Genomic DNA, 55,260 nt, shown 5'->3' with positions numbered 1-55,260 from the left:
CAGGAGGTGCGGATCCGCGAAGCGGTCGGCGGAGGGAAGGTCATCCTCGCGACCGTGGCCCACTGAGGCCGCGCCGCCCGGAGGCCCCGCGCCCCCGGCTCTCCGCCCTGCCGTCCGCCGTCCCGGGGGCAGGGTACGGAGATCCGGGGGCGCTTCGGTCGTGTCGGACACCGGCCGCCGTGCCGGCGGGGGCGCGGTGAAGGGGAGAACCGGGCGGATGCGGCGGCCCGCGTGGGGAGACCCCCGGCGCATGGCTGCTGCCGGGGGCCTCCCCACGCGGGTGCCCGTCCGATCTCGCCCGTCGGCGGCGCGGAGAGGGAAAGTCGGCGACGGCCGCCCCGGAGGAACGGGGGGATCCCCCGTGACCGGAAGGCGGTATCCGGTTCCAGCGGCTGGGAGACGGAACCCCGCCCCGCGGCCGGAGGCCGGAGGACGGACCCGGCCCCAGCGGCCGGAGGACGGACCGGCCGGGCCGCAGCCGGTACGGGCGCTTCAGCGCACCGCGTCCGGGTGGCTTTCCGCCGGGGTCTTCGCCCGATCGCCCACGCCTCCACGCAATCCCGCAGCCGAGGCGGCCGCGTGCAGGGAGCGCAGGGCGAGGAGCAGAAAGCCGATGTCGTCGAGGTAGACCGGGTCGGGCAGGAGGTCGATCGGTGAGACGGTGTAGAGGACGGCCGCCCAGACCAGCGCCTTGCTGCGCAGCGGGATTCCGGCGTCGACCAGCAGCTTCCTGGCTCTGAAGACCCGCACAAGGAGCACGACGGCCACGGCCAGCATGAGCAGCGCGGCCACGGCGGCGAGAACGAGCCAAACGGTGGAGTCCATGGCTCATCGTCTACCCACTGGTTCCCGGATGAAGAACCCGGGGCGGTGATGTCGCCGCTCCGGGCCCCGCCCCGGGGAGCCCCACCCGCCGGGCGGGGGGACGTCGTCCGGCGGGGGGTCAGGCCGCGCCGCCTCCCTGAGCCTCCGCCCGGCGGCGGTTGCGGCGCTTCAGGGCGCGCCGTTCGTTCTCGGACAGACCGCCCCAGACACCGGAGTCCTGCCCGTTCTCCAGGGCCCATTCCAGGCAGGCGGCCTGAACGGGGCAGGTCCGGCAGACGGCCTTGGCCTCCTCGGTCTGGACGAGGGCCGGGCCCGTGCTCCCGATGGGGAAGAACAGGTCCGGGTCCTCCTCTCGGCAGGCGGCGTGCAGGCGCCAGTTCTCCATGCTGCTCAACTCCGCTCACTCCCGATGTCGATATGGCGTAAGTCAGTCGCCGTATGCGTCTTCCGTGCGGGTGACCGACGAACGGCCCCTCAAACACGAAGCGGCGTACGGGTCGTACGGGGGCGGAGATTCTTTGCGCCTCCATGACCCCGGCCGAGCGGCCGGGCGACCGGGCGGCGGAGGGGCGGGCAGTGCGGCGGGAGCGGTCGGGGGCGGGCCCGGGGGGAGCCGGCAGGGGCGCCTGACGGCGGTCGCGGCGTCCATCCGGCCGCCTCCCTACCGGACTCGGCCACCCCCGGAGGGAAGGGGCACGCTGGTCGCCCCTGCCCTGTGCCGCCCCGCCCGGCCCCGGACGGGATCCCCGGTGGGCAAGGCCGGGTCCTCCGTCATCCGTACGCCGTCGCCCCGGAGGACCGGTCGTTCCGTGCCGGGCGGTGCAGGGCGAGGAGCGCCTGGTCGTCCTGGATCCGGCCGCCGGTGTGGCGCCCGACGTCCTCGATCAGCAGTTGGAGGAGCTGCGCCGGGGTGGCCGGGGCGCCGGCCGGGGTCCGGTGGCGGACGAGCCGCGGCAGCCGGGCGGCCGCGTCGTAGAAGACCCCGGACTCGTCGCGGGCCTCGGTGACCCCGTCCGTGTAGCAGACGAGGGTGGCCCCGGGCGGGAAGGGGAACGTGTCCACCGGCGACGACCAGGCCCCCAGAGCGCTCATGCCGAGCGGGGGCGACTCCTCGGACGGTTCGAGGAGGGCCGCCCGCCCCTCGGCGTCCAGCAGTACCGGGGGCGGGTGCCCCCGGTTGACCACCCGGACGGCGTCCAGGCCGTCGGCGAACTCGGCGATCAGCGCGGTGGTGAACCCCTCCTCCTGCTCCTGGCCGCCGCGCCGGGCGCCCTCGCGCAGCAGCGCCCGCTCCAGCGCGGCCACCAGTCCGGGCAGGTCCTCCGCCTCGTCCGCCGCGTACCGGAACGCCCCCAGGTCCGCGCAGACCGCGCTCACCGCGCCCAGGCCCTTGCCGCGTACGTCCCCGACCATCACGCGGACCCCGTGCGGAGTGTCCTGGACGACGTAGAGGTCGCCGCCGATCACGGCCTCGTCCTCGGCGGGCACGTAACGGGCGGCGATCCGCAGCTCGCCGATGCGCGAGGGGGGCCGGGGCAGGACCGCGCTCTGGGCCACGGCGGCGATCTCCCGGGCTCGCCGGGTCCGGGCGTCCCGCCCCTCCAGGGCGCGGTTGATCAGGACGGCCAGCACGGTTACGGCCAGAAGGGTGAGCTGGTTGGCGACGCCCCGCTGCCAGCCGAAGGTGCCGTCGAACCAGGCGAGGCCCGCGTGGACGGCCATGGCGAGGGCGCCGATCGCGATGATGCCGGGCGGAGCGAGCAGGGACGCGGCGGCGACGGGGGCGGCCATCAGGAGGGGTGCGGAGGTGACCCCCGCCGGCGTCACCAGATCCAGGACGACGCCCAGCACGACGATCCCCGCCGGGATCCACTTGACTCTGCGCGGCTGCACCACTCCCCCACGCTGGACGGAGCCGGGGCGGTCCGCATCCCGAGGGCCGGGACGACCGCCGTCCGGGCGACGGGGGCGGGCCGCGTCCCGGCAGGGAGGGCGGGCCCCGTCCCGGCTCACCCCGGCAGCGGGGTGCCGGGGCCGGGGGCGGCGGCGCACGCGGCGTCCAGCCGGATGCGGTGGGCCGTGACGGCGTCGGGGTCGTCGACGAGGTCGACCCGCACGCCCGGGGTCTCCAACACCGCCCGGTCGCCGATCTCGGGCACGGGCACCCGCAGGATGTGCAGGGCCGGTACTCCGGTCAGGGGGTGCGGCGGATGGTCCAGCGGCACCACCTGGACGGTGATGTGCTGTTCCTTCATCGCCTCGGCCAGGGCGGCCCGCTGCCCTTCCATGGTCCCCCGGTCGCCGACCCGGGTGTGGAGGGCCGCTGCGGGGAACAGGGCCCACAGAGCGGCCCCCCGCTCGCCCAGGCGGCGGCGGCGCTCCTCCAGCAGTTCGACGCGGCGTTCCCGGCGGGCGGGGCCGTCGTCCGGGTACTGGGCGCGGTAGAGGGCGGCGGCGTAGGCGGGGGTGCGCAGCAGTTCGGGAACGAGGGCCGGGTGCCAGGTGCGGACGAGGCCGGCCGAGGACTCCACGCCGATGATCTCCTGCTGCCAGCCCTCCATCTCGTCCCGCCACCGGTGCCACCAGCCGGGCAGGTTGGCGGCGGAGAGGCCGGCCATGATGGGCCCGGCCACGGCGGCCGGCACGCCGTAGCAGCGCAGCAGTTCGCTGACCTGCCGGGCGTCGAGTCCGGTCTCGGCGCGTTCGATGCGCCGGACGGTGGCGGGGTGGGCGTCCAGCGCCTCCGCGGCGGCTCGCAGGCTGACCCCGGCGCGCTCGCGCAGCCGCCGGAGGCGGACGGCGAGGACGCGGTGTTCCACCGTGGGGCCGGACCGCGCTCGCATGCGGAAACCTTCTTCGTCGGGCCCCGGTACGGGGCGTTGCACACTCTGCCGCTTGCAAAGTACGCGTTTTGCGCCGAGAGTGCATACATGTCGGAAATAGGCAGTTGCGCGGAACGTGCTTCCGATGACGGAAGCGTCCGAGACGCCCAGGGGGCGCACAGCTGGTCGGTACCCCGTCTCCCCGGGGGCGTCCCCGAGGCCCGCCACCGGGTTCAGGAAGCCATGCGGGACTGGGGCGAACCAGCTGACCGGATCGATGCGGCGGCTCTGATCATGACCGAACTGGTCGCCAACGCCGTGCAGCACACCAGCACCCGGCACGTCCGCTGCCGCCTCCTGCGCTCTGCCGAGGGCGTGCGCATCTGCGTGTGGAACCGGGGCCGGGCCCGGATTCCGGCGCCGGCGTCACCGGCCGACTCCGCCGGCCTGCCGGTCGGGAAGGCCCCGGCCGCAGCCGACCTCGAAGCCGAGGACGCGCTCGACCGCCTCACCGAGGACGGCCGGGGTCTCCTGCTCGTCGACGCGCTGGCGGCCCGCTGGGGCACCCGTGCCGCCCTGGCGGGCCGGCTCGTCTGGGCCGATCTCTGAGCTCCTCACCGCGTCCAGACCCCAGCCCCCGCGGGCCTCCCGGGCCTTCCCGGCCCCGCCGCCTTCCGAGCGGCCCCGGCCTCCCCCGGGCACAGCCGTAGCCCGCCCCCGGGAGCCGCGTGATCAGGCGGTAGCGGTACGGCACTCCGGGTGGCCCCAGCCGTTCGGGTTCTTGGCGATCGGCTCCTTGGCCGCGTACGGCCGACCGCAGTGGCACCGCCCGGCGAAGCGGGCCTTGATCGTGCCGGCGGACCGCCCGCCCCGGGACGCGCCCCCGGCGCTCCTCCCCTTCGCGCCGGCGCCGGACGCCCCGGAATCCCCCGCGCGCCCCTTGGTGGCCCGTGCGGGGGCGGGCACCGGCAGGACCGTCGCGCCGTGCGCCGTACCGGCCGGAAGCTGGGTGAGGGCCACCTCGTCGGCCGCCTGGTCCGCGATCGCGTTGAGCGGATCGCCGTCCACCCGGTGGGCGGGCACGTAGCGGAACGTCACCGAGCGGTCGACGAGCAGGGCGTCGATCCGGGTGACCAGCTCACGGTTGGCGACGGGCTTGCCGCCGGAGGTCTTCCAGCCGTTGCGCTTCCAGCCCGGCAGCCACTTGGTCACCGCGTTCATGGCGTACTGCGAGTCCATCCGCACCTCGACGCGCGCCGCCGGTTCGACGGACTCCAGCAGCTCGGCCAGAGCGGTGAGTTCGGCGACGTTGTTCGTCGCGACGCCGAGCGGGCCCGCTTCCCAGCGCACCGGGCTCCCCTGCGCGTCGGCCACGACCCACGCCCAGGCGGCCGGACCCGGATTGCCCTTCGACGCTCCGTCACACGCGGCGATGATGCTCTCGTTCATCCCTCGATCATGCCAGCCCCGTGCGACCGCTCCGACCGGCCGGGAGCGCCCGCCGACCCGCCCGGCACGGCCTTGACCTCAACCAAACTTTTGGTTCTAACGTTCCGAGTGAACCCGGGGCCCGTCGGCCCGCGGGATCCGCAGGCCCTCGGGGAACCGGGGGCCGCCACCCTTCGGAGCGTCCCATGGACATGGAAGTCACGGCGTGGCATTCGCTGTACAGCGCGATGAACGCCCAGCAGGACCGCCGGCCGTTCTCGCGGGAGGCGTTGCGGCGCATCCTGCGCTTCGCCCGGCCCCACCGGCGACGGATCTACCGCTTCCTCCTGCTGAGCGTGGTGACCGCGCTCCTCGCGGTGGCCACCCCGGTGCTGGCCGGGAAGGTCGTCGACGCGATCGTGAAGGGCGAGGCCACCGGCACGGTCACCCGGCTCGCCCTCCTCATCGCGCTCATCGCCGTCGTGGAGGCCGGGCTCGGCCTGCTCGTCCGCCGGCTGTCGGCGACGCTGGGCGAGGGGCTGATCCTGGACCTGCGGACCGCCGTCTTCGACCATGTGCAGAAGATGCCGATCGCCTTCTTCACCCGGACCCGGACGGGAGCCCTGGTGAGCCGGCTCAACAACGACGTGATCGGCGCGCAGCGGGCCTTCAGCAACACGCTCTCCGGCGTCGTCTCCAACCTCGTCACGCTGCTGCTGACCCTCGCGGTGATGATCACCATCTCCTGGCAGATCACCCTCCTCGCCCTGGTGCTGCTCCCGGTGTTCGTCGTGCCGGCCCGCCGTATGGGAGCCCGGATGGCGGGGCTCCAGCGGGAGGCGGCCGACCACAACGCGGCGATGGGCACCCAGATGACCGAGCGGTTCTCCGCGCCCGGCGCGACGCTCGTCAAGCTGTTCGGGCGGCCGGCCGACGAGTCGGCCGAGTTCGCCGCCCGCGCCGACCGGGTGCGCGACATCGGCGTCCGTACCGCCGTGGCCCAGTCGGCGTTCACCACCGCCCTCACCCTGGTCTCCGCCCTGGCGCTGGCCCTGGTCTACGGACTCGGCGGCTTCTACGCCCTGCGCGGCAGCCTGGAGCCGGGGGCCGTGGTGGCGCTGGCGCTGCTGCTGACCCGGCTGTACGCCCCGCTCACCGCCCTGGCCGGGGCGCGGGTCGAGGTGATGAGCGCGCTCGTCAGCTTCGAGCGGGTCTTCGAGATCCTGGACCTGAAGCCGCTGATCGAGCAGAAGCCGGACGCCCGCCCGGTGCCCGAGGGCCCGGTCTCCGTCGAGTTCGAGGAGGTGTCCTTCGGCTACCCCTCCGCCGACAAGGTCTCCCTCGCCTCGCTGGAGGAGGTCGCCACGCTCGACGACCGGGGCGGCGTCCCGGTGCTGCACCAGGTCTCCTTCCGCGCCGAACCGGGCCAGACGGTCGCGCTGGTCGGATCGTCCGGCGCGGGCAAGTCGACGATCGCGCAGTTGCTGCCCCGGCTGTACGACGCGGACGCGGGAACCGTACGGCTGAACGGGGTCGACGTGCGCGATCTGAGCGCCGCCTCGATCAGGGACACCCTCGGCATGGTCACCCAGGACGGGCACCTCTTCCATGAATCGGTACGCGCCAACCTGCTGATCGCCCGGCCCGACGCCTCCGAGGACGACATCTGGGACGCGCTGCGCCGCTCCCGGCTCGACGGCCTGATCGCCTCCCTGCCCGACGGGCTCGACACGGTGGTCGGCGAGCGCGGCTACCGGCTCTCCGGCGGGGAGCGCCAGCGGCTCACCATCGCGCGGCTGCTGCTGGCCCGTCAGCGGGTCGTGATCCTGGACGAGGCGACGGCGCATCTGGACACCACGTCGGAGGCGGCCGTGCAGGAGGCGCTGGCCGAGGCGCTGGCGGGCCGGACCGCACTGGTGATCGCCCACCGGCTCTCGACCGTCCGGGCGGCCGACCGGATCCTCGTCGTGGAGGCGGGCCGGATCGTCGAGGACGGCACCCACACCGAGCTCCTGGCAGCCGGGGGGAGGTACGCGGAGCTGTACCGCACCCAGTTCGCGCGGCCCTCGTCGGACGGGGAGCGGCCGGTCCAGCCGGTCTGCTGACCGGCGCACGCACCTGAGCCGGCGCCGTGCGGCCGGGGCCCGGCCGCACGGCGCCGGCTCAGCGCCCGGCGGCGCGGACGAGAGGACCCCGTTCGGCGGTGCGCAGCCGCCGCAGTGCGTGACCGCCGCACCTGCGCCACTCCTTCGGAGAGACCCGGGGCCGGTGGCCGCCGTTGGTCAGGAGCGCGTTCACCGGGGTCATCGGATCCGCCGCCAGGGTCTTGGCCAGCAGGACGCCGACCACGAGCGGGAGCAGCGCGACGGCCAGGGCGGTCCCGGCGGTGGTGACGTGCTGGACGGTGGGGCGGCGCGGCGCTTCGGAGGTCATACGGGCATCGAACCGCGGCCGGGGCGGCCGGAACATCGGGGAACGTACTCAGGGGCGCGGGCCGGGCATACTCAGGCGGGCGTACGGGGACGCTCACAGCGGCCGGGCGCGCGGACGCCGGCCGGGCCGCCGGAGCACGGAGGGATCGCCACGATGGGTGACAGCCAGGTGAGCGGTGACAGCGGGAAGTCCCGGGAGGGGCAGGGGCCGTCGGGCGGAGGGCGCGTCCCGGCGGCCGCAGCGGTGTTCGACGTACTGGGCGCGGAGTACGAGCGGGCCTTCGCCGGATCGGCCGCCCACCGCGCGTCGCTGGAGCGGCTGCTGGCGGATCTCGCCCCGGCGAGCCGGGTGCTGGACGTGGGCAGCGGGACGGGGCGGCCCACGGCGCGGACCCTGGCGGAGGCGGGGCACCGGGTGCTGGGCGTCGACGTGTCGCCGGTGATGACCGCGCTGGCGGCCCGGCAGGTGCCCGAGGCCGAGTTCCGGTGTGCGGACATGCGTGATCTCCCTCTGGCCGAGGGGGAGTTCGACGCGGTCTGCGTGTACTTCTCGCTGCTCCAGATGGAGCGCCACGAGCAGAGGGAGTCGGTGGAACGGCTCGTCCGGTCGCTGCGGCCCGGCGGCCTGTTCGTGGTCGCGACGGTGCCGGTGGACGCCGAGGGCGTCGACGCGGTGTTCATGGGACAGCCGGTCCGCGTCTCCAGCTTCGGAGCGGAGGAGTTCTCCGCCCTCGTCGCGCGGGCGGGGGTCGCCCTGGAGTGGGAGCACAGCGCCCTGTTCACTCCGGACCACCCGGCGGGCGCGCCCGAGCCGCACCTCTTCCTGCACGGCCGTCGCGCCTGAAGTCCGTGCGGCCGTCGCGTCCGGGCTCGGCGCGGGCGCCGCGGCCGAGGCCCGTACGGTCGCCGCCCCGCCCTCCGTACGGTCGCCGCCCCGCCGCCCCGCCCTCCGCACGGTCGCCGCGCCCGGCCTTCCACCCGGTCCTCGCACCTGCCGTCGCAGCCTTCACTTCCGGCACGCGCCACCCATTGGCTATCACAAAGATCAAGCCGAATGAATGACTTGGGTGGCGCATTCGCGGTCATTTTCAAGAAGGTAATGCGATAGCAAAGTCCTGGTCTATATGCTCAGGTGCAGTCGTATCCGCGAGGAGCGGCCGGAGCGCTTCCCCTGACGGCTGCCGTGCGGCAAACCGCAGGTGAAACACCCCTCCTCTTCCGAACATTCATGCGGATACAAACAGCTCATTCGTCAATATGACCCGACCACACCGCTCCCCGGTACCACCGGATGCAGGAGGCAGGCCACCATGCAATCCCTCGTAGAACACGCCCGCACATTCACCGAGCACGTCGCCGCGAACGCAAAGGACTTCGAACGCCTCGCGGACGGCCAGACCCCCGAAGCACTCTTCGTCACGTGCTCGGACTCACGGGTCGTCCCCTCTCTGATCACCGGCGCCCGCCCGGGCCAGCTCTTCGAACTCCGCACCGCGGGGAACATCGTTCCGCCCTACCCGACCGAGGACCGGCCCACCGGCGAAGCCGCCACCATCGAGTACGCGCTGCGCATGCTCCAGGTGCGCGACATCATCGTCTGCGGCCACTCCCACTGCGGCGCGGTGGGTGCGATCCTCCGCGGGGACGACCTCTCCGCCATGCCCGCCGTCCGCCACTGGCTGGCGCACTCCTCGGAGGGTTGTACACCCCCCGCCGGCGCGGGCGACCTGCCCGGCGCGGTGCAGGCCCACGTCCTCGCCCAGCTCGACACCCTGCGCGGCTACCCCGCGGTGCGCGAGCGGATCGCGGACGGCTCCCTCGGCCTGCACGCCTGGTACTACGAAGTGCACACCGGTTCCGTCAGCGTCCACCGGCCGGAGCGCGGGACCGAGTTCGCCCGCCTTTGACGGTTTTCCCTCCCCCCACGCTCGCAGGCCCGGCCCAGGCCGGGCACGACCGTAACCGCAAGGGAAACCACCGTGATCTCCGCGAAGGAACTCAAGAACCCCCACGTCGTACGACGGGACCTGCTGGCCTCCCTCGTCGTCTTCCTCGTCGCCCTGCCGCTCTGCGTCGGCATCGCCGTCGCCTCCGGCGTCCCGGCCGAACTGGGCCTGGTCACCGGCATCGTCGGCGGGCTCGTCGTCGGCCTGCTGCCGGGCAGTAAACTCCAGGTCAGCGGCCCCGCCGCCGGACTCACCGTCCTCGTCTTCGAAGCGGTCCAGGAGTTCGGCCTCAGCACGCTCGGCCCGATCGTGCTCGCCGCCGGGCTCCTCCAGGTGGTGCTCGGCCTGGCGCGCTTCGGCCGCTGGTTCCGCGCCATCTCCGTCTCCGTGGTGCAGGGCATGCTCGCCGGCATCGGCCTGATCATCGTGCTCGGCCAGGTGTACGCCATGGCCGACATCGAACAGCCGGGCAGCGGCCTTGCCAAGCTGGCCGGGCTCCCCGGCCTCGCCGTCGACATCGTCACCAACCAGGAGGCCCTGACCGCCTTCGGCCTGGGCGCCGGCACGATCGCCGTACTGCTGGTGTGGCCGAAGCTCCCCGCCGCCGTCCGCACCGTCCCCGCTCCCCTCGCAGCGGTCGCCCTGGCCACCGCGGTCGCCTTTCTGGCCGGGCTGCGGCCCGCGGTGGCCGATGTGAACGGGCTGCTGCACGCCGTCGACCTCCCCGGCGGGGCGGAGTTCGCCCGGCTCGCCGACGTGGCGGTCATCGGCACCGTGCTGGCCTTCGCCCTGATCGCCTCGGCGGAGAGCCTGTTCAGCGCGGCGGCCGTCGACCGGATGCATGACGGGCCCCGCACCGACTACGACAAGGAGCTGGTGGCCCAGGGCGTCGGCAACACCCTCTGCGGGGCGCTCGGGGCACTGCCGATGACCGCGGTCATCGTGCGCAGCGCCACCAACGTCCAGGCCGGGGCGACCACCGCTCTCTCGCGGGTCGCCCACGGGCTGTGGCTGCTGCTGTTCGCCGCCCTGCTGCCCGCCGCCGTCGGGATCATCCCGCTGGCCTCGCTCGCCGGAATCCTCGTGCACGCCGGGTGCAAGCTGGTGCCCGCCAAGGAGTTCGGGCCGCTGTGGCGCGAACACCGCGGGGAGGCCGTGCTGCTGGCGGTCACCGCGATCGCCATCGTGGTGACCAACCTCTTCGAAGGGGTGGTGCTCGGCCTGCTGCTCGCGGTGGTCAAGTCGGCCTGGGAGACCTCGCACGTCCAGCTCACCACCCATGAGCTGACCGGCGGCCGGGTGGTGGTGACCCTCACCGGGAACGCCACCTTCCTGCGCTTGCCCCGCATCCTGGAGCAGGTGGAGAAGCTCCCGCAGGATCAGCCCATCGAGCTGGACCTGACCGAGGTGCGCCACCTCGACCACGCCTGCCGGATCGCCCTGGAGAACTGGGCGCGGCGGCACAACCACGCGGAGACCGAGCCGGTGACGATCCGCCGGCAACCCTCTCCCTAGCCTCCCCGCCGGGGGCCCTGTTCAGCTGCGCAGGCCCGGCCGGACCACGCAGGGGACGGCCGGGGGCCGAAGGGAGCCTGCGGGACGGAGCGGGCCGCACTCGAAGGGCGGGTGCGGCACCGTTCCGGGCCGCAGCCATGGACCCCGAGGCGGCGGACCCGCCCCCACCGCACGGCTTCGCGGCGGCCCGGCGTCCGGGCCGCCGCGAAGCCTTCGGATCAGGCCGCCTGGGCGAGGAGTTCCGCGCGGCCGAAGAGGAGCGCGTACCCGGGCGGGAGGCAGCTGACCACGTCGGCGACGAGGTCGTCGCCCACCAGCGCGGCGACCTGGCTGAGGACCACACCGGCGTCCCACCGGGCGGTCGCCGGGGTGCCCCCGGTCCGCTCGGCCAGTTCGCGGACGAACGCGGCCCCGGGAAGCTGCTTCACGGCCGGGACCTCCGCGGTGAACACGCGGGCGGCCTCCTCGGGAAGGGCCGCGGCGAGCGCGACCCGCTCGTCGCCGGTGACCTGTCGGCCGAGCGCGCCCAGCACGGCGCGCAGGCTCTCCTCGGCACGTTCCCGCGTGGGGTAGGCGCCCTCGTACCGGATCTTCTCCAACAGCAGGCCAAAGGTCGTGTCCAGCGGTGCGCCGGTGTGCCGGGACTCGTGGATCATCGTGGCGGCAGCCCTTCTCGTCCGTACTGCTCGTGTCGATGCGCTGCCCACCCCCGCGGCTCGTCGTCGAGTCGGCGCGGGGGCGGGCAGCGAGGTGAAGCAAGGTCAGGTGCTCACCGCATGCCCGCGGGGACGCGGGTCACACCTGGACAGCGGGGGAAGAATCAGGATGACCTGGATCAGCCCTTGAGCTGCTTGCGCCGGGACTCCCCGCCGATGGCGATCTTGCGGGGCTTGGCGCGCTCCGCGATCGGGATACGCAGGGTCAGCACACCCGCGTCGTAGTCGGCGTCGATCCGCTCGGTGTCGAGGGTGTCGGCGAGGACGATCTGGCGGGAAAAGGCCCCCAGCGGTCGCTCGGACAGCTCCATCTGGACGTTGTCGGCGTTGACCGCGGGCCGGCGCTCGGCCTTGACGGTCAGCATGTTCCGCTCGACATCGATGTCGATCGCCTCCGGCGACACACCGGGGAGATCGAAGGCCACCACGTACTCGTCGCCTTCCCGGTACGCGTCCATCGGCATCGCCGAAGGGCGCGACCAGGTGCCGGGGCGCAGGAGTTGGTCGGTGATCCGGTCGAGTTCACGGAAGGGGTCGGTACGCATCAGCATGACGGGAAACACCTCCGGTCGTTCGGGCGGACAGCCCGCGCTTTTCACCTGCCCCTGTTGTAGCATGTCATCCATCCGATGACAACCGCCCGCGTCACCACAAGGATGACAAAGACCGAGCACTCCGAGGAGACCCCCATGCCCGCACCGGCCCAGCACGAGCCGCCCCGGGGCCCCGCCCCGGACGCCGTCTCCTTCCTCGCCGCGTGGGCGGCGCTCAAGACCATCGACGAGGCGGTCCGCGAGGCGCGCGTCGGCACCGGGGAGGCGGCTTCCGACCCGCCCCCGGCCACGGAGCGCGCCCAGGCCCTGGCCTCCCTCCAGCTCCTGCGCGAAGTGCGGGAGCAGCTCGCGGGGTGGGAGACCGGCCTGATCGAGACGGCCCGGGCGGCGGGGGCGAGCTGGGCCGACCTCGCCGACCCGTTGGGCGTGGCCAGCCGCCAGGCTGCCGAACGGCGCTATCTGCGGCTCCGCCCCGGCCCCGAGGGAAGCACCGGGGAGCAGCGGGTGCAGGCCACCCGGGACCGCAGGGCGGGCGACCGGTCGGTCACCACGTGGGCCCGGCAGAACGCGGCGGACCTGCGGTCGCTGGCGGGCCGGATCACGGCGCTGGCCGACCTGCCCACCGCGGCGGACCCCTCACTGGAGCGGCTCCGCCAGGCGCTCGGCACCGACGACGCCGCGGCCCTGGTCTCCCCCCTCACCGCGATTCACCCTCATCTCGCTCCGGAGCACGGTGAGTTGGCCGAGCAGGTGGATTCCCTCACCCACCACGCCGGTCGGCTCCGCGAAGACACCTCCGCCCGGCGGCGGGGCGACTGACCGCACGAGGGCGGGCGGGGGCGCACGCGATGGACCCGACCGTCCTCGTGCGGTCAGTCGCGCCCCGCCCGCCGTACGGCTACGGCTTGCGGGCGACGAGGCCCCATTGGTCGACCGGTACCGCGTCGTCCTCCTCGGGACGCCAGCGGTCGATCGGGACGAACCCGGGTTCGACCGGCTCCAGCCCTTCGGCGCAGCCGGTGATCTCCTCCGGTTCCCGGACGAGGTAGGGCGGGTTGTCGCCCGCCGCGTACGCCTCCTGCGCCGCCAGCGTCTGCGGGGTCTTCACCGTGTCGCAGAGCACCAGGAAGCTGCCCGAGGGCATCCGGGCCAGGTACCGGCGTACGACGTCGATGCCGTCGGCCGGGTCGAGGTGCCCCAGGGTCGAGAGCAGGAGCACGGCGACGGGCTCGGACAGGTCGAGGGTCTTCGCCGCCTCGTCCACCACCGCGTCCACCTCGGAGAGGTCGGCCTCCACGTAGGCCGTGCGGCCCTCGGCCGCGCTGGTCAGCAACGCTTCCGCATGGGTGAGGACGATCGGGTCGTTGTCGACGTAGACGATCCGCGACTCCGGGGCGACGCTCTGCGCCACCTCGTGCGTGCTGTTCGCCACCGGGAGCCCGGTGCCGACGTCGAGGAACTGCCGCACCCCGGTCGAGGCGAGGTAGTGGATCGCCCTGATCTGGAAGGCGCGGGAGGCACGGGCGATGTCCGCCATCTGCGGGTAGGCGGCGCTCACCGCTTCGGCCAGCTCCCGGTCCACCGGGTAGTGGTCCTTGCCGCCCAGCCAGGCGTTCCAGACGCGCGCCGAGTGGGGGACGTCGGACCTGATCCTGCGGCGGAACTCGTCGTCGACGCTCATGGCTCTCCTCTGCCGGCTGTCCGTGCACGGCGGTCGGCCGGGGGCGCCGGCCGCCGGGTCCTGTCGGCGACCGTACCGTGCCGCCCGGCGGCACGCAGCGGGGCCGGGCCGAGGAGCCGTGCCCTCGGAAGACCCGGTCCACGGGCCCGTGGACCCGGCCGACGAGCAGCGCGAGCAGGAGGAAGACCCCGATGGTGCTGACGCCGCACCACGGCCGGCCGCCCCCGGTGTCCGGGCGCCGGGGATACCCGTACGGGATGACGGGCGGCCCCTCCGTATGCGCCTCAGGTCGCACACGGTCGCGACGTCAGCGCGATGTGCGGGGACCTCGCCGGATCCGACGATGGCGGCATGACCGAACCCACCGGGCTGCCCCTGTCCGCCGCCGAAGCCCTGACGGTGCTCGGCGCCCTCGTCCTCGTCGTCGCCCGCTGGCTTCCCGACCGGTGGCGCGGCCCGGTCGCGCTCGCCTCGGGGGCGCTGCTCGCGGGCTCGGTGGCCGTCCTCGTCACGGCGGGAGCGCGCTGGCAGTCGGCGCCGGTGGTGGGGGCGGCCGCCGTCGCGGCGGTGTTCGCGCTCGCCCCGTGGCGGTCACGGCGCTCCGGCCGGACGCCGTGGCGGGCCCGGTGGTGGGCGGCCCTGCCGGGGTCGGTGGCGCTCATGGCGCTCGTGGCCGCGGGGCCGGTGGCCGCGTGGGCGTTCCCGGTGCCGGACTTCCCCGAGCCGTCGGGGCGCTTCCCCGTGGGCACGCAGACGCTGGAATGGTCCGAGCGCGCGCCCGGGGCGGACCGGAAGGGGGAGCGTCCCGCCGGGGCGGGGCGGGGATCGGAGTCCCGCCCGCTCGTGGTGCAGCTCTGGTACCCGGCGGGGCGGACCGCGCAGGACGCCCGACGCGCGCCGTACCTCGGGCGGACCGAGGCGGAGGCGCGTACGGTCTCGGCGGCGCTGGCCGACTACTCGGGCGTCCCCGGCTTCCTGCTCGACGGGCTGCCGCGCGCCCGGAGCCACGCGGTGCCCGGCGCCCCCGTCGCGGACGGCGGAGGCCGCTTCCCCGTGGTGCTGTTCTCCCCCGGACTCGGGGGTGTGCGCGGGCAGAACACCGCCTGGGCCGAGGAACTCGCCTCCCACGGCTACGTGGTGGCCGCCCTCGACCACCCGTACGACTCCGCGGCCGTGGTCCTGTCGGACGGCCGGACCCTCCGGACCCGGGTCACCGCCACCGGCGACCCGGCGAAGGACGAGGCGCTGGCGGAGGGGTGGGCGCGCACACGGGCGGGGGATCTGCGGGCGGTGCTCACCCGGCTGGAGCGCGTGCAGAGCGGTGCGGTCGAGGGGCCGTTGAGCGGGCGGCTCGACACCGGCCGGGTCGCGGCGACCGGGCACTCGATCGGGGGTGCGGCAGCGCTCCTGGCGGCCCGCGGGGATGCCCGGTTCGACGCGGTCGTCGACCTGGACGGCTACCCGCGCGGGCCCGTCGGCGGCCGCTTCGCGCAGCCGGTGCTGGCGCTGACCCAGGAGATCGGCCCGGGCACCGATCCGGACTACCTCCCCCGGCTCACCCGGCTGCTGGAGCGCGGCGGGGCGACGAACTACCGGCTGACCGTTCCCGGGGCCGCGCACCTCACCTTCACCGACGCCCCGCTCTACCTGCCGCCGGTCCCGGGCGTGGTCGGCACCCCGGGGCGTACGGAGAGTACGCGGATCACCTCCGGGGCGACCCTGTCCTTCCTGGACGCCACCCTGCGCGGCGTCCCCGTCGACCTGCCCGCAGCGCTCTCGGCCCACGGGGAGGTGACGGTCCACCGGCCCGGCGCCGTCCGCTGAACCCCCCTCACCCGTGCGCGCCGCCCGGGAGGCCGGGGCCGGACGCCAGGGCCAGAATCGGAGGCGCTGAGCCCCGGTACGCCCCGTGCCCCACCACGGCGGTCGTCCTCGCGGGCGGAGAGGGCGGACCGATGGCCGGACCGGTACGGCGGGGACGTACCCCCCGACGCGGGAATGACAACGTGGCCGTGGAACGCATGGTCCGCACCCTCATCCGCCGGCGCAAGAAGTCGTTCCGCGAGGGGGACGTCACCGTCACCGATCCGCCGAAGGTCCGGCGCGCGGTGACGGCCGCGGCCCTCGGCAACACCATGGAATGGTTCGACTTCGGGGTCTACGCCTATCTGGCCGGCACGCTCGGCAAGGTCTTCTTCCCCTCCAGTTCGCCGGGCGCCCAGGTGGTGTCGACGTTCGCGACCTTCGCGGCGGCCTTCCTGGTGCGTCCGCTGGGCGGGCTGGTCTTCGGGCCGCTGGGCGACCGGGTGGGACGGCAGAAGGTCCTGGCGCTCACGATGATCATGATGGCGGTGAGCACCTTCGCCGTCGGTTTCCTGCCCACGTACGCGGCGGTCGGCTTCGCCGCTCCGCTGCTGCTCCTGGTCTGCCGGCTGGTGCAGGGGTTCTCCACCGGCGGGGAGTACGCGGGCGCCACGACGTACATCGCGGAGTACGCCCCCGACAAGCGGCGCGGCTTCCTGGGCAGCTGGCTCGACTTCGGCACCTTCGTGGGCTATTCGCTGGGTTCGGGGCTGGTCACCGTGCTCACCGCCGTCCTCGGCACGGACGGGATGGCGGACTGGGGCTGGCGCATCCCGTTCTTCGTCGCGGGCCCGATGGGCGTCATCGGACTGTACATGCGGCTCAAGCTGGAGGAGACGCCCGCCTTCCAGCAGGAGGAGGCGTACCGGGCCGCCGCGTCGCGGTCCGGCGGCGGGGACGATCCGGCCGAGGAGGCGCGGCAGTCGGGCAAGGGGCGGCTCAAGGAGATCTTCACCCGGCACTGGGAGGCCGTGCTCATCTGCATGGGCCTGGTGCTGCTCTACAACGTCACCAACTACATGGTGACGTCCTATCTCCCCACCTACATGTCCTCGACCCTGGGCGAACCGGAGACCACCTCCCAGCTGCTGGTGCTCGGCACGATGCTGCTGGTGGTGCTGCTCATCACCACCGTGGGCCGGACCTCCGACCGGTGGGGCCGCAGGCCGGTGTTCCTGGCGGGCAGTCTGGCCCTGATCGCGCTGTCCGCACCCGCCTTCCTGCTGATCCGGCAGGGCGGCGTCCTCCTGCCGGCGCTGGGGTGCGGGGTGCTCGGTCTGCTGCTCGTCTGCTTCGCGGGTACGGCGGCCTCGACGCTGCCGGCACTGTTTCCGACCCGGCTGCGGTACGGCGCGCTGTCGATCGCCTTCAACATCTCGGTGTCGCTCTTCGGCGGTACGACCCCGCTGTTCGTCTCGGGGTTGGTGGAGGCCACGGGGAACGAGATGGTGCCCGCGTACTACCTGATGGCCGCCGGGGTGATCGGGCTGGTGTCCACCTTCTTCCTGCACGAGACGGCGGGGAGTCCGCTGCGCGGTTCGGGTCCGATGGTGGAGACGCCCGAGCAGGCGCGTGAGCTGGTGGCGAGGAGCCGGACCGCGGCGGGCCGCCAGGCGCGCGACGTGTGGCTGCGGGTGCGGAACCTGTGGCGGGGGCCGTCGCGGCGCTGAGGGCGGGCGGCGCCCCCGTCCGCGATCACGCGCCCGCGGCCCGTACGCGCGGCTCCGTACGCCCGCGGGCTCCGGCTCCGTACGGGGTCAGGGGCCCGGGACCGCGGGGAGGGGCGCCGCCGGCTCGTTGAGCCTGCCGAAGGGGACGTGCACGCTCGGGGTGGTCCGGGAGGTGCTCTCCAGGTGGCCCTGCTGATCGTCGAAGAAGATGTGCGGCTTCAGGATGGCCATGATCCGGCCCTTGTCGATGCCGCCGAGGAAGAACGCGTCGTTGACGGTCACCCCCCACCCCTTGAGGCTCTGCACCGCCCGGTCGTGCGCGGGCGCGTTGCGCGCCGTGACGAGGGAGACGTGCAGGCGGATGCGGTAGTCGGGGTTCTTCCGGCGCTCCTGCTCCTCCCGCTGCTGAATGCGGTTCACGTTCGCCAGGAAGTCCCGCAGCGGCCCGGCGTCGTGCGGGACGGCGGCGTTGGCGATCTCGTGGGCGCGGAACTTCTCGAGCCCGCCCTCCTGGAACACCTGCTCCGACGCGTCCGTGGCCAGCACCCCGTCGAAGTCGAAGGAGATCCGCAGGTCGTGGTCGTCCGCGTCGTCCTCGTAGGGGGTGCCCAGCACGTGCCCGGCCGGCAGCCCGGCCGCGACCGCCTCCCGGACGTCCTTCTCGTGCGCCGAGAGGAAGAGGGACATGTTGAGGGCGGGCATGAAGCGGTGGGGCGAGCGGCCCTGCATGAAGACGGCCCGGGTGATGGGCAGTCCGTGGCTCTCTATGGAGCGCATGACCCGCAGCCCGGTGTCGGGGTCGTTGCGGGACAGGACGATGACCTCGACCAGGGGGTCGTCCACCTCGGCCAGGTCGTTCAGCGACAGCAGCCGCCGAATGAAGGGGAACGCGGTCCCCGGGCGGAGCGGGTCGCCGATGTGCCGTTCCTGGTGGGCGCGGTAGCTCTCCTCGCCCTGTTCACGGAAGACGGCGTCCGATTCGGTCAGGTCGAAGAGCGCGCTGGAGGCGATCCCGATCACCAGCCGGTCGGCGAGTTCGTAGGTCACGGCGTCCCCTCCGGTCGGCCCCTTGCCGACCCGCCCCCACTATCGCACCGCCGCACAACTGTTCCCCCAGGGGCCGGGTGTTCAGCTCGGCAGCGGGGCGCCGCCCCAGGAGGTGACCGGCGGCTTCCCGGCGGCGTACGGGTGCAGGGCGAGGGCGATACCCGCCGCGCCCTCCAGGAAGGCGGGCCGGTCGAGGGGGCGCTCCGCCCGGGCGCAGCCGAAGCCGAGGGGATCTGCGGGTCGAGCCCGTCCACCACCCGTGCCGCCGGCCGGTCGGCGGCGTGGAGGTCCGGGTCGCCGGTGTCGCGGGCGGTGCGCGGCACGATCCGGACGGCCCAAGGGATTTACCGACCGGTAGACGTCTATGCGGCGCAGGTCGCCCTGGCCTACGGTCGGGGCACCGCCCCCGCCCCTCCAGGCCGGTGTGCCGCCGGTCCGGGCCCGGGGCCGTCCCGACTCCCGCCCCAGGAGGTCCCATGCCACCCCCCGCCGCCCGCCGCTCCCGGCGCAGGCTCCCCGTCACGGTGCTCGCCGCCGCCCTCGCCGCGGTCACCCTCGGCGGCCCCTCCCCCGCCTCGGCGTCGGAGACCGCCGAGGCGGGCTACCTCGTCGGGCGCGGCATCGCCGACGTCACCGGCGAGGCCGCCGAGACCGGGATGATGGGCTACTCCAGCTTCGACCAGAAGACCTCGGGCATCCACCAGCGCCAGCGCTCGCGCGCCTTCGTCGTCGTCGACCGGGCGAGCGGCAAGCGCGTGGTGTACGTCAACGCCGACCTGGCGATGATCTTCCAATCCGTCCGCCAGGGCGTCCTCGCCCGGCTGAAGGAGCGTTACGGCAGCCTCTACGACGAGGCGAACGTCCTGTTGTCGGCCACCCACACCCACTCGGGGCCCGGCGGGTACTCCCACAACGTCGCCTACAACCTCTCCGTCCTCGGCTTCCAGAAGGAGACGTACCGGGCGATCGTCGACGGCATCACCGACTCCGTGGCCCGGGCGCACCAGGACCTCGAGCCCGGCACCATGCGTCTGGGCACCGGCACGCTCACCAACGCCAGCGTCAACCGCTCCCGCGAGGCGTTCGACCGCAACCCGGCCGCCGACCGGGCCGCCTTCCCCGACGCGATCGACCCGGCGATGACCGTGTTGCGCTTCGAGCAGGGCGGGGAGGACGTGGGCGCGATCAGCTGGTTCGCCACCCACAACACCTCGATCACCAACAGGAACACGCTGATCAGCCCCGACAACAAGGGCTACGCCTCCTACGCCTGGGAGCACGGCCACGAGGGCGTGCGCTACCTGGACGACGCCCCCGGGTTCGTCGCCGCTTTCCCGAACACCAACGCCGGCGACATGTCTCCCAACCTCAACCTGAAGCCCGGGTCCGGGCCCACCGAGGACGAGTTCGAGAACGCGCGCATCATCGGCGAGCGCCAGCTCGACAAGGCCCGCGCGATCCACCGGGACGCACGGCCCGTCGCCGGAGGCGTCGACTCCCGGCTCGCCTACGTCGACATGGAGAACGTGACCGTGGGCGGCGCGTACACCCCGGACGGCAAGGAGCACCGCACCTGTCCCGCCGTCGTGGGCGCGTCCACGCTCGCGGGCAGCGTCGAGGACGGCCCGGCGATCCCCCTCTTCGAGGAGGGCATGCGCACCCCTGTCGCCCCCATCCTCGAAGCGCTGCGCATCGACACCCCGTCCTGGCTCGCCACCTGCCAGTACCCGAAGGCGAGCCTGATCCCCACCGGTCTGCTGAGCGAGGTCCACCCGGTGACCCCGAAGCGGCTCCCCCTGCAGATCATGAAGATCGGCGAACTGCACCTGGTCGCCGCGCCGGGCGAGTTCACGATCGCCTCCGGCCTCCGCGTACGCCGCACGGTGGCCGAGCGGCTGGGCGTGCCCCTGGACCGCGTCCTGCTCCAGGGGTACGCCAACGCCTACAGCCAGTACGTCACGACGCCGGAGGAGTACGACGTCCAGAACTACGAGGGCGGCTCCACCCTGTACGGCCGCTACACGCTCCCCGCCTACCAGCAGGAGTACGCCCGGATCGCGGACTCCCTGCGCGCGGGCACCGCGCTGGACCGGGGCACGGCGCCGCCGGACGAGTCGGGGCGGCAGTTCACCTTCCAGACCGGGGTCGTGTACGACAACCCGCCCTCGGGCAAGGCGTTCGGCGCGGTCCTCGAGGCCCCGGAGGGTTCGTACGCGCGCGGCTCCACCGCGACCGTCGAGTTCGCCACCGGCCACCCGAAGAACAACGTCCGGCGGGGCTCCACCTTCCTGGAGGTCCAACGGCTGGAGAACGGCGCGTGGAAGCGGGTGCTGGACGACGGCGACTGGGAGACCACCTACCGCTGGACCCGGCTCAACGGCCTCACCGGCACCTCCAAGGCCACGGTCACCTGGAAGATCGCACCGGACACCGCGCCCGGTACCTATCGGATCGTGCACCACGGCGACGCGAAGAACCTGCTCGGAAGGGTCACGCCGTTCACAGGGGCGACGGGGGCGTTCACCGTGAGGTAGAGGTTCAGGTCGCGCGCGGGGTGGGCTGGAACCAGGCGGGGCCCTCGGTGAGCGCCTGCTTGATCCGGAAGAGGGCGAACTCGCCGAGCGGCGGGAGCCCGTCCAGGGGGAACCAGCCCACCTCCAGCGACTCGTCGTCGTTGACCCGCGCCTCGCCGCCGGTGGCCCGGCAGCGGAAGGTGATGTCCAGGTACTGGCAGCGGTCGCCGTTGGCGTACTGCACGGGATCCAGCGCCTGGGTGAGCACCACCCGCTCGGCCACGCAGTGGACGCCGGTCTCCTCCAGCACCTCGCGCTCCGCCGTCGCCGCCGGCTCCTCCCCCGGCTCGGAGATCCCGCCGACGACCGACCACTTGCCGGTGTCCGCGCGCCGCCCGAGCAGCACCCGCCCCTCGTCGTCGAGGACGACGGCCGTCACGCCGGGCAGCAGGAGCAACTGGTGCCCGGCGGTGGCCCGGAGCTCGCGGATGAAGTCGGGGGTAGCCATGGGCCCGAGCCTACGTGGCCGCTCGGCCGCCGCCGCGCGGCCCCCCGGCCCGGCGTGACCGGAGGGCCGAGACGCCCGCCCAGCCCACGGACGCCAGGGCGAGCAGCGCGATGACGCCCTCGGGCAGGGGCCCCATGCGGGTGGCGGGGGTGAGCGACGAGCGCAGCGGGACCTCCGCGACGAGGGCGTCGGGGGTGAACATCCCGCTCTTCTCCACGATCGTGCCGTCGGGCCGGATCACCGCGCTGACGCCGCTGGTGACGGGCACGACGACGGCCCGCCCGTGCTCGACGGCCCGCACCTGGCTCATGGCGAGCTGCTGGTAGGTCATCTCGCTGCGGCCGAACGTCGCGTTGTTGCTCGGCACGGCGATCATCTGTCCGCCGTGGGTGACGGTGGAGCGTACGGCGTCGTCGAAGGCGGCCTCGTAACAGGTCACGAGCCCCACCTCCGTCCCCGCCAGGTCGAACACGCCGACCTCGGTCCCGGGGACGAACTCGCGCTGCACCCGGTCGACGTCCTCGCTGAAGAACCGGGCGACCGTGCGCATCGGCATGTACTCGCCGAACGGCTGGATGTGCCGCTTGTCGTAGGTGGCGACCGGGCCCTTGTCCGGCTCCCACGCGATGAGCGTGTTGCGGAGGCTGTCGGGGCCCTTCTCGACGACCGAGCCGACGACCGTGGGGACGCCGATCGCCTTGACGGCGTCGTCGATGACGTCGCGGGCGTCCGCGTTGAGGTAGGGGTCGAGGTCGGAGGAGTTCTCCGGCCACAGGACGAAGTCGGGCTGCTCGGCCTTGCCCGCCTTCACCTCGTCGGCCAGCTGCGCGGTGCGCCGGGCGTGGTTGTCGAGGACGGCTCGGCGCTGGGCGTTGAAATCGAGGCCCAGGCGCGGCACGTTGCCCTGGATCGCGGCGACGGTGGCGGTGCCGTTCTCCGCCGAGTCGTCGACCAGCGGCAGTGCGGCGAGGGCTCCGGCGACCGGTACCAGGACGCTCGCGGCGGCCCCGGCGACGGCCGCGCGGGAGATCTTCCCGGTGCTCCGGTACGCCGTGGCCCGGCGTACCGCCTCGTAGAGGCCGAAGCCGCAGAGGACGACGGCGAAGGAGAGCAGGGGGGTGCCGCCGAACGCGGCGAGCGGCAGGAAGGCGCTCTCGGACTGGCCGAAGGCGATCTTGCCCCAGGGGAAGCCGCCGAAGGGGATCCGGGCGCGGACCGCCTCGTCCAGCGTCCAGACCGCGGCCGCCCAGAGGGGCCAGTACGCGAGACGGGTCACGGCGGCGATGCCCAGGCACCCCACGGCGATGAAGAGGGCCTCCGCGGCGGCCAGGGCCAGCCACGGCACCGGGCCGACGTCCTCTCCGGTCCAGTGCAGCAGCGGCAGCATGAAGCCGAGCCCGGCCAGGAGGCCGAGGCCGAAGGCGGCCCGGAGCCGGCGCCCGTGCAGCACCCAGCCCAGCAGCGCGAAACCGGGCAGCACCAGCCACCACACGGTCCGGGGCGGGAAGCTCGCGTAGAGCAGGAGCCCGGACAGGACGGCGGCGGCCGGGCGGAGGAGCCGGCGCGGCAGTCCGGTGGTCCGGGGCGCCGGCGGGGGCGGCGAATCGTCGACGGGGGTCATGGTGGCGCTCACCCGCCGGAGTCTACGGTGGGCGGCTGTGAGCGGCGGCGCTGACCTGCGCGGGGCCGGGGCGCGGGCGGTGACGGGCGGGCCCGCGGGCGACGGAACGGGGCGCCGGGGCGGAGCGGGACGCGCCGTGATGCGGGCGGGCTCGCGGGCAACGGGGCGGGGCGGTTTCGTCGGCGGCGGGGTCAGTCGCGGGGCCGGCGGCCCGTGGCCGGCAGGTGCAGGCGTTGGCGGATGAACCGTACGGCGGACTCCGCGTCGTCGACCGTGACGGTGAAGAGGCGGCCGTCGCCGAGGCGCAGGACCATGCCCTCGCCCTTGCGGACCACGACGGCGGTGCCCTGTTCGGGCCGCCAGCGGTAGCCCCAGCCGCCCCAGTGGCGCGGGGTGATCCGGGGGACGAACTCCGCGCCCGTCACATGGCTGAGCAGGATCCGGCGGCGCGGGAGGCCGGCGTGGCCGCAGCGGACCTCCAGGCTGTCCCCGTCGACCTTGACGGCGACGTGGACGAAGGCCAGCGTGCCGAAGAGGATCAGGAGTCCGGCGGCGAGGCAGCCGATCACCGACATCAGGAGCGGAGCGATGCCCGAGGTCCAGGCGCCGTCCACGGCCAGCTCGATGCCGAGCGCCACGCAGCCCGCGCCCGCGAGGGCCGGCAGCCACTGGAGCCGGTTGGTGGCGCGGCCGTTCCACTCCGCGGGCGACGCCTGGCTCGACCCGTGGGCGGCCTGCTCGGGGTGGTCCGTCATATGCGGCAGCGTAGCCGCGTTCGACCCGCCCGGCCGGGGCGGCGGGGGCCGATCGGGCTACGCCGTACCGCTGGGGGTCCGGTCAGCGGACGGGCGCTCCGGCGGCCAGGACGCGGCCTTCGGCGTACGTCAGCGCGGCGTCGGGGAGGGCGGCGACACGGCCGCCCTGGAGCACGGTGAGCGCGCCGGAGGGGGCGGCCGTCGGGGCGGGATCCGCCCCGATCCGGCGCAGCGCCTGGGCGGCGACCGCTCCGGCGGAGCCGTGCAGGGCGAGCGGCGGGCGGCCGGGGTGCTGCACGGCCGCGCGGATGCGGGCCGCGACCAGCTCGTAGTGGGTGCAGCCGAGGACGACGGCCCGGACGTGGGGCGGGGTGAGGGCGGCCGCCGCGGCGACGGCCCGGTCGATCCCGGCCTCGTCGCCGTGCTCGACGGCGTCGGCGAGGCCGGGGCAGGGGACCTCGGTGACCTCCGCGGCGCCGCCGAACCGGTCGATCAGTCCGCGCTGGTAGGGGCTGCCGGTGGTGGCCGGGGTGGCCCAGATGGCGACGGAGCCGCCGCCCGCCGCCGCGGGCTTGATCGCGGGGACGGTGCCGATGACCGGCAGCGCGGGCTCCAGCTCGGCGCGGATCGTCGGCAGGGCGTGGACCGAGGCGGTGTTGCAGGCGATGATCAGCGCGTCGGGGCGGTGGGCGGCGGCGGCGCGGGCCACGTCCAGGGCGCGGGCGGTCAGGTCCTCGGGGGTGCGCGGTCCCCAGGGCATCGAGCCGGGGTCCGAGGAGAGCACCAGTTCGGCGTCGGGCCGCAGGCGGCGCACGGCGGCCGCTGCCGCCAGCAGGCCGATTCCGGAGTCCATGAGCGCGATCTTCACCCGGTCACCCTAGCCGACAGCCCTTGCGGACCGGGCTCGGTGGGGCAGACTTCGGCGGATGAGCGCCGTTGCCTGGATCGCCGTGGGTTCGCTGATCGCGTGGGTGTGGCTGCTGCTGGGGCAGGGCTTCTACTGGCGGACGGACCAGCGGCTCCCCCGGCGCGGCGACCCGGTGCGCTGGCCGTCGGTGGCGGTGGTGGTGCCGGCCCGCGACGAGGCGGAGATGCTGCCGGTGAGCCTGCCGTCGCTGCTGGTCCAGGACTATCCGGGGGACGCCCGGATCATCCTCGTCGACGACTGCAGCAGCGACGGCACCGGGCTACTGGCCCGGGACCTGGCCGCCCGGTGCGGCGGTCTGCCGCTGACCGTGGTGACGCCCGGGGAGCCGGAGCGGGGCTGGACGGGCAAGCTCTGGGCGCTGCGGCACGGAATCGCGGTGGCCCGGCGGGAGAAACCGGACTTCCTGTTGCTGACCGACGCGGACATCGCCCACGAGCCGGACAGTCTGCGCGATCTGGTGGCCGCCGCCGGCTCCGGCAGCGAGGGGTTCGACCTGGTGTCGCAGATGGCGCGGCTGCGGGTGGAGAGCTTCTGGGAGCGGCTGGTGGTGCCCGCGTTCGTCTATTTCTTCGGGCAGCTCTACCCGTTCCGCCGGGTGAACCGGGCCCGCTCGCGGACCTCGGCGGCGGCGGGGGGCTGCGTCCTGCTGCGGACCGAGACCGCCGAGCGGGCGCGGATTCCGGACTCGATCCGGCAGGCGGTCATCGACGACGTGTCGCTGGCCCGGGAGGTGCGGCGGGCCGGCGGCCGGATCTGGCTGGGGCTGGCGGAACGGGTGGACAGCGTGCGGCCCTACCCGCGGCTGGCGGATCTGTGGCGGATGGTCGCGCGCAGTGCGTACGCGCAGTTGCGGCACAACCCGCTGCTGTTGGCGGGGACGGTGCCGGGGCTGCTGCTCGTCTACGCGGCCCCGCCCGCGACGCTGGTGGCGGGGGTGCTGACGGGCGACGGGGCGGCGGCCTGGGCGGGCGGCGCGGCGTGGGCGGTGATGACGGCGACGTACCTGCCGATGCTGGCGTACTACCGCCAGTCCCCGTGGCTGGGGCCGCTGCTGCCGGTGACGGCGGTGCTGTACCTGCTGATGACGGTGGACTCGGCGGTGCAGCACTACCGGGGGCGGGGCGCCGCCTGGAAGGGCCGTACCTACGCGCGCCCCGAGGCCGCGCCCGACCGGTGACGCCGCGGGGAGGGGGGCGGCCGCTCCGGGCGGGCGCCGCGGGGCGGGTCACTTGCGGCCGGGCGTCCAGTTCATGCCCCAGCCGTAGGCGGCGTCGATGGTGCGCTGCGGGCTGACGCCGCGGTCGGGTACGAGGTAGCGGGCCTCGCGCCGCACGGTGAGGTCGCCGCCCTCGTGGGTGAGGAGGGCGAGGGCGCAGACGGTGGAGGGCACGGTGCATTCGTCGAGCGAGAAGTCGATGGGCGCGCCGTGCTGCGGCTGGAGGGTGACCGTGGCGTGCAGGTCGGCGAAGCTCCGCGCGCCCTCGTAGATGGTGACGAAGATCAGGACGCGCCGCAGCAGGTGCTTGTGGTCGAGGTTGATGGTCATGTTCTCGCCGCTGGAGACCGCGCCGGTGCGGTCGTCGCCGTCGAGGTGGACGAAGGGCGGCCGGTCCAGCGCGCCGAACGCGTTGCCGAGCGCCTGGACGACTCCCTTGCGCCCGTCGGCGAGTTCGTACAGGGCGCAGAGGTCGAGGTCGAGGTCGGCGTGGACGGCGACGGCCCGTCCGAGCTTGGCTCCCCAGCCCTTGAACTGCTTGCGCACCTCCCAGTTGAGGTTGACGCGCAGGGCGCCGGAGGTGCCGCCCTGCTTGGTGAGCGAGACGGACGGGGCGCTCTTGGTCAGCGTGACCTTGGTGAGCCGTACGGGGGCCGGCGGTGCGGCGGGGGCGGGCGGCGACGGGGCGGGGGCGGGCTGCGGGGCCGGAGCAGCGGGTCGGGGGGCCGATGCGGCGGGCGCCTGCGGGGCGGGGGCGGGCGGAGCGTGCCGCGGTTCGTCCACGGAGATGCCGAAGTCGGTCGCCAGCCCTGCGAGGCCGGTGCTGTACCCCTGCCCGACCGCCCGGAACTTCCAGACTCCCTGGCGCAGATACAGCTCGCCGAGGATGAAGGCGGTCTCGACCGTGGCGTCCGTACTGTCGAAACGGGCCAGCTCCGCGCCGCTCGCCGCGTCGGTGATCCGCACGTGGAGCCCGGTCACCCTGCCGAAGGCGCCGCCGTCCGCCGACGCGGCGAGGACGACGCGTTCGATCGCGGGCTCGATCCTGCCGAAGTCGACGACGAGGGTGTCGGTGACGCGGTCGCCGGTGGTCCGCTTGCCCTCGTGCCGGACCGCGCCGGACGCGTGCGAGGGCTGGTTGTAGAAGACGAAGTCCGCGTCGCTGCGGACCCGGTCCGCCGCCAGCAGGAGGGCGGAGGCGTCGACGTCCGGGGCGCCGGGCGCGGCCCGTCGGCCCACCTCGACGCGCACCGTGCCGGCCGGCACCGGAACGTTGCTTCCCTTGCTCATGGTCATGGTCGCCCCCATCACGTGTCCGGCTGCCCGCAGGCCTCTCCTCCCCAACCTATTCCCTTCGTCCGGGTACAGGCGGCCCGGTGGCGCGGAACCGGAGTACGCGGCGGTCGCCCTGGACACCGCGGGGACGCCGTGCGGCGCGGAGGAGCGCGCCCGGAGCGCCCTGCCGGGAGGCCGGCGGCGGTGCGGTCGCCGCTCACCGTCCAGGCGCGTCCGGGGAGCCGCCGCAGCTCCGCGGTGCGGGGGCCTCCCCGGCCGCCGCCCCACCGGGCGACGGCCGGTGGCCGGTGGGGCGGCGGCCGGGGTCAGTCGCGGCGGGGCAGGATCAACAGCGCTTCCCCGACCGGGCGTTCCCCGGCGGCGTCGGACGGGTCGGTCAGCAGCCGGTCGTTCACCACCATGGCCGTCGAACCGCCGCCGTCGAAGTTGACCGCGTCACGCAGCCCCAGCGACCGGGCGACGGCCGCGCTCTCAGGAATGCTGAGCCCGAGCGCGTCGGTGTCGCGCCCCTCCGCCGTGACCAGTACGGTCCGTCCGGCGGCGTCGACCCCGGCCAGGGTGCGCGGGTTCCGCTTGTGCGTCCAGCCGTAGTAGAAGCTCGGGTTGCCCGCGTGCACCATGCCGTCGGCGGCCGCCGTCACATGCGGCCTGCCGTCGCGGACCAGTTCAGGGCCGCCGTTGAGGATGCTGGTCGAGGGCGGCGTGGGCAGTGGACGGCCACGCCCGTCGAGCAACCCCGTCTTCACGCGCAGGCGTTCCCCCGGCCGGGCCAGCCGCGAGAGCTCCTCGGCCCGGTCGCCGGTGGCCTGGACGGAACCGCCGCCCTTCGGAAGTGCTCCGCCGCGCGGCGAACGGAGCTCCACCACCCGTCCGCGGGGGTCGAGGACGGCCTCGGCGCCCTCGCCCGCCGGGGTCTGCCGCCCGAAGTCCCCGGTGAAGGCGACGAGTTCGTCATCGTCGCGGCAGGTCACATCGTGCAGAGGCCGTGAGGTGGGGGTGTCGTCGGCGGTGCCGCCGCAGTTCCTGACGAGTCCCGGCACCCGGTTGATCCCATCCAGCGGCAGCTTCCCGGCGCGGCCGGCGATGTGCCCCGTCCAGGTGGTCCGGACGATCCGGCTCCGGCCGTCCTCGCCGGCCATCAGGGCGGGACGCCCGTTCACCGGCTCGCTCAGGGTCCGGCCGTCGTACACACCGACTCCGGCCGGGTCTCCAGGCGCTCCGGAACGCGGGTCGAGGACGAAGAAGCCGGAGTTCACCGCGGCCGTCGCTCCCCGGGCCGCAGCCAGGCCGCTGGGCTTCTCACGCTGTTCCAGATCGGCGCCGTACGACGCTTCGAGGCCGCCCCGGAACCGGCGCGGGTCGATGGTGAGGACGTCGACGCGCCACGGGCCCCGGTCCTCGGCGTTCCCGTCCCAGCCCGTGTACGTGGCCGCCCCGGCGTGTCCCGCCGCCCTCAGACGGCTCCGTTCGGCGTCCGCGGCGGACTGCGAGTCGAAAGCGCCCACCCGGACGCGCCAGCCGAGCGTGCCGCCCGCGTAGTCGGCGACGGCCTGTGCGGTCACCTTCTCGGTCCGGGCGTCGAAGCCCTCGCGCCGCAGTGCGCCCACCAGTTCCTCGGCGCTCGCCCGGTCCTTCAGAGCGGTCGGCGGCGCGTCGGGGTCCGGTGACGTCGCGCCGCCCGGAATGGAGACCTCGACCGTCCACGGCAGCGTCGGAGCATCCGCGCCGCGCACGATGCGGGTGAGCGTGACGCCGGGCTGAAGCGTCGTCGTCGTGCGCGTCTCGCTCAGGCCGGGCGCGCCGAGGGGCAGCACGCGCTCCGGTCCCGGCCCGCCGGGCGAGGCCGCGGCGGGACCGGGCAGCGTGCCCGCCGCCACCAGGACGGACAGCACCACGCCTGAGCCGAGCAGCTTCCTCTTCGTACGCACTCCGGACACCCGCATCTGCGGCACCCTTCCCTTCCGGCCTTCCGGCACTTCCACCTCCGGCACTCGCGACTTCTGCAGGACGGGCGGGTTCTCCCCCGTCCGGAACGGCGCAACAGATCGTTCCCCGCCGATTCCAGACCACCGGGACGACGGTCCGGGAACGCCGGGGAGGCCGTCCGGTGACAGCGGGGCGTCCGCCGGGGCCGGCCGGCCACCCCTCCACGCGTCGGGCGGACCGGACCCGCCCACGGTGCTGGCGGGAGAAACCACTCGTCAAGAGGCGTGCGCGGCCGGGCTCGGCGGTGTCATCGCCCCTCCCCCCGCCCGCGGCCGGAGGGGCGGGTTCCGCGGCGAACGACCGACGGTTAACGGGGGCTTTAGCGATGTTTAGGCACGTCGGCCAGATACAACCGGAATAAATCGGATAACCCGAAGATGAGGGCTCCCCATCCAGCACATCGTGGGCTTAACTTAGGTGGCATGACGTCCCCCCGCTCCACCTTCGGCGGCGGCTACTACGCCGCGTCGTTCCCCGACACTCCGATCTACGACTCCTTGGTCGCGGAGCGGGGAACCCCTCAGATCGCCCCCATCCGCGTCCCGGCCGCCTACGACACGGGCAGCAGCAGCTACCTGCCGGCCGTGCCGTCGGCGCTGCCCGCCCTGCCCGCGGCGCCGTCGCAGCAGACCGGCTCCTACGGCTACCCGCAGCAGCAGCCGATGCCTCAGTACCAGCAGGCTCCGGCGCAGCACGCGCCGATGCAGCCCGCCCACCTGCAGCACGCGCCCGCGCCGTACATCCCGCAGCAGCCCTCGGCGGCCCGCGGCTACCCGCAGCAGCCCCAGCCGCAGCGGCCCGCGCCCGCCACCGGGTACGAGGCGATGCGCCCGGCCTCGCCGCGACCCGTACCGGCGCAGTCGCCCTACGAGGACCCGTACAACCGGCCGTACCAGAGCCGGGGATACTGAACCTCGCTTCCGTCGTGCGGCACGGTGCGCCGGGGGACGCACCGGGCGCCGGGCGCACCCGGGACACGGGCACGCCGTCGGCCCTCGGCCGCACACCGGTCCCCGTCCGGCGGGAAGCCGATCGAGGGGGACGGAGGTTCAGCCGTGCGGGTGCCGTGGGGGATGCCGCGCGTGCGGCGCGGTCCGCCGGGCCGTGCGACCGACCGGCACGAGGCGTGGGTGGCGCTCGGGGCGCTGCTGCTCCTCCTGGTCGGCGCCCCGGCCGCGGGGTGGGCGGGCGGCTCGCTCGCCGACGCCTCGCTCCAGCGGTCGGTACGCTCCCAGCACGCGGAGCGCCACGCGGTGCGGGCGGTCGTGGTGGGTCCGGCGGCCGGACCGGAACGGTTGGCGGGTGATCCCGAGGCGGGGGCCGAACAGGCCGCGCGCACCCGGGTGGTGGCGTCCTGGCGGGCCCCGGACGGCAGTCCGCGTACCGGGGAGGTGGCCACCGCGGCGCGGCCCGGCCCCGCGGGGTCCGCGCTGCGCATCTGGACGGACGCGGCGGGGCTGCCGGTTCCGCCGCCGATGGACGGCCGCACCGCCCGGACCCACGCGGTGCTGGGCGGCGTCGGCGCCTTCCTGCTCGCCGCCGGATGCGTCGAGGCGGGGCGGCGGCTGATCGTGCGGCGCCTGGTGCGGCGGCGCCACGAACGGATCGACCGGGAGTGGGCCGCGACGGCTCCGCTCTGGGGCAGGACCGGAACGAGCGGCTGACCGCGCCCGCCCCGGGCAAGGGCCGCGGCGCCCGGCGGGGCCGACTCGTCAACTCCCTCCTCTCGCGCGCGCTACGGTGGTCCGACCCCGTCCGCCTCCCCGGCGACGGACGGGCCCGAGGCATCGCACAGCACGAGGTGGGGGCAGAGCAACGCCATGGCACAGGGCACGGTCCAGGTGACGCACACCGGCACATCGCGATGGCGCCGCCGCACGGGCGAGTACGCCTCCCTCTCCGCGGCCCTGGAGGCGGCGGCCGACGGCGACGTCCTCACCGTCGCGCCCGGAACGTACCGGGAGAACCTCGTCCTCCACCGGGCGGTGACGTTGCGCGGCCCCGAGGGGTCGGTCGGTTCCGTGCGGATCGCGCCGGCCGACGGCGTACCGCTGACCGTGCGCGCCTCCGCGGTCGTCCAGGACCTCCACATCGAGGGCCAGGACGCGGCGGCCCCGGCGCTGCTGGTCGAGGACGGCACGGCGGAGCTGCGGGACCTGCGGATCGTGACGCGGTCCGCCGCGGGCATCGAGGTGCGCGGCGCGGCCCGGCCCACCGTGCGGCGCTGCACGGTCGACAATCCGGCCGGGGTCGGCATCGCCGTACTGGACGGCGCGGGCGGCGTGTTCGAGGAGTGCGAGGTCGTCTCGGCCGGCCAGGCGGGCATCTCGGTCCGCGACGGCGGGCACCCCCGTCTGGACCGCTGCCGGGTGCACCACGCGTCCGGCGCGGGCATCGGCGTCACCGGCGAGGGCAGCGGCCTGGAGGCGTTCGGCTGCGAGGTGTACGAGATCAAGGGCAGCGGCATCCAGGTCACCGCCCGCGCCTCGGCGCACCTGACCGACTGCACGGTGCACCGCACATCGGCGGACGGCGTCACGCTGGACACCGACGCCGTGCTGACGCTCGCCGACTGCGACATCCACGACATCCCGGAGAACGCCGTCGATCTGCGGTCCCGTTCGGTGCTCACGCTGACCCGCTCCACGGTCCGCCGCTTCGGCCGCAACGGGCTCTCCGTCTGGGATCCGGGAACCCGGGTGGACGCCAACCAGTGCGAGATCCACGACAGCACGGGCGACTACCCGGCGGTCTGGGTCAGCGACGGCGCGACGGTGATACTGGACGCCTGCCGGGTGCACGACGTGCCCGACGCGCTCTTCGTCCTCGACCGGGGCTCGCGCGCCGACGTCGTGGACAGCGACCTCTCCCAGATCCGCAACACCGCCGTCTCGGTGAGCGACGGGGCGACCGCCCAGCTCGACGACTGCCGGATCAGGGAGGCGTCCACGGGCGCCTGGTTCCGCGACCACGGAAGCGGCGGCACGCTCGCCAACTGCACGATCGACGCGGCGCAGACCGGGATCATCGTCACCAAGGGCGCGGACCCCACCATCGAACGCTGTACGGTGACCTCCCCCGCCGAGGCGGGTTTCTACGTCTCCGCCGAGGGCCGGGGCACCTTCGACGGCTGCCGGGTGACGGGCAGCGAGGGCTACGGCTTCCACATCATGGACGGCTGCCGCACCACGCTCACCCGCTGCCGTACCGAGCGGTGCGCCCGGGGCGGGTACGAGTTCCCCGAGGGCGACGGCGGCTCCGGGACCGGTCCGGTGGTCGAGGAGTGCACGAGCGACGAGAGCGCGCTGCGCACGGCCCCGGCGCCCGCGGTGCTGACGGCCGCCCGCACGGCGTCCGGCCTGCTGGGTTCGCCGCCCGCTCCGCGCCCGGCCGAGCCCGCCCCGGCGCCGGCCGCCCCGGCCGAACCGGTCCGGGACTCCTCGGCGGTCCTCGGTGAACTGGACGCGCTCGTGGGCCTGGAGAACGTCAAGCGCGAGGTACGGGCGCTCACCGACATGATCGAGGTGGGCCGCCGCCGCCGGGAGGCCGGGCTAAAGGCCGCCTCCGCCCGCCGCCACCTCGTCTTCACCGGCTCCCCCGGCACGGGCAAGACCACGGTCGCCCGGCTGTACGGGGAGATCCTGGCCTCGCTCGGCGTGCTGGAGCGGGGCCACCTGGTCGAGGTCTCCCGGGTGGACCTGGTCGGCGAGCACATCGGCTCGACGGCGATCCGGACCCAGGAGGCGTTCGACCGGGCACGCGGCGGGGTGCTGTTCGTCGACGAGGCGTACGCCCTCTCCCCCGAGGACTCCGGCCGCGACTTCGGGCGGGAGGCCATCGACACGCTGGTGAAGCTGATGGAGGACCACCGGGACGCGGTGGTCGTGATCGTCGCCGGCTACACCGTGGAGATGGAGCGGTTCCTCACCGTCAACCCCGGCGTGGCCTCGCGGTTCTCGCGGACCATCACCTTCGGCGACTACCGCCCCGAGGAGCTGCTGCGGATCGTCGAGCAGCAGGCCGACGAGCACGAGTACAGCCTGGCGGACGGCACCGGGGAGGCGCTGCTGAAGTACTTCACGGAGCTTCCCAAGGGCCCCGCCTTCGGCAACGGCCGCACCGCCCGCCAGACGTTCGAGTCGATGGTGGAGCGGCACGCGGGCCGGGTCGCCCAGCTCGCCGAGACGAGCACGGACGACCTGACCCTGCTCTACCCGGAGGACCTTCCCGAGCTGCCCTTCTGAGGCCGGGCCACGGTCTGCCGGGGCACCAGCGGCCCCAGTTCGTCGAGGAGGGCGGTCCGCTCCTCGGCGAAGGCGGGATCGGCCTGGTAGTCGGAGTGGCCGAGGATCGGCTCGGGCAGGGGGAGCTTCGTGGTCCGCCCGTACGCCTGCGGGTCCTTCAGGGGGCCCCGGTCGACGCCGGGGTCGGGGTCGGCGCAGATGCGGACGGGGCCGCCGATCGGGTCGGTCGCCCGCCACAGGTTGCGCCAGCAGTGCACCGATCGGTGCAGCCCGAGCAGCGGTTCGGGCCCGAAATAGGCCGGGAACCAGCGCCCGTACAACCGCTCCAGGGGCGAGCCGTAGGTGAGCAGCGCGACCCGGTGGCGGGTTGCGTCGGGCAGCTGCCAGACGGCGGACGCGGCGAGGACGCTGCCCTGCGAGTGGCCCGAGATGACGAGCCGGCCCCGGGGCGTGGTCGCCGTCCAGGCGGACATCCGGGAGGCGAGGTCGGGGACGGCGCGCTCCGCGTAGCAGGGGGGCGCGAAGGGGTGGGCGGCGCGCGGCCAGAAGGTGCCCACGTCCCAGAGGATGCCGATGGTGCGGCGGGCCGAGGCGTCCTTGTAGGCGCGGCGGCCGCCGGCGACGAACAGTATGAAGCCGAAGCCGATCAGCCAGGAGCCGGTCGACTGGGCGGCGTCGGCCAACGACTCCAGGAGCGGGCCGCTCCCGTCCGCGGCCCGGCCCGGTACCTCGTCGCTGCGCCAGGAGCCGGCGACCGCCCCCGCCCCGAGCAGCAGGGTGGCGGCGGAGACCACCCCGACGATCCAGGGGGCGGAGTCGGTGAGGGCGGCGGTCGCGCGGATCCGGGCGATGCGGCGGGTCCGCCCCTCGTCGGGCTGGTGGGGGGCGTACTCCGCCTCGACGACCGGGCCGAGACGGCGGGCGGTGCGCGCGGTGCGGACGCCCAGGAGCGCGACCGGGACGAGCAGGAGCAGCAGGAGCACCGGGATCACGGACGCCTGCCAGCTGAGCAGGACCGGCGGCCCGGGGATGTCGGTGTCGTGGCCCATGCCCGGGGTGCCGGGCCCGTCGAGCCAGTCGGCGACCCGCTGGGCCACGCCGCCGGTCATCACACCGGCGAGGGCGCAGGCGAGCATGGCGACGGTGGGGCCGCCGAGTCCGCGCAGGACCGTACGGGGGTCGGGAGCGCGCTGATAGAGGGCGCGGGCCACCACGGCGAGCGCGACGACGAGGATGCCCTGGCCGAGCGCGAGGAGCCGGAAGGCGGCCTCGCCGGGCAGGCTGCCCGAGGACTGCCAGTCGGGGCGCGACCAGGACGCGTGCACGGCGGCGAGGACGAGCAGGGCCAGCGCGGAGCCGGGCAGATAGGTGATCAGGGCGCCGTCCAGCCGGGTGTCGCGGATCCGTTCACTGCGGCCCCGGCGGCAGACGACGGCGACCGTGACGAGCGCGCACACGGCGATGCCGCCCTCGACGGCCGCGCCCAGGAGCGCCGGCACCGGTCCGTCGGCGCCCCGGTCGTGCCGGGCGGCGGCGCCGACGACGGCCGCGGCGACGGTCAGGAACCCGGCGGCGGTGTGGGCGGCGCGGAGCCGGGCGACGAGCCGCCGGCCGTACCAGAAGCCGGGCCTGCCGAGCGCGGGGCGGACCGGTACGGTCGGGCGCGGGCACCCCTCGACATCCGGCTCGGGCGCGCCGGGACCGTGGGCCTCCTCCGAGCCGAAGGGGTCGTTCTCGTCGAAGTCCTGGTCGTCCAGCGGGCGTTGGGACTCGTACGCGCTCCAGGTCCGGTTGGAGAGGTACCACAGCAGGCCCACCAGGGCGGCGGGCACGACGGCGGCGACGGCGAGGCGGCGGCCGGGCTGGGACCACCAGCCGCCCTGACGCTCCGACAGGAAGCCGAGCCAGGAGCGCCGTTCGGCGCAGGCGCCGGTGCCCGCGCACTGCCAGGCCACCAGGTCCAGGGCGACCTCGCAGGCGGCCGCCGTGAGGAGCACGGTGAGGCTGAGCGCGAGGAGCCGCACCAGGACGCCGTACAGCCGGACCGCGCGGGCACGGCCGACGGCGGTGGGACGCATCCAGTGGGCGAGGTTGACCACCATGAACGGCAGGAGCAGCAGCCACAGCGCACGGGAGCCGTTGCCGGAGGTCAGGCCTGACCAGCAGTACGCCTCGGCCACGGGCTCGTCCCGGTAGCGCTCGGGGTGGCTCTCCGCGTCGACGTCGTCGGTGCGCCGGTGCACGGCGGCGGTCTCGTCCCCGGTGACCCGGGTCGTACGGGGGTCGCCCAGCATCTCCTGCGGGGTGGTGCCGCCGACGCCGTGGACGAGCAGTTCCAGTGCGGTCCCGGTGTGCCGCGGGGCCGGCGGGGTCGAAGAGGGGTGCGGGGGCGGCGGGGGCAGGGCGGCAGAAGCCAAGGGGAGGGCTCTCTCTCGGGTGCGGCGGCCTCGGCGGCCGACGGGGACGTGCACAGGAGCGGTGGGAGCGGGCCGGGGCGCCGAGGGCACCGGCCCCGGCGGCCCGCCGGTGGTACGGACCCAGAATTCCGGGCGCGGGGCGGGTGCGTGAGCGGTCTCACGGAATCTCCCCAGGTGGGACGTCGGACATGCGTGCGTGGCAGGATGAGCGTGTCGCGCAGGCCGCTGCGGACCGTACGGCAGAGGGAAGGACCGGGCCCGGCGTTGAGCGAGAATCAGAACCTGCTCGCGGAGCAGCGTCGTGCGCTGATCCTCGACGAGGTGCGCAGGCGTGGCGGGGTCCGGGTCAACGAGCTGACCCGCACATTGAACGTCTCCGACATGACGATCCGCCGGGACCTGGACGCGCTGGCCCGCCAGGGTGTCATCGAGAAGGTCCACGGCGGGGCGGTCCCGGTCGTCGAGGCGAGTACGCACGAACCCGGGTTCGAGGCGAAGTCGGCGCTGGAGCAGAGCGCCAAGGAGGAGATCGCGCGGGCGGCGGCGGCCCTGGCGGCTCCGGGAAGCGCCATCGCGCTCTCGGGCGGGACGACGACCTTCGCGCTGGCCCGCCGTCTGCTGGAGGTGCCGGATCTGACGGTGGTGACCAACTCGGTGCGGGTGGCCGACGTGTTCCACGACGCACGGTGTCCGGCGGGGGGCGGCGGTGCACGGCCGGGGGCGGCGACGGTGGTGCTGACGGGCGGGGTCCGCACCCCCTCGGATTCGCTGGTCGGGCCGGTCGCGGACCGGGCCATCGACTCCCTCCACTTCGACGTGCTCTTCCTCGGCGTGCACGGGATCTCGTCCGAGGCCGGGCTCTCGACCCCGAACCTGGCGGAGGCGGAGACCAATCGCCGCCTGGTGCGGGCGGCCCGCCGGATCGTGGTCGTGGCCGATCACACCAAGTGGGGCACGGTGGGCCTGAGTTCCTTCGCCTCGCTGGAGGAGGTCGACACGTTCGTCACGGACTCGGGGCTGACTCCGGAGCTGCGCGCGGAGATCGGCGAGCAGCTGCCGGGCCTGCTGGTGGCGGGCGACTCCCCGGCGGAGTCCGCGGACGCCCTGTCCGTCCCCGGACTCTGACGCGGGCCCACGCGGCTTCCGCCGGGCCCGGCAGGTCCGCCGGGTGCGCCGGGTGCGCCGGGCCCGCCCTCCCTGCGAGGCTCCCGGCGGTTCCGCGCGGAGCGGTGGGGTGCCCCTTAGGATCAGGGTGTGGCCGTCTTCCGGATCGAGCGCTTCTCCCCTCTTCCCGCCGCCGAGGCATGGCGCCGGGTGACCGACTGGGAACGGCATGGCGCACAGGTGCCGCTGACCGCGGTCTCGGTCCCGACCGGGCTCCCCTCGCGGCTCGGCACCGTCTTCGTGGCCCGTACGGGGCTGGGTCCGCTGGCGTTCGACGACCCGATGGAAGTGGTGCGGTGGACGCCGCCCGCCGGGGGCCGGGCCGGGGTCTGCCGGCTGGAGAAGCGGGGCTCCGTGGTGCTGGGCCGCGCCTCGATCGACGTACTGCCCACGGGTTCCGGTTCCCATGTGGTCTGGGTGGAGGAGCTGCGGGTGCGGCTGGTCCCCCGGTTCGGCGATCCACTGCTCGCCTCGGCCGGCCGGCGGATGTTCGGCAAGGTCCTGGACGCCCTGCTGGCCTCCCCCGGGGACGCCGGGGAGTGATGCGGCCGGGAGACCGGGCCCGCGCGCCCGTCCCCCGCCCTCGGGACGGCTCGGGAGAGCGGCGCCGGACGGCGCCGCCAGGGTGTCGATACCGCCGTACGGTGTGCCCGACCGGTCGTGCGCACCGACCGGTGCCAGACTCGGACAGATGACGGATCACCACGACCGCTCCGACGACGCCTCCGGCCGCCCGGGGCTCCCCGACGCCCCCGAGCGCCCCGACGGGTCGGCCCCCCGCTGCCTGGTGACCGGGGCGACCGGCTACATCGGCGGCCGGCTGGTGCCCGCCCTGCTCGACTCCGGGCACCGGGTGCGCGCCCTGGCGAGAACGCCGCAGAAGCTGCGCGACTACCCGTGGGCCGACCGGGTCGAGGTGGTGCGCGGCGACGTCACCGACGCCGGCTCTCTGACCGAGGCGATGCGGGACGTCGACGTGGCGTACTACCTGGTGCACGCGCTCGGCACCGGCTCGGACTTCGAGGAGACCGACCGCCGGGCCGCCCGGAACTTCGGCGAGCGGGCCCGGGCGGCCGGGGTGCGCCGGATCGTGTACCTGGGCGGGCTGACCCCGTCCGGGGTGCCGGAGAAGGACCTGTCACCGCATCTGCGCTCGCGGGCCGAGGTGGGGCACATCCTGCTGGATTCCGGGGTGCCGACGGCGGTGCTGCGTGCGGCGGTCGTGATCGGCTCGGGGTCCGCCTCGTTCGAGATGCTGCGGTACCTCACCGAACGGCTGCCGCTGATGATCACCCCGAGCTGGGTGCGGACCCGCATCCAGCCGGTGGCGGTCCGGGACGTCATCCGCTACCTCGTGGGATGCGCGGGGCTGCCGGCCGAGGTGAACCGGGCCTTCGACATCGGCGGACCGGACGTCATGACGTACCGGGACATGATGCAGCGCTACGCCCGGGTGGCGGGGCTGCGCCGGCGGCTGATCCTGCCGGTGCCGGTACTCACCCCCACGCTCTCCAGCCGCTGGGTCGGTCTGGTGACCCCGGTGCCCGGCGCCATCGCCCGGCCGCTCACGGAGTCGCTGCGCCACGAGGTGGTCTGCCGGGAGCACGACATCGAGGAGTACGTCCCCGACCCGCCGGAGGGGCCCATCGGCTTCGACCGGGCGCTGCGGCTGGCCTTGAAGCGGATCCATGAGGCGCGGGTCGACACCCGCTGGTCCAACGCCTCGGTGCCGGGCGCGCCGAGCGACCCGCTGCCCACCGACCCGGACTGGGCGGGCGGCAGCCTCTACCGCGACCAACGGGAGCTGGCCGTACCGGCCGGGCCCGAGGCGTTGTGGCGGGTGATCGAGGGCATCGGCGGGAAGAACGGCTGGTACTCCTTCCCGCTGGCCTGGTCGGTACGCGGCTGGCTCGACCGGTTCGTCGGCGGGGTGGGGCTGCGGCGCGGGCGGCGGGACGCCCGGCGGCTGCGCGTGGGGGACTCACTGGACTTCTGGCGGGTGGAGGAGATCGTCCCGGGCGAGCTGCTGCGGCTGCGGGCCGAGATGCGGGTGCCGGGGCTCGCCTGGCTGGAGCTGTCGGTGCGCCGTGACGAGCGGGGCCGGACGGTGTACGGGCAGCATGCCCTGTTCCACCCGCGCGGGCTGGCCGGCCACGCCTATTGGTGGAGCGTGTGGCCCTTCCACTCGGTGGTGTTCGGCGGGATGGCGCGCAACATCGCCAAGGCGGCCGCGGAGGAGGAGAGGCGCCGCGGGCCGAGGTCCGGCAGGGGCGAAGACCACTGACGGCCCGGCCGCCGGCGTGTGCCCCGCCCGCACGCCGCGGGCCGCCGGATGGGTACGTGATGACACGCCGACTCCGTTCCGTGGGAAGGGAGTTCGTCGAGTCCGGGCCGGTGCGGCTGGTGTCGGCCGCCGACGGGGCGGGGGTGTTCCGCCTGCTGCGGGGGCGGGGGCGGGCCGGTCCTTCCGGGACGCCGTACGCCGTCTGGGCGCACGGCTGACGGCGCGGACGCCCTGAGGGCCGGGTCGGGGCCCGCGGTCAGCAGGGCCAGGCGCCGGTGGCGAGGAACGCGTCGATGGCGGCGGTGTACGGGGCGATGTCCAAGCCCTGTTCCTCCAGCCAGGAGTCGGAGTAGTACTTGTCCAGGTAGCGGTCGCCCGGGTCGCACAGCAGGGTGACGACGCTCCCCCGCTCCCCCTGTTCCACCATCTCCGCGATCAGCTTGAACGCGCTCCACAGCCCGGTGCCCGTGGAGCCGCCCGCCTTGCGGCCGATGGTCCGCTCCAGGGCGCGGACGGCGGCGACGCTGGCGGCGTCGGGGACCTTCATCATGCGGTCGATGGCTCCGGGCACGAAGCTGGGCTCCATGCGCGGGCGGCCGATGCCCTCGATGCGCGAGCTCCGGTCGCTGGCGGCGAGGGGGTCGTGCTGGGTCCAGCCGTCGAAGAAACAGGAGTTCTCCGGGTCGGGCACGCAGACGCGGGTGTCGTGCTGGAGGTAGTGGATGTAGCGGGCGATGGTCGCCGAGGTGCCGCCGGTCCCGGCGGTGGCGACGATCCAGGCGGGCTCCGGGAAGCGCTCCAGGCGCAGTTGCTGGTAGATCGACTCGGCGATGTTGTTGTTGCCGCGCCAGTCGGTGGCGCGCTCCGCGTAGGTGAACTGGTCCATGTAGTGCCCGCCGGTCTCGGCGGCGAGCGCGGCGGACTGCTCGTACATGGTGTGCGAGTCGTCCACGAAGTGGCACCGCCCGCCGTGGAATTCGATGAGACGGCATTTCTCGGGGCTGGTGGTGCGCGGCATCACGGCGATGAACGGCACGCCGATCAGCTTGGCGAAGTACGCCTCCGAGACGGCGGTCGAACCGCTGGACGCCTCGATGACCGGCTTGTCGGGCCGGATCCAGCCGTTGCAGAGCCCGTACAGGAAGAGCGAGCGGGCGAGGCGGTGCTTCAGGCTCCCGGTGGGGTGGGTGGACTCGTCCTTGAGGTAGAGGTCGATGCCCCACTGCTCGGGCAGCGGGAAGCGCAGCAGGTGGGTGTCGGCGGAGCGGTTGGCGTCGGCCTGGACCTTGCGGACGGCCTCCTTCAGCCAGGCCCGGTACTCCGGGTCGCTGCGGTCGACGTCGACGGTCGCCCTGGCCCCGTGCCCGGCCGCGTTTTCCGTGGTGTCCATGGGCCCGCTCCTGTCGGTCGTGCTGCGTCGGTCCCCGATCCGGGACCCTGTCTCCACGATAGGCTCCCCACCTGCGCAAACGGTCACTTGGAGGGTCCATAGCCCTGCCTTTGGGCGCCGCGCCGGGTGCTGCTGCGACGGGCGGGGCGGACGGGTTCCCGGCACGCTGCCGGGCCCTCTGGCGGTCCGGGGCGCGTCCGTGCACACTGCACAGCAGGAGAGGTGACGAAGGGGGGCGAATCCACGATGGCGGACGTCGAGTTCAGTGCGTCGGGGGTCAGGATCGAACGGTTCACCAGATCGCTGACCAGGGCTGGTCAGGTGGTGGTGAAGGACGGCAGGCTGTCGCTCCTCACGAGCAACGGGCGGGAGATCGCCAGCGCCCCGGTGGGGACGGTCAGCGCGCGGAAGTGGTGGTTCATCACGGCGGATTCCGTCATCGCCCGGGTGAACGGGGTGCGCTACCGGTTGACGATGGGGCAGCGCAGCCGCAGACGTGACGGGGCGGCCCCGCTGCGGCGCTTCCTGGAGACGCTGCGCAACGCGCGCGGCCGCCGGGACTGACCTTCGGTACGGACACGGCGGGCCGGCGACCGGGCCGCCGGGCTCCGCCGCGAGTTGCGGAGCCGCAACCCCTGGGCCACGCTGGTCCCATGTCACTGAAGGTGCACCCTCGGTGACAGAGCGATCCGCTCCCCGGACCGGGTCGCGCGACACGAGCAGACACGACAAGAGCAGAGCGGATTCGGCGGTCAGTCGTCCGCCGACTCCGTTCGCTTCTCTTCTTCCGGACCTATTTCGGGGAGTCGCAGCCGTGATCAGCGAGCCCAGCAGGCACTGCACGGTGGCGCTCCAGGCCATGCCGTCGCGGATCGGTCAAGTCCGCAGGATCATCTCGGCGCAACTGCGCTACTGGCATCTCGATCCTCTGATCGACCAGGCGGCCCTGGGCGTCACCGAGCTTCTCACCAATGTCCACCGGCACGCACAGCCGGACAAGTCATGCACCGTCGACATCGAGCTGCTGCTCGACCGGCTGACGGTCTCCGTCCACGACCACGATCCCCGGCTGCCCACGGTGAACGAGGCGGATGCGTCCGCCACCTCCGGCCGAGGGCTGGCGCTGATCGCCGCCGTCAGCGAGAGCTGGGGCGTGCGACCGGTCGGCACGGCGGGGAAGGCCGTCTGGTTCACCCTGCCGACGACCACCGGCGCCTCGACGCTGCCGTCGCTCGCGGTCTACGGGTCGATGACCGACGGGCCGTTCGGGTCCGTCACCATCGCCCCCGACGACCTCTCGTCCCTGCCCGCCCGGTCGGCCGCCGTCGGCTGAGGGGGGGACGGCGCGCCCGACCGGAGGACCGGCAGCGGTGCGGCCCGGAGCCGGTACGGAGCGACCCCTTCCGTACGGTGCTCGCGGGGCGGGTCAGGCCAGAGCGGCGAGCGGGTCGTCGAGGACCGGCTGCCAGGCCAGTTCGGCCGCACCCACCAGGCTGTTGTGCGCCAGCGTGCACGGCAGGATCGGTACGCTGCCGCTGCGCCCCCAGAGGCTGCGGTCGGCGACGACGGCGCGCAGCCGCTCCGGGTCCGCCTCCAGCAGGTCGCGGTGGAGTCCGCCGAGGATGATCCGGTCGGGGTTGAGGATGTTGACCAGCCCCGCCAGCCCCAGGCCCAGGCGGTCGATCAGCTCTTCGGCGGCGCGCCGCACGGCGGGGTCGCCGTACTCCGCGCGGAGCAGGTGGCCGGCCTGCTTGAGGAGGGACTCCTCGGGGCCCGGTTCGCGGCGGGCGGTGGTGAGGAAGGCCAGCGGGTCGGTCTCCACGTCGAGGCAGCCGCGCCCGCCGCAGTGGCAGGGCCGTCCCTCGGGGTTCACCGCGAGGTGGCCCACCTCCAGGGCCAACCCCGAACTTCCGCTGTGCAGGCGGCCGTCGAGCACGAGCGCCCCGCCGACGCCCCGGTGGCCGGTGGCCACGCACAGGAGGTGCTGGGCGCCGCGGCCCGCGCCGTGCCGGTGCTCGGCCAGTGCGGTGAGATTGACGTCGTTGCCCGTGAACGCGGGGCCGGTGATGCCCGCTTCGCGCACGCAGGCGGTGAAGATGTCCCGGACCGGGGAACCGGCGGGCCAGGCGATGTGCAGCGGGTTGAGGGCCGTCCCCTCCGGTTCGGCGACCGCCGAGGGCACCGCGAGCCCGGCCCCGACGCAGCGCAGCCCGCTCTCGCGGAGCAGGGCCGCCCCCGCGTCCACGACCTCCCCGAGCACCTGGGCGGGGTCGGCCATCACCGTGACGCAGCCCGGCGATGTGGCGACGATCCGCCCGCCGAGCCCGACGAGCGCGGCCCGGAAACCGTCGGCGTGCACCTGGGCGGCGAGGACGACGGGGCCGGTCTCCAGGACGGACAGCCGGTGCGAGGGGCGGCCCTGGGAGCCGGCCGCCGACCCGGGGCTGGAGTCGACCCGGATCAGGCCGAGCGCCTCCAGCTCCGCGGCGACCGCCCCGGCGGTGGCGCGGGTGACGCCGAGTTCGGAGGTGAGGACGGCCCGGGTGGGAGCGCGGCCGGTGTGGACCAGTTCCAGCGCGGGCCCGAGCGCACTGCGGCCCCTCTCCAACTTCGTCCGGGTGGTCGTCGCCTTGCCGTTCATGGGGGTGAGTCTCCCATGATCCGGAGACCCCCCGGACGCCCAGTCCCGGCGCGGGGAGCCGCTTCCGGCCGCGACCGCACGCCTCGGCCCGGCGTCGGGTGCGGCCCGCAGGACCGCATCGGGCCCGGCGTGGGGCCACCGCCCGCCGGACGGTCCGGGGCCCGGACGCCTCCGGTGCGCAGGCGTGTTGCGTCCGCCGTCGGAGCGCCCCTATGCTGAGTTTGTGCCGCAACTAAACAAACTGCGGACGGCCCAACCGGGGGGATTCGGCGGAGACACCGCCCCACCCTCGTCGGCCCGCCTCCGTACCGCGCTGACCGTGTTCTTCGCCCTCGACGGGTTCCTCTTCGCCGGCTGGGTGGTCCGCATCCCGGCCATCAAGCAGCAGACCGGCGCCTCCGCCACCACCCTCGGACTCGCGCTGCTCGGCGTCTCCGCCGGGGCGGTGGTCACCATGATGCTCACCGGCCGGCTCTGCCGCCGCTTCGGCAGCCACGCCACCACCGTGGCCTGCGGCGTCCTGCTCCCCCTGAGCATCGCGCTGCCCGCCCAGACCCACTCGGCGCTCTCCCTCGGGCTCGTCCTGCTGGTGTTCGGCGCGGCGTACGGCGGGATGAACGTGGCGATGAACAGCGCCGCCGTCGACCTGGTCGCCGCGCTGCGGCGGCCGGTCATGCCGAGCTTCCACGCGGCGTTCAGCCTGGGCGGCATGGTCGGCGCCGGGCTCGGCGGCCTGGTCGCGGGCGGCCTCTCCGCCTCCGCCCACCTCTTCGCCCTGGCGGGGGCCGGCCTGCTCGTCACCGCCTTCGCCGGACCCTCGCTGCTGCGCCACCGCCCGGCCCACGCCGCCCCCGGCGCCGCCGACGCGCGAACCCCGAGGCAGCGCCTGTCGCCCCGCGCCCGCCGGATCGTCGTGCTCTTCGGCATGATCGCGCTCTGCACGGCGTACGGAGAAGGGGCGCTGGCCGACTGGGGCGCGCTCCACCTGGAGCAGGACCTGGGCGCGCATCCCGGGACCGCCGCCGCCGGATACGCGGTGTTCGCCCTGACGATGACGGCGGGCCGGCTGACCGGCACCCTGCTCCTGGAACGGCTCGGCCAGACCCGCACCCTCGTCCTCGGCGGGGCGACGGCGGCGGCCGGGATGCTGCTCGGCTCGCTGGCGCCGACCGCCTGGGCGGCGCTGGCCGGCTTCGCGGTCACCGGACTCGGCCTCGCCAACATCTTCCCCGTCGCGGTGGGCCGCGCGGGCGAGCTGGCCGGCCCGAGCGGCGTCGCGGCGGCCTCCACCCTCGGTTACGGCGGCATGCTGCTCGGCCCGCCCGCGATCGGTTTCCTCGCGGACTGGTTCTCGCTGCCGCTGGCCCTGACGACGGTCGCCCTGCTGGCGGCCGCGGCGGCCGCCCTGGGGTACGGGGCCCGTAACGCCACGTCGGACGCGCACCCCTGAGCACCCCGCACACCGGGCCGGCCGTCGGCCTCCCGGGCCGACGGAGCAGCGGCTCTCAGGCGAGGTCCGCTCCCCGGCCCCGCGGCGGAAGCCCGACCGAGCGGGCCAACTCCCCCACGGCCTGGCGGAACAGCGGCTCGCGCGCCTCCACGACCCGGTCGAACTGGCCGAACAGCTCGAAGGAGATCAGGCCGAACACCTGGGCCCAGGCGGCCACCAGAGCCGCGACGGCGGCCGGCGGCACCCCGGGGGCGAACGCGGCGGCCATCCGCTCGGCGTCGGAACGCAGCTCCGGCGCGGGGGAGGGGACGGCGAGTTCACCGGTCCGGGACGCGGCGCGGACGATGTCGATGAAGACCAGGCCCACCCGGGAAGCGGGTCCTACCGTGTCCATCGGGGCGGTGTAGCCGGGGACGGGCGAGCCGAAGATCAGGGCGTACTCATGGGGGTGGGCGAGCCCCCACTCCCGTACGGCGCAGGCGACGGCGGTCCAGCGTTCGGCGGGCGGCACGGTCTCCGCCCGCTCGGCCGCCCCCTCCGCGACCGCCCCGACGGCGTCGTAGGCGTCGACGATCAAGGCGGTCAGCAGGTCGTCGCGGCTGGGGAAGTAGCGGTAGAGGGCGGAGGAGACCATGCCCAGCTCCCGGGCCACGGCCCGGAGCGAGAGCTTGGCCGCGCCCTCCTCGGCGAGCTGCCTCCTCGCCTCGTCCTTGATGGCGGCGGTCACTTCGACGCGGGCGCGTTCCCTGGCCCCTCGGATGGTGCTCATGCGATCAGTCTGCCACGGGAGTGGAGCACCGGACAGAAAAGAGAGCAGCGCTCTTGCTTCCCGTCACCACGCCGTGCACACTGATCTCAAGCGAGAGCGCCGCTCTCGCTTTCTTCACCCGGCAGCAGTGCTCACACCGCGGGAGTCGCCATGACGCAGCAGGCCTACTACCTCCGGGCCGGCTCCGCCGCCCAGCGGCTCAACAAGGTCGTCGGACGGCTGGCGCGGTACGGAATCAGCCTGATGGGCTCCGCCGAGCTGTCGGTGCGGGGGCGCAGGAGCGGGCAGATGCAGCGCATCCCGGTCAACATCCACACCTTCGAGGGCGAGCGGTACCTCGTCTCGGCCCGGGGCCACTCGCAGTGGGTGCGCAACATGCGCGTCGCGGGCGGCGGAGAGCTGCGCCTGGGGCGCAGGGTCAGCCGCTTCGCGGCGGCGGAGATCGCCGACGACGCGCAGAAGGCCCGGATCGTCCGGGCCTATCTGGAGCGGTGGGGCTGGGAGGTCGACCAGTACTTCCAGGGGGCCACGGCGCAGTCCACGGACGCCGAGCTGCTGGCGGCCTGCCCCGACCACCCGGTGTTCCGCCTCACCGAAGCGTCCTGACCGCACCCCGCGTGCCGGGGAGCGCGGCCAGGACGACAGACGTCCCTCAGCGGTCCATCGCGTGCAGCGCCCGCTGCGCCAGCGGGTGCGTACGGACCAGCTCCGCCAGCGACGTGGTGCCCCGGGTGATCCCGGCGAACGCTTTCCAGGCCGGGCGGAAACCGGTCAGCACCGCGTGCAGCACCCCGGGGCGGCGCTCGAACAGCTTAAGCATGCGGCGTCCCACCCCCATCTCCACGCCGAGACCGGCCTTGATGGCGAAGGCGTAGTTGAGGGCCTGGCGGCGGGCATCCACCGCGTCGTGCGACTCCGCGATCCTGACCGCCCACTCCCCCGCCAGCCGGCCGGAGCGCAGCGCGAAGGAGATGCCCTCGCGGGTCCACGGCTCCAGCAGCCCGGCGGCGTCCCCGCAGACCACGACCCGGCCCCGGGAGAGCGGCGAGTCGTCGCTGCGGCAGCGGGTGAGGTGGCCCGAGGAGACGGCCGGTTCGAACCCGGCGAGGCCGAGGCGGGCGATGAAGTCCTCCAGGTACCGCTTGGTGCCCGCGCCGTCGCCGCGCGCCGAGATGACGCCGACGGTGAGGGTGTCGCCCTTGGGGAAGACCCAGCCGTAACTCCCCGGCATCGGGCCCCAGTCGATGAGGACCCGGCCCGCCCAGTCCTCCGCCACGGTGGCGGGCACGGGGATCTCCGCCTCCAGGCCGAGGTCGACCTGGTCGAGCTTCACCCCCACGTGGGCTCCTATGCGGCCCGCGCTGCCGTCCGCGCCGACGACCGCCCGCGCGAGCACCGTCTCGCCGCCGGCCAGCACCACGGCGACCGTCCGCCGGTCGGGGACGGCGGGACCGTGCTGCTCGACCCGCACCACCGACGCCCCGGTGCGCAGCTCCGCCCCGGCCTTCTGCGCCTCCTCGACCAGACCGGCGTCGAACTCCGGCCGGTTGATGAGGCCGAAGAGCATGCGCCGGGACCGGCGGGTGCGCGACAGCTTGCCGTTGAGCGAGAAGGTGACCGCGTGGATGCGGTCCTTCAGGGGCAGTTCGAACCCCGGCGGCAGCGCGTCCCGCGAGAACCCGATGATCCCTCCGCCGCAGGTCTTGTAGCGCGGCAGTTCCGCCTTCTCCAGCAGCAGGACCCTCCGGCCCGCCACGGCTGCCGCGTACGCCGCCGATGCGCCGGCCGGTCCGGCGCCGACGACGACGACATCCCACACGGTCGACTCTTCCGGCTCACGTCCGGCGTCTGCGTTCTCGCTGCTCACGATGTGCTTCTGCTCCTGATCCGACCAGTGGCCCCAAGCTGCTCACGGCATCCTACGGCGCGTTCCGGCCCGGCCCTCCTGTGGGAGGATCGGCCATGATTTCGTCGTACATGCGTCGCCGCACGGACGGCGCCGCACACGGTCGCGTACTCACCGCGCCCCACCCCATAACGTCGCACCCACGAGGAGCGTGCCCATGACCGCCCGTCCGATTCATCAGACCGTCGCCTCGCTGATGCCCCGCGCCCGGCAGGAGCTGGCCGAGCTGGTGGCGTTCCAGTCGGTGGCGGACCCGGCGGTGTTCCCCCGGAGCGAGTGCGAGGGCGCGGCGAACTGGGTCGCCGACGCGCTGCGCGCCGAAGGGTTCACGGACGTCGCCCTCCTGGACACCCCCGACGGGACGCAGTCCGTCTACGGGTACCTGCCCGGACCGGCCGGTGCGCCGACCGTGCTGCTCTACGCGCACTACGACGTGCAGCCGCCGCTGGACGAGTCGGCCTGGATCTCCCCGCCGTTCGAGCTGACCGAGCGCGACGGCCGCTGGTACGGACGGGGCGCGGCCGACTGCAAGGGCGGGTTCATCATGCACCTGCTCGCGCTGCGCGCCCTGAAGGCGGACGGCGGCGTCCCGGTCTCGGTGAAGGTGATCGCCGAGGGTTCCGAGGAGCAGGGCACCGGCGGTCTTGAGCGGTACGCGGAGGCGCACCCGGACCTGCTGCGCGCGGACACGGTCGTCATCGGCGACACCGGCAACTTCCGGGTCGGGTTGCCGACCGTCACAGCGACGCTGCGCGGGATGACGATGCTGCGGGTCCAGCTCGACACCCTCGAAGGCAACCTGCACTCGGGGCAGTTCGGCGGCGCCGCCCCGGACGCCCTGGCCGCGATGATCCAGCTGCTGGCCTCGCTGCGCGCCGAGGACGGGACGACCACCGTCGACGGTCTGACCGGCGACGCCGAGTGGGACGGCATCCAGTATCCGGAGGCGGAGTTCCGGCAGGACGCCAAGGTGCTGGAGGGGGTGGAGCTGATCGGCACGGGTACGGTCGCGGACCGGATCTGGGCCCGTCCCGCCGTCACCGTCATCGGCATCGACTGTCCGCCGGTGGTCGGCGCGACCCCGTCCGTGCAGGCGAGCGCGCGGGCTCAGATCAGCCTGCGGGTGCCGCCGGGCCACGACGCCGCCGAGGCGACGAAGCTGCTCACCGCCCACCTGGAGTCCCGTGCCCCCTGGGGCGCGCGGGTACGGGTGGAGCAGGTGGGCCAGGGCCAGCCGTTCCGGGCCGACATGACCAGCCCGGCGTACACGGCGATGGCCGAGGCGATGCGGGAGGCCTACCCGGGCCAGGAGATGCAGTCCTCCGGCATGGGCGGCTCCATCCCGCTCTGCAACACGCTGGCGGGCCTCTACCCGGAGGCGGAGATCCTGCTGATCGGGCTGAGCGAGCCGGAGGCGCAGATCCACGCGGTGAACGAGAGCGTGTCGCCCGAGGAGCTGGAGCGGATGTCGGTCGCCGAGGCGCTGTTCCTGCGCAACTACGCGGAGTCGAAGAAGGCCTGAGCCCGCCGGGGTCCGACGCCGTGCCGTCGGGCCCCGCGATAGTTTGGGGAAGGCCCGGCTACGCCCTCGGCGAAGTCGCCCGGAGCGTAGGCCTGTGCGGCGCGCACCCTCGTCCGCGTACGTTCGCCGCATGGATCTCGTAGAGGTACTGCCCTCCTTGCACCTGCTCCGCTTCCGGATCGGCCAGGCGTACCTCTGGCGTGACGGGACGGATCTGACGCTGATCGACGCGGGCGACGCCGAGTCGGCCGCCGCGATCGAGGCCGCGGTCCGGAGGCTCGGCCACGATCCGGCCGCGATCCGCCGTATCGTCCTCACCCACGGCCACCGCGACCACGTCGGGGCCGCCGGGGAGCTGGCGGACCGGCACGGCGCGGAGGTCGTGGCCCACGCGCTGGACGCCCCGGTGATCCGGGGCGAGCGGCCCGTGCCGGAGCCGGACCTGCTGGAGTGGGAACGCCCGCTGTACGCGCACGGGCTGACGTGTCCCGAGGCTCCGCCCACCGTGGTGGACCGGGAGGTGGGCGGCGGCGAGGTGCTGCCGTTCGGGGGCGGGGCGCGGGTGGTGCACGCCCCCGGCCACACTCCGGGCTCCATCGCCCTCCATCTCCCGCGCCACGGGGTGCTGTTCACCGGCGACTGCGTGGCCTCCGCGGAGGAGCGGGTGATGCTCGGCGTGTTCAACGTGGACCGCGCCGAGGCGCGGTCCACGTTCCGGCGGCTGGCCGCCCTCGCTCCCCGTACCGTCTGCTTCGGCCACGGCGACCCGCTCACCGAGGACGCGGCGGCGGTGATGGAGGCCGCGGCGCGCGCCTCCTGAGGCGCCGGGCGCCGGTGCGGCGCGCCCGGGGGCGGGCGGGCCCCGAGCCCGCGGCCCGCCCGGCCGCCCGCGCGAACGCCGCTCAGCCCACCGGGACCCCCGCCTCCAGGTTGAGCACCGTCGACCGCTCGCGCGCCCGCAACGCCCAGCGCAGCCGCTCGTACCGGGTGGGCGGCAGCATCCCCGCCGCCTCCTCCTCGGTGACGAAGCGCCAGCCGCGCAGCTCGGAGCCGGGCAGCAGCAGCCGGCCGGCGTCCTCGGAGCGGAGCAGGCCGCCGTCGAAGAGGAAGCGCAGCCCGCCGAAGCCGGGCGGGCGGGGCGACTCCCAGTCGACGAGCAGCAGTCTGGGGGGCCGGTCGAGACGGAGCCCTACCTCCTCCGCGACCTCGCGGACACCGGCCTGCGCGGGCGCCTCGCCGGGCTCCACGACCCCGCCGGGGAACTCCCATCCCGGCTTGTACGTGGGGTCGACGAGCAGCACCCGGTCCTCTTCGTCGAAGAGCAGCACCCCCGCGGCCACCGTCTCGGCGGTCGGCTCGGGACTCTGCACGATCGGGCACGGCGTGGCGCTCCCGGTGCGCACGGCGTCCGCGATCCGTTCGGCGGTTCCCCGGGGGGTGAGGGCGCCGTTGTCCACCACGTACGCGTCCTGGGCGATCCATCCGAGGGCGTCGCGGTAGGCGCCGATGTGCTCGTAGGCCCACCGGCGCACCCGCTCGCTCTGCTCGGCGTCGCCGGGGAACTCCTCGCGGCCCGCGATCCGGCCGCGCAGGATCGTTTCCTCAGGTGAGAGCACCACATGGCGGACGGGAATGCGCCGGGAGGCGAGCCCTCCGAAGATCTCGTCGCGGTACTCCTGCCTCAGCAGCGTCATCGGCACCACCAGGACCCCCGGCACCTCGGCGAGCAGGGCCGCCGCGGTGTCCACCACGAGCCGCCGCCAGATCGGCAGGTCCTGGAAGTCGGTGACCTCGGCGAGCCGCTTCTGCGGCAGCAGGGCGCGCAGTGCCGCGCCGGTGACCTCCGGGTCGTACAGCGTGCTGTTCGGGATCAGGTCGACCAGCTCGCCCGCCGCGCTGGTCTTGCCCGCACTGAACGCACCGTTGATCCAGACGATCACGGTTCCCCCTCTTCCGTAGCCCCCTGTGGCTTGCCCGCAACACCCTGCCGCGGAAACCCCGTGACGGCGACGGCGTTGAACGGATGCGGGCGTTCCGCCCCTCAGCGCAGCGCGATGGCCGCCGCCGCGGCCCCGACCAGGCCCGCGTCGGCGCCCATCACGGCGGGCGCGACGGTGAGCCGGCGAAGGTAGGAGAGCGTGGCGTAGTCGCGCAGGCTGCGGCGCAACGGCGCAAAGAGCACCTCCCCGGCCCCGGCCACTCCCCCGCCGACCACCGCGATGTCGAGGTCCGCCAGAGCTGCCGTGGCGGCGATGCCGGCGGCCAGGGCCTGGGCCGCGCGCTCGTACGAGGCGAGGGCGACCGGATCTCCGGCGCGGGCGGCGGCGGCCACCGCGGCGGCCGTAGCGTCCCCGTCCGGGCCGGGCCGCCAACCGTTCTCCCGGGCGCGGCGGGCGATGTTGGGACCGCTCGCGATGCCTTCGACGCAGCCGCGCCCACCGCAGGGGCACGGATCGCCGTCCAGGTCGACGCTGATGTGACCGATGTGGCCGGCGTTGCCCGAGGGACCGGAGCGGGGGGCGCCGTCGAGGACGAGACCGCCGCCGACGCCCGTCGACACGACGAGGCACAGCGCGTTGTCGTAGCCCCGGGCGGCCCCCAGCCAGTGTTCGGCGGCCGTCATCGCGACCCCGTCGCCCACCAATGCCACGGGCAGCCCGCCCGTCGCCTTGTGCACCCGCTCCACCAGCGGGAAGTCGCGCCACCCGGGCACGTTGACCGGGCTGACCGTACCCGCGGCGGCGTCCACCGGACCGGCGCTGCCGATTCCCACGGAGCGGGCCCTGCTCCACAGCGGGGTGGCCATCAGCTCCCCCAGCACCGCGTCCACGGCCCCCATGACCGCCTCGGCGCCCTCCCTGGCGGGCGTCGGGCGCTGCGCCCGTACCCGGAGGGAGCCGTCGCCGCCCACCAGCGCGCCGGCGATCTTGGTGCCGCCGATGTCGAGCGCGGCGACGAGGTCGGTATGCATCGGTGTGGGCTCTCCGGATCGGCGAAGGGGCGGGACCTGCGGGTTCCGACCTCAGTTTGCACAGTCTCCCTGCTGTTGACAACGTTGTCCAGGGCCTATGCTCGTCGCCACGGCCGCCGGCCGCCCCCGCGGCGCCCCGCTCGGCCGGCCCCGCCCCCGCCCGGAGCACCGCAGACACCCCGTATCCGACGACAGGACAGCGCACGTGGACCGGACCGCCCGCCCTTCCGAGACCCGCTACGGCAACCGGCCGACGATGAAGGACGTGGCGGCCCGCGCCGGAGTGGGCCTCAAGACGGTCTCCCGGGTGGTGAACAGCGAACCCGGCGTCACACCCGACACCGAACGCCGCGTGCAGGAGGCCATCGACGCCCTCGGCTTCCGCCGCAACGACAGCGCCCGCGTGCTGCGCAAGGGCCGCACGGCCTCCATCGGGCTGGTCCTGGAGGATCTGGCGGACCCGTTCTACGGCCCGCTGAGCCGCGCGGTGGAGGAGGTCGCCCGCGCGCACGGGGCGCTGCTGATCAACGGTTCCAGCGCCGAGGACCCGGAGCGGGAGCAGGAGCTGGTGCTGGCGCTGTGCGCCCGTCGTGTGGACGGCCTGATCGTGATCCCGGCCGGCGACGACCACCGCTATCTGGAGCCGGAGATCAAGGCGGGCATCGCCACGGTCTTCGTGGACCGCCCGGCGGGCCACGTGGACGTCGACATGGTGCTCTCCGACAGCTTCGGCGGGGCCAGGGAGGGCGTGGCGCACCTCATCGCCCACGGCCACCGCAGCATCGGGTTCATCGGCGACCGGCCGCGCATCCATACGGCCACCGAGCGCCTGCGCGGCTACCACGCGGCGATGGCGGACGCGGGCATCGCCGTCGCGGACGGCTGGGTCTCCCTCGGCTCCACCGAGCCGGAGCGGGTCCGGGCCGCCGTCGAGGAGATGCTGAGCGGCCCCGAGCCGGTCACCGCCCTGTTCGCGGGCAACAACCGGGTGACGGTGACGGTGGTGCGGGCGCTCGCGGAGCGGGAGCGCCCGGTGGCGCTGGTGGGGTTCGACGACATCGAGCTGGCGGATCTGCTCGGCATCACCGTGATCTCGCAGGACGCGGCGGCGGTCGGCAGGACCGCCGCCGAGCGCCTGTTCCGCCGCCTCGACGGGGGGGGCCACCCCACCGCCCGGGTGGAACTGCCCACCACGCTGATCCCGCGCGGCTCGGGCGAACTGCCTCCCGCCTGAGGGCCGGTCAGCCGCGCTCCTCGAACTCCCGGCCGAGCAGGGCCGGCAGCCGGGCGGGGGCGTCCTCCTGGACCGTGTGACCCGCCCCCTCCACCCAGAGCAGCTCGGAGTGCGGGATGAGCGCGTGCAGTCGCTCACCGAAGGCCGGCGGCAGAAAGCCGTCCTCGCGCCCGATGCGCGCCTACCGCGCCCGTGGCGGGGCGGCGGGCCGACGCCGTACGTGAAAGCGCCCGGTCCGGGGCGGTGTTCGGCCCGGGCGGGGTGCTCAGGGGGCCCGCGGGCGGGCCGGATAGAAGGGGTTCAGCCAAGGTGAGCCCAAAAGTCGCCACCGGATGGTCTTGAGCCCTGACGAGGTAGACCTGCTGGCCCCCGGATGCGGAAGCGTCGGCCGGCGGCTACGGGGCCGTGACCGTCAGATCGCCCCGGCGGGGCGAGGCGAAGGTGTCCAGGTCGGCGCGGGTGAGGCCGGTCAGCCGGGCGACCTCCTCGGTGTCCAGCGCGCCGCAGTCGATGCCGCGCAGCAGGTAGCCGCTGAGGGCCTTGGCGGTGGCCGGCTCGTCCATCACGTCGCCGCCGGCCTTGGCCGCGTACGCGGCGAGCCGGGCGGCGGCCGGCTCCAGGCCCTCCCGGTAGAAGGCGTAGACGGCGGCGTAGCGCGTGGGCAGGTGGCCGGGGTGCATGTCCCAGCCCTGGTAGTAGGCGCGGGCCAGAGCGCGGCGGGTGAGGCCGTAATGGAGCCGCCACGCCTCGTGGACCTGATCGGTCGGACCTACGGGCAGGACGTTGGTCGAGCCGTCGGAGACGCGTACGCCGGTGCCCGCCGCGGCGACCTGCATGACGGCCTTGGCGTGGTCGGCCGCCGGGTGGTCGCTGGCCTGGTAGGCGGCGCTGACCCCGACGCAGGCGCTGTAGTCGAACGTCCCGTAGTGGAGCCCGGTCGCGCGGCCCCGCGCGGCGTCGATCATCCGGGCGACGGCAGCGGTGCCGTCGGCGGCGAGGATGGACTGGCTGGTCTCGATCTGGATCTCGAAACCGATGCGCCCGGCATCCAGGCCGTGCGCCTTCTCGAAGGCTTCCAGGAGGTGGACGAAGGCGGTGACCTGCTCGGGGTAGGTGACCTTCGGGAGGGTCAGCACGAGCCCGTCCGGGAGCCCTCCGGCCTCCATGAGCCCGCTGAGGAAGACGTCCGTGGTGCGGATGCCCCGGTCGCGCACCCCGGCCTCCATGCACTTCATCCGGATGCCCGTGTACGGAGCCGCCGTGCCGTTCGCGTACGCCTCGGCGACCAGGCGGGCGGCGCGGGCGGCGGCCCGGTCCTCCTCCGCGTCCGGGCGGGGGCCGTAGCCGTCCTCGAAGTCGATGCGCAGGTCCTCGACGGGCTCGCGCTCCAGCTTGGCGCGTACGCGGTCGTGGACCAATCCCGCCAACTCCTCGGGGATGCCGAGCACGGCGGCGAACGAGGCCGCGTCGGGGGCGTGTTCGTCGAGGGCCGCGAGCGCCTGGTCGCCCCAGGAGCGCAGCGTGCCGGGCTCGATGACGTCACCGGGCACGTAGACGGTGTGGACGGGCTGGCGAGTGCCGGGGTCGCCCGGGTAGCGGCGGGCCAGCTCCGCGTCGACCGCCGCGAGGGAGGCGCTGATCTCCTCGCTGACCGCACCGGCGAGGCTCGTCGCCACCTTCTCCTGCTGACCCATGACCGCACCCTCCACGCTCTCGCCGTTTCCGCTTCCCGGAACCAACAATCCGTATAGTGAAGTTATAAGCCCGCTCGACCGGCGTCAATGGTCGTCCGGAACGGCTCCGGGCCGCGCGGTGGGGTTCACCGTGCGGCCCGGGGCCGGGGGGTTGTGCGGGGGTGGGTCAGCCCTTGCGGGCGGTGATCTCGTCGGTGAGCTGGGGGACGACGGTGAAGAGGTCGCCCACGACGCCGTAGTCGACGAGTTCGA

The 55,260-nt window shown here is 74.4% G+C and carries 50 protein-coding genes and 1 pseudogene (1 of these 51 only partly in view); 26 read left to right on the top strand and 25 right to left on the bottom strand.

The annotated features are described in order from the left end of the window. Positions 1–66: the end of an ATP-binding protein gene (locus tag ACH4K1_RS24075; RefSeq protein ID WP_228992124.1), read on the top strand. Its footprint begins 351 nt before the window's first position; only the last 66 of its 417 coding nucleotides appear in the window; its start codon lies beyond the left edge, outside the window; it ends in the stop codon at positions 64–66. Positions 67–492: 426 nt separating this feature from the next. Here ACH4K1_RS24075 and ACH4K1_RS24070 read toward each other — a convergent pair whose 3' ends face one another. The 4 genes from ACH4K1_RS24070 to ACH4K1_RS24055 all read right to left on the bottom strand — a co-directional run bounded on the left by ACH4K1_RS24070 (position 493) and on the right by ACH4K1_RS24055 (position 3,668). Then, positions 493–825 carry a YkvA family protein gene (locus tag ACH4K1_RS24070; RefSeq protein ID WP_398091415.1) on the bottom strand — a complete coding sequence of 111 codons (333 nt, stop codon included), beginning with the start codon at positions 823–825 and terminating at the stop codon, positions 493–495. A gap of 118 nt (positions 826–943) precedes the next feature. Beyond that, a complete protein-coding gene (locus ACH4K1_RS24065) occupies positions 944–1,210 on the bottom strand; it encodes a WhiB family transcriptional regulator (RefSeq protein ID WP_228992122.1) in 267 nt (88 codons plus the stop codon). Between the two features lie 386 nt (positions 1,211–1,596). Then, positions 1,597–2,721, bottom strand: a complete 1,125-nt coding sequence (locus tag ACH4K1_RS24060; protein ID WP_398091413.1) for a PP2C family protein-serine/threonine phosphatase — start codon at positions 2,719–2,721, stop codon at positions 1,597–1,599. A gap of 113 nt (positions 2,722–2,834) precedes the next feature. After that, entirely contained in the window at positions 2,835–3,668 is an 834-nt protein-coding gene (locus ACH4K1_RS24055) for a Scr1 family TA system antitoxin-like transcriptional regulator (protein ID WP_398091412.1), read from the bottom strand. A 222-nt stretch (positions 3,669–3,890) separates the two neighbouring features. On the opposite strand from ACH4K1_RS24055, the gene ACH4K1_RS24050 reads away from it, so the two are divergent. Then, complete coding sequence (locus ACH4K1_RS24050) at positions 3,891–4,256, top strand: ATP-binding protein (protein ID WP_398091411.1); 366 nt, start codon at positions 3,891–3,893, stop codon at positions 4,254–4,256. Positions 4,257–4,379: 123 nt separating this feature from the next. Here the strand turns inward: ACH4K1_RS24050 and ACH4K1_RS24045 are convergent, their stop codons facing one another. Then, the gene (locus tag ACH4K1_RS24045; RefSeq protein WP_398091410.1) at positions 4,380–5,096 is read right to left on the bottom strand and encodes a ribonuclease H; all 717 of its coding nucleotides are present in this window, start codon (positions 5,094–5,096) and stop codon (positions 4,380–4,382) included. A gap of 185 nt (positions 5,097–5,281) precedes the next feature. Here ACH4K1_RS24045 and ACH4K1_RS24040 point away from each other — a divergent pair, with 185 nt between their 5' ends. After that, a complete protein-coding gene (locus ACH4K1_RS24040) occupies positions 5,282–7,180 on the top strand; it encodes an ABC transporter ATP-binding protein (RefSeq protein ID WP_398091408.1) in 1,899 nt (632 codons plus the stop codon). Between the two features lie 58 nt (positions 7,181–7,238). On the opposite strand, the gene ACH4K1_RS24035 is transcribed toward ACH4K1_RS24040, so the two are convergent. Then, positions 7,239–7,508 (bottom strand): hypothetical protein, encoded by a 270-nt coding sequence (locus ACH4K1_RS24035; RefSeq protein WP_398091407.1) that lies wholly within the window; start codon positions 7,506–7,508, stop codon positions 7,239–7,241. Positions 7,509–7,661: 153 nt separating this feature from the next. Between ACH4K1_RS24035 and ACH4K1_RS24030 the strand changes: the two genes are divergently transcribed. The 3 genes from ACH4K1_RS24030 (at position 7,662) to ACH4K1_RS24020 (ending at position 10,968) form a co-directional block, all read left to right on the top strand. Then, positions 7,662–8,351 carry a class I SAM-dependent methyltransferase gene (locus tag ACH4K1_RS24030; protein WP_398091406.1) on the top strand — a complete coding sequence of 230 codons (690 nt, stop codon included), beginning with the start codon at positions 7,662–7,664 and terminating at the stop codon, positions 8,349–8,351. Between the two features lie 466 nt (positions 8,352–8,817). Continuing rightward, on the top strand, positions 8,818–9,414 hold the full coding sequence (locus tag ACH4K1_RS24025; protein ID WP_398091404.1) for a carbonic anhydrase: 597 nt from the start codon (positions 8,818–8,820) through the stop codon (positions 9,412–9,414). 72 nt (positions 9,415–9,486) lie between these two features. After that, a complete protein-coding gene (locus ACH4K1_RS24020; protein WP_398091402.1) occupies positions 9,487–10,968 on the top strand; it encodes a SulP family inorganic anion transporter in 1,482 nt (493 codons plus the stop codon). Positions 10,969–11,186: 218 nt separating this feature from the next. Here the strand turns inward: ACH4K1_RS24020 and ACH4K1_RS24015 are convergent, their stop codons facing one another. Both ACH4K1_RS24015 and ACH4K1_RS24010 read right to left on the bottom strand, forming a co-directional pair. Next, positions 11,187–11,624 carry a DUF2267 domain-containing protein gene (locus ACH4K1_RS24015; RefSeq protein ID WP_398091401.1) on the bottom strand — a complete coding sequence of 146 codons (438 nt, stop codon included), beginning with the start codon at positions 11,622–11,624 and terminating at the stop codon, positions 11,187–11,189. 179 nt (positions 11,625–11,803) lie between these two features. Beyond that, entirely contained in the window at positions 11,804–12,235 is a 432-nt protein-coding gene (locus ACH4K1_RS24010; RefSeq protein WP_228992111.1) for an Hsp20/alpha crystallin family protein, read from the bottom strand. Between the two features lie 138 nt (positions 12,236–12,373). On the opposite strand from ACH4K1_RS24010, the gene ACH4K1_RS24005 reads away from it, so the two are divergent. Further along, complete coding sequence (locus tag ACH4K1_RS24005) at positions 12,374–13,057, top strand: HSP18 transcriptional regulator (protein ID WP_398091400.1); 684 nt, start codon at positions 12,374–12,376, stop codon at positions 13,055–13,057. A gap of 79 nt (positions 13,058–13,136) precedes the next feature. On the opposite strand, the gene ACH4K1_RS24000 is transcribed toward ACH4K1_RS24005, so the two are convergent. Further along, on the bottom strand, positions 13,137–13,919 hold the full coding sequence (locus ACH4K1_RS24000; protein WP_398091398.1) for an SAM-dependent methyltransferase: 783 nt from the start codon (positions 13,917–13,919) through the stop codon (positions 13,137–13,139). A 351-nt stretch (positions 13,920–14,270) separates the two neighbouring features. Between ACH4K1_RS24000 and ACH4K1_RS23995 the strand changes: the two genes are divergently transcribed. Both ACH4K1_RS23995 and proP read left to right on the top strand, forming a co-directional pair. Then, a complete protein-coding gene (locus tag ACH4K1_RS23995; protein ID WP_398091396.1) occupies positions 14,271–15,743 on the top strand; it encodes an alpha/beta hydrolase family protein in 1,473 nt (490 codons plus the stop codon). A 197-nt stretch (positions 15,744–15,940) separates the two neighbouring features. After that, positions 15,941–17,452 carry a glycine betaine/L-proline transporter ProP gene (proP, locus tag ACH4K1_RS23990; protein ID WP_398091538.1) on the top strand — a complete coding sequence of 504 codons (1,512 nt, stop codon included), beginning with the start codon at positions 15,941–15,943 and terminating at the stop codon, positions 17,450–17,452. Between the two features lie 87 nt (positions 17,453–17,539). On the opposite strand, the gene ACH4K1_RS23985 is transcribed toward proP, so the two are convergent. Beyond that, the gene (locus ACH4K1_RS23985; RefSeq protein WP_398091395.1) at positions 17,540–18,499 is read right to left on the bottom strand and encodes a 5'-nucleotidase; all 960 of its coding nucleotides are present in this window, start codon (positions 18,497–18,499) and stop codon (positions 17,540–17,542) included. A 476-nt stretch (positions 18,500–18,975) separates the two neighbouring features. Here ACH4K1_RS23985 and ACH4K1_RS23980 point away from each other — a divergent pair, with 476 nt between their 5' ends. Next, positions 18,976–21,033, top strand: coding sequence for a neutral/alkaline ceramidase (locus ACH4K1_RS23980; protein WP_398091394.1), 2,058 nt, complete (start codon positions 18,976–18,978; stop codon positions 21,031–21,033). A 4-nt stretch (positions 21,034–21,037) separates the two neighbouring features. Here the strand turns inward: ACH4K1_RS23980 and ACH4K1_RS23975 are convergent, their stop codons facing one another. The 4 genes from ACH4K1_RS23975 to ACH4K1_RS23960 form a co-directional block, all read right to left on the bottom strand. Beyond that, a complete protein-coding gene (locus ACH4K1_RS23975) occupies positions 21,038–21,520 on the bottom strand; it encodes an NUDIX hydrolase (RefSeq protein WP_398091393.1) in 483 nt (160 codons plus the stop codon). A gap of 10 nt (positions 21,521–21,530) precedes the next feature. Next, complete coding sequence (gene lnt, locus ACH4K1_RS23970) at positions 21,531–23,141, bottom strand: apolipoprotein N-acyltransferase (protein WP_398091536.1); 1,611 nt, start codon at positions 23,139–23,141, stop codon at positions 21,531–21,533. Between the two features lie 191 nt (positions 23,142–23,332). Next, positions 23,333–23,896 carry a hypothetical protein gene (locus ACH4K1_RS23965; protein WP_398091391.1) on the bottom strand — a complete coding sequence of 188 codons (564 nt, stop codon included), beginning with the start codon at positions 23,894–23,896 and terminating at the stop codon, positions 23,333–23,335. An 82-nt stretch (positions 23,897–23,978) separates the two neighbouring features. Further along, the gene (locus tag ACH4K1_RS23960) at positions 23,979–24,764 is read right to left on the bottom strand and encodes a glutamate racemase (protein ID WP_398091390.1); all 786 of its coding nucleotides are present in this window, start codon (positions 24,762–24,764) and stop codon (positions 23,979–23,981) included. Positions 24,765–24,822: 58 nt separating this feature from the next. On the opposite strand from ACH4K1_RS23960, the gene ACH4K1_RS23955 reads away from it, so the two are divergent. After that, positions 24,823–26,001: a glycosyltransferase gene (locus ACH4K1_RS23955; RefSeq protein WP_398091389.1), complete on the top strand. Its 1,179-nt coding sequence runs from the start codon at positions 24,823–24,825 to the stop codon at positions 25,999–26,001. Positions 26,002–26,049: 48 nt separating this feature from the next. Here ACH4K1_RS23955 and ACH4K1_RS23950 read toward each other — a convergent pair whose 3' ends face one another. Further along, the gene (locus tag ACH4K1_RS23950; protein WP_398091388.1) at positions 26,050–27,348 is read right to left on the bottom strand and encodes a TerD family protein; all 1,299 of its coding nucleotides are present in this window, start codon (positions 27,346–27,348) and stop codon (positions 26,050–26,052) included. Between the two features lie 293 nt (positions 27,349–27,641). After that, complete coding sequence (locus ACH4K1_RS23945; RefSeq protein WP_398091387.1) at positions 27,642–29,264, bottom strand: phosphodiester glycosidase family protein; 1,623 nt, start codon at positions 29,262–29,264, stop codon at positions 27,642–27,644. Positions 29,265–29,744: 480 nt separating this feature from the next. Between ACH4K1_RS23945 and ACH4K1_RS23940 the strand changes: the two genes are divergently transcribed. From ACH4K1_RS23940 to ACH4K1_RS23930, 3 genes are all read left to right on the top strand, one after another. Continuing rightward, the gene (locus ACH4K1_RS23940) at positions 29,745–30,233 is read left to right on the top strand and encodes a DUF6643 family protein (protein ID WP_398091385.1); all 489 of its coding nucleotides are present in this window, start codon (positions 29,745–29,747) and stop codon (positions 30,231–30,233) included. A 162-nt stretch (positions 30,234–30,395) separates the two neighbouring features. Then, the gene (locus tag ACH4K1_RS23935) at positions 30,396–30,986 is read left to right on the top strand and encodes a hypothetical protein (protein ID WP_398091534.1); all 591 of its coding nucleotides are present in this window, start codon (positions 30,396–30,398) and stop codon (positions 30,984–30,986) included. A 156-nt stretch (positions 30,987–31,142) separates the two neighbouring features. Then, a complete protein-coding gene (locus ACH4K1_RS23930; RefSeq protein WP_398091383.1) occupies positions 31,143–33,566 on the top strand; it encodes a right-handed parallel beta-helix repeat-containing protein in 2,424 nt (807 codons plus the stop codon). Here ACH4K1_RS23930 and ACH4K1_RS23925 read toward each other — a convergent pair. Further along, positions 33,533–35,983, bottom strand: a complete 2,451-nt coding sequence (locus tag ACH4K1_RS23925) for a hypothetical protein (protein ID WP_398091381.1) — start codon at positions 35,981–35,983, stop codon at positions 33,533–33,535. The genes ACH4K1_RS23930 and ACH4K1_RS23925 overlap by 34 nt on opposite strands. Before the next feature lie 264 nt (positions 35,984–36,247). Here ACH4K1_RS23925 and ACH4K1_RS23920 point away from each other — a divergent pair, with 264 nt between their 5' ends. The 4 genes from ACH4K1_RS23920 to ACH4K1_RS23905 all read left to right on the top strand — a co-directional run bounded on the left by ACH4K1_RS23920 (position 36,248) and on the right by ACH4K1_RS23905 (position 39,649). Continuing rightward, positions 36,248–37,108 carry a DeoR/GlpR family DNA-binding transcription regulator gene (locus ACH4K1_RS23920; RefSeq protein WP_398091379.1) on the top strand — a complete coding sequence of 287 codons (861 nt, stop codon included), beginning with the start codon at positions 36,248–36,250 and terminating at the stop codon, positions 37,106–37,108. A 129-nt stretch (positions 37,109–37,237) separates the two neighbouring features. Next, positions 37,238–37,690, top strand: a complete 453-nt coding sequence (locus tag ACH4K1_RS23915) for an SRPBCC family protein (RefSeq protein WP_398091377.1) — start codon at positions 37,238–37,240, stop codon at positions 37,688–37,690. 148 nt (positions 37,691–37,838) lie between these two features. After that, the gene (locus tag ACH4K1_RS23910) at positions 37,839–39,431 is read left to right on the top strand and encodes an SDR family oxidoreductase (protein WP_398091375.1); all 1,593 of its coding nucleotides are present in this window, start codon (positions 37,839–37,841) and stop codon (positions 39,429–39,431) included. A 59-nt stretch (positions 39,432–39,490) separates the two neighbouring features. Further along, the gene (locus ACH4K1_RS23905; protein ID WP_398091373.1) at positions 39,491–39,649 is read left to right on the top strand and encodes a hypothetical protein; all 159 of its coding nucleotides are present in this window, start codon (positions 39,491–39,493) and stop codon (positions 39,647–39,649) included. A 38-nt stretch (positions 39,650–39,687) separates the two neighbouring features. Here ACH4K1_RS23905 and ACH4K1_RS23900 read toward each other — a convergent pair whose 3' ends face one another. Next, positions 39,688–40,821, bottom strand: coding sequence for a PLP-dependent cysteine synthase family protein (locus ACH4K1_RS23900; protein WP_398091371.1), 1,134 nt, complete (start codon positions 40,819–40,821; stop codon positions 39,688–39,690). A 246-nt stretch (positions 40,822–41,067) separates the two neighbouring features. On the opposite strand from ACH4K1_RS23900, the gene ACH4K1_RS23895 reads away from it, so the two are divergent. Beyond that, on the top strand, positions 41,068–41,385 hold the full coding sequence (locus ACH4K1_RS23895) for a hypothetical protein (protein WP_398091532.1): 318 nt from the start codon (positions 41,068–41,070) through the stop codon (positions 41,383–41,385). 250 nt (positions 41,386–41,635) lie between these two features. Continuing rightward, positions 41,636–42,154 (top strand): ATP-binding protein, encoded by a 519-nt coding sequence (locus ACH4K1_RS23890; RefSeq protein WP_398091369.1) that lies wholly within the window; start codon positions 41,636–41,638, stop codon positions 42,152–42,154. A 93-nt stretch (positions 42,155–42,247) separates the two neighbouring features. Here ACH4K1_RS23890 and ACH4K1_RS23885 read toward each other — a convergent pair whose 3' ends face one another. Beyond that, positions 42,248–43,462, bottom strand: a complete 1,215-nt coding sequence (locus tag ACH4K1_RS23885) for an ROK family protein (RefSeq protein ID WP_398091367.1) — start codon at positions 43,460–43,462, stop codon at positions 42,248–42,250. Between the two features lie 319 nt (positions 43,463–43,781). On the opposite strand from ACH4K1_RS23885, the gene ACH4K1_RS23880 reads away from it, so the two are divergent. After that, positions 43,782–44,912 carry an MFS transporter gene (locus tag ACH4K1_RS23880; RefSeq protein ID WP_398091530.1) on the top strand — a complete coding sequence of 377 codons (1,131 nt, stop codon included), beginning with the start codon at positions 43,782–43,784 and terminating at the stop codon, positions 44,910–44,912. Positions 44,913–44,967: 55 nt separating this feature from the next. On the opposite strand, the gene ACH4K1_RS23875 is transcribed toward ACH4K1_RS23880, so the two are convergent. Continuing rightward, positions 44,968–45,681: a TetR/AcrR family transcriptional regulator gene (locus ACH4K1_RS23875; protein WP_398091365.1), complete on the bottom strand. Its 714-nt coding sequence runs from the start codon at positions 45,679–45,681 to the stop codon at positions 44,968–44,970. A 150-nt stretch (positions 45,682–45,831) separates the two neighbouring features. On the opposite strand from ACH4K1_RS23875, the gene ACH4K1_RS23870 reads away from it, so the two are divergent. Continuing rightward, positions 45,832–46,287 (top strand): nitroreductase/quinone reductase family protein, encoded by a 456-nt coding sequence (locus ACH4K1_RS23870; RefSeq protein WP_398091363.1) that lies wholly within the window; start codon positions 45,832–45,834, stop codon positions 46,285–46,287. Between the two features lie 46 nt (positions 46,288–46,333). Here the strand turns inward: ACH4K1_RS23870 and ACH4K1_RS23865 are convergent, their stop codons facing one another. Continuing rightward, the gene (locus ACH4K1_RS23865; protein WP_073771325.1) at positions 46,334–47,548 is read right to left on the bottom strand and encodes a geranylgeranyl reductase family protein; all 1,215 of its coding nucleotides are present in this window, start codon (positions 47,546–47,548) and stop codon (positions 46,334–46,336) included. A gap of 196 nt (positions 47,549–47,744) precedes the next feature. On the opposite strand from ACH4K1_RS23865, the gene ACH4K1_RS23860 reads away from it, so the two are divergent. Together ACH4K1_RS23860 and ACH4K1_RS23855 are read left to right on the top strand one after the other, a co-directional pair. Further along, on the top strand, positions 47,745–49,109 hold the full coding sequence (locus ACH4K1_RS23860) for a dipeptidase (protein WP_398091361.1): 1,365 nt from the start codon (positions 47,745–47,747) through the stop codon (positions 49,107–49,109). A 130-nt stretch (positions 49,110–49,239) separates the two neighbouring features. Beyond that, positions 49,240–49,929, top strand: coding sequence for an MBL fold metallo-hydrolase (locus ACH4K1_RS23855; protein WP_398091359.1), 690 nt, complete (start codon positions 49,240–49,242; stop codon positions 49,927–49,929). Positions 49,930–50,011: 82 nt separating this feature from the next. On the opposite strand, the gene ACH4K1_RS23850 is transcribed toward ACH4K1_RS23855, so the two are convergent. Both ACH4K1_RS23850 and ACH4K1_RS23845 read right to left on the bottom strand, forming a co-directional pair. Further along, entirely contained in the window at positions 50,012–51,049 is a 1,038-nt protein-coding gene (locus ACH4K1_RS23850; RefSeq protein WP_398091357.1) for an NUDIX domain-containing protein, read from the bottom strand. 101 nt (positions 51,050–51,150) lie between these two features. Then, positions 51,151–52,080: an ROK family protein gene (locus tag ACH4K1_RS23845; protein WP_398091355.1), complete on the bottom strand. Its 930-nt coding sequence runs from the start codon at positions 52,078–52,080 to the stop codon at positions 51,151–51,153. Positions 52,081–52,285: 205 nt separating this feature from the next. Here ACH4K1_RS23845 and ACH4K1_RS23840 point away from each other — a divergent pair, with 205 nt between their 5' ends. Continuing rightward, the gene (locus ACH4K1_RS23840; protein ID WP_398091353.1) at positions 52,286–53,314 is read left to right on the top strand and encodes a LacI family DNA-binding transcriptional regulator; all 1,029 of its coding nucleotides are present in this window, start codon (positions 52,286–52,288) and stop codon (positions 53,312–53,314) included. A gap of 7 nt (positions 53,315–53,321) precedes the next feature. Here ACH4K1_RS23840 and ACH4K1_RS23835 read toward each other — a convergent pair. Together ACH4K1_RS23835 and ACH4K1_RS23830 are read right to left on the bottom strand one after the other, a co-directional pair. After that, positions 53,322–53,486: pseudogene (locus tag ACH4K1_RS23835) on the bottom strand (alpha/beta fold hydrolase); the annotation flags it as partial. 223 nt (positions 53,487–53,709) lie between these two features. After that, positions 53,710–55,008: a DUF6986 family protein gene (locus ACH4K1_RS23830; protein WP_398091351.1), complete on the bottom strand. Its 1,299-nt coding sequence runs from the start codon at positions 55,006–55,008 to the stop codon at positions 53,710–53,712. On the opposite strand from ACH4K1_RS23830, the gene ACH4K1_RS23825 reads away from it, so the two are divergent. Then, positions 55,007–55,260, top strand: a 254-nt coding sequence (locus tag ACH4K1_RS23825) for a hypothetical protein (protein WP_398091348.1), incomplete at its 3' end; no start/stop codon positions are given. The two genes, ACH4K1_RS23830 and ACH4K1_RS23825, sit on opposite strands and share 2 nt — an antisense overlap.

The organism is Streptomyces sp. NPDC017448 (assembly GCF_044330565.1).
Classification (GTDB): domain Bacteria; phylum Actinomycetota; class Actinomycetes; order Streptomycetales; family Streptomycetaceae; genus Streptomyces.
This window is presented reverse-complemented; position numbering and strand designations above follow the sequence as displayed.

What these genes read in the sequence shown, in the direction of transcription:
- ACH4K1_RS24065 (WP_228992122.1), bottom strand. Translation starts at nt 1,210, where the DNA reads ATGGAGAACTGGCGCCTGCACGCCGCCTGCCGAGAGGAGGACCCGGAC.
- ACH4K1_RS23910 (WP_398091375.1), top strand. Translation starts at nt 37,839, where the DNA reads ATGACGGATCACCACGACCGCTCCGACGACGCCTCCGGCCGCCCGGGG.
- ACH4K1_RS23870 (WP_398091363.1), top strand. Translation starts at nt 45,832, where the DNA reads ATGACGCAGCAGGCCTACTACCTCCGGGCCGGCTCCGCCGCCCAGCGG.
- ACH4K1_RS24010 (WP_228992111.1), bottom strand. Translation starts at nt 12,235, where the DNA reads ATGCTGATGCGTACCGACCCCTTCCGTGAACTCGACCGGATCACCGAC.
- ACH4K1_RS23845 (WP_398091355.1), bottom strand. Translation starts at nt 52,080, where the DNA reads ATGCATACCGACCTCGTCGCCGCGCTCGACATCGGCGGCACCAAGATC.
- proP (WP_398091538.1), top strand. Translation starts at nt 15,941, where the DNA reads ATGGTCCGCACCCTCATCCGCCGGCGCAAGAAGTCGTTCCGCGAGGGG.
- ACH4K1_RS23905 (WP_398091373.1), top strand. Translation starts at nt 39,491, where the DNA reads ATGACACGCCGACTCCGTTCCGTGGGAAGGGAGTTCGTCGAGTCCGGG.
- ACH4K1_RS24030 (WP_398091406.1), top strand. Translation starts at nt 7,662, where the DNA reads ATGGGTGACAGCCAGGTGAGCGGTGACAGCGGGAAGTCCCGGGAGGGG.
- ACH4K1_RS23900 (WP_398091371.1), bottom strand. Translation starts at nt 40,821, where the DNA reads ATGGACACCACGGAAAACGCGGCCGGGCACGGGGCCAGGGCGACCGTC.
- ACH4K1_RS23975 (WP_398091393.1), bottom strand. Translation starts at nt 21,520, where the DNA reads ATGGCTACCCCCGACTTCATCCGCGAGCTCCGGGCCACCGCCGGGCAC.
- ACH4K1_RS24040 (WP_398091408.1), top strand. Translation starts at nt 5,282, where the DNA reads ATGGACATGGAAGTCACGGCGTGGCATTCGCTGTACAGCGCGATGAAC.
- ACH4K1_RS24000 (WP_398091398.1), bottom strand. Translation starts at nt 13,919, where the DNA reads ATGAGCGTCGACGACGAGTTCCGCCGCAGGATCAGGTCCGACGTCCCC.
- ACH4K1_RS24025 (WP_398091404.1), top strand. Translation starts at nt 8,818, where the DNA reads ATGCAATCCCTCGTAGAACACGCCCGCACATTCACCGAGCACGTCGCC.
- ACH4K1_RS24045 (WP_398091410.1), bottom strand. Translation starts at nt 5,096, where the DNA reads ATGAACGAGAGCATCATCGCCGCGTGTGACGGAGCGTCGAAGGGCAAT.
- ACH4K1_RS24050 (WP_398091411.1), top strand. Translation starts at nt 3,891, where the DNA reads ATGCGGGACTGGGGCGAACCAGCTGACCGGATCGATGCGGCGGCTCTG.
- ACH4K1_RS24055 (WP_398091412.1), bottom strand. Translation starts at nt 3,668, where the DNA reads ATGCGAGCGCGGTCCGGCCCCACGGTGGAACACCGCGTCCTCGCCGTC.
- ACH4K1_RS23940 (WP_398091385.1), top strand. Translation starts at nt 29,745, where the DNA reads ATGACGTCCCCCCGCTCCACCTTCGGCGGCGGCTACTACGCCGCGTCG.
- ACH4K1_RS23995 (WP_398091396.1), top strand. Translation starts at nt 14,271, where the DNA reads ATGACCGAACCCACCGGGCTGCCCCTGTCCGCCGCCGAAGCCCTGACG.
- ACH4K1_RS24070 (WP_398091415.1), bottom strand. Translation starts at nt 825, where the DNA reads ATGGACTCCACCGTTTGGCTCGTTCTCGCCGCCGTGGCCGCGCTGCTC.
- ACH4K1_RS23895 (WP_398091532.1), top strand. Translation starts at nt 41,068, where the DNA reads ATGGCGGACGTCGAGTTCAGTGCGTCGGGGGTCAGGATCGAACGGTTC.
- ACH4K1_RS23950 (WP_398091388.1), bottom strand. Translation starts at nt 27,348, where the DNA reads ATGGGGGCGACCATGACCATGAGCAAGGGAAGCAACGTTCCGGTGCCG.
- ACH4K1_RS23875 (WP_398091365.1), bottom strand. Translation starts at nt 45,681, where the DNA reads ATGAGCACCATCCGAGGGGCCAGGGAACGCGCCCGCGTCGAAGTGACC.
- ACH4K1_RS23830 (WP_398091351.1), bottom strand. Translation starts at nt 55,008, where the DNA reads ATGGGTCAGCAGGAGAAGGTGGCGACGAGCCTCGCCGGTGCGGTCAGC.
- ACH4K1_RS24005 (WP_398091400.1), top strand. Translation starts at nt 12,374, where the DNA reads ATGCCCGCACCGGCCCAGCACGAGCCGCCCCGGGGCCCCGCCCCGGAC.
- ACH4K1_RS23955 (WP_398091389.1), top strand. Translation starts at nt 24,823, where the DNA reads ATGAGCGCCGTTGCCTGGATCGCCGTGGGTTCGCTGATCGCGTGGGTG.
- ACH4K1_RS23935 (WP_398091534.1), top strand. Translation starts at nt 30,396, where the DNA reads ATGCCGCGCGTGCGGCGCGGTCCGCCGGGCCGTGCGACCGACCGGCAC.
- ACH4K1_RS23965 (WP_398091391.1), bottom strand. Translation starts at nt 23,896, where the DNA reads ATGACGGACCACCCCGAGCAGGCCGCCCACGGGTCGAGCCAGGCGTCG.
- ACH4K1_RS23885 (WP_398091367.1), bottom strand. Translation starts at nt 43,462, where the DNA reads ATGAACGGCAAGGCGACGACCACCCGGACGAAGTTGGAGAGGGGCCGC.
- lnt (WP_398091536.1), bottom strand. Translation starts at nt 23,141, where the DNA reads ATGACCCCCGTCGACGATTCGCCGCCCCCGCCGGCGCCCCGGACCACC.
- ACH4K1_RS23930 (WP_398091383.1), top strand. Translation starts at nt 31,143, where the DNA reads ATGGCACAGGGCACGGTCCAGGTGACGCACACCGGCACATCGCGATGG.
- ACH4K1_RS23855 (WP_398091359.1), top strand. Translation starts at nt 49,240, where the DNA reads ATGGATCTCGTAGAGGTACTGCCCTCCTTGCACCTGCTCCGCTTCCGG.
- ACH4K1_RS23980 (WP_398091394.1), top strand. Translation starts at nt 18,976, where the DNA reads ATGCCACCCCCCGCCGCCCGCCGCTCCCGGCGCAGGCTCCCCGTCACG.
- ACH4K1_RS24035 (WP_398091407.1), bottom strand. Translation starts at nt 7,508, where the DNA reads ATGACCTCCGAAGCGCCGCGCCGCCCCACCGTCCAGCACGTCACCACC.
- ACH4K1_RS24015 (WP_398091401.1), bottom strand. Translation starts at nt 11,624, where the DNA reads ATGATCCACGAGTCCCGGCACACCGGCGCACCGCTGGACACGACCTTT.
- ACH4K1_RS23860 (WP_398091361.1), top strand. Translation starts at nt 47,745, where the DNA reads ATGACCGCCCGTCCGATTCATCAGACCGTCGCCTCGCTGATGCCCCGC.